This window comes from Paraburkholderia fungorum (assembly GCF_902833645.1).
Taxonomy (GTDB): Bacteria; Pseudomonadota; Gammaproteobacteria; order Burkholderiales; family Burkholderiaceae; genus Paraburkholderia; species Paraburkholderia fungorum.
The window spans coordinates 56,686-113,646 of the sequence record NZ_CADFGE010000012.1 but is presented as its reverse complement, the minus strand read 5'-3'; the positions used below and the strand labels follow the sequence as shown (position 1 = coordinate 113,646).

The window sequence follows — 56,961 nt, the reverse complement described above, 5'->3', positions numbered from 1 at the left end:
CGGTTCTGCCGGCGACGCGCTCGCGTGGCGCGCGGCGATCACGGCCTTTTGCGTACTGAGCGCACTTGGGCTCGGCGCCGAACTGCTTCGCCAGGGCGTGTTCTTCAATCTCATCAGGCTGACGCTGAAGATGATGAGCGAAATCGCGTCGAACGCATTTCATCGCGTGCAACGCTTTTCAACCGACTGGCACGCCAACAGCTTCGCCGGATCCACGGTGCGCAAGATCACGCGCGGCATGTGGGCGCTCGATCTGCTCAACGACACGCTGCTGGTCGCGCTGTTGCCGTCGGTGGTCATGTTGGTCGGCTCAACGGTGCTGCTCGGCTGGCGCTGGCCGATGATGGGCGCGGTCGTGGGTGTCGGGTCCGCGCTGTATATCGCGGTCACCGTGATCGTGTCGCTCGGATTCGTCGCGCCCGCCGCGCGTCTCGCTAACGCATGGGACACCCGTATGGGCGGCGCCCTCGCCGACGCAGTCAGCTGCAACGGCGTGGTGAAAGCGTTCGGCGCCGAAGAGCGCGAAGAAGCCCTGCTCGACCGCGTGATCGTCAAGTGGCGTCACCGCACGCGCCGTACATGGATTCGCGGCACGATCAACGGCGGCTTGCAAGGCGGCATGCTGGTCGCGATCCAGGCCGCCATTCTCGGCGCCGCGCTGCTGTTGTGGATGCGCGGCGAAGCGAGTGTCGGCGACATCACGTTCGCGTTGACAATGTTCTTCATGCTGCAGGGCTATCTGCGCGACGTGGGCATGCACATCCGTAACCTGCAGCGCTCGGTCAACGACATGGAAGAACTGGTGCAACTGGAGAGCCAGCCACTGGGCATCGAAGATCGGCCCGGCGCGGGTCCGATCGCGATCGGCAAAGGCGAAATCCGCTTCGAGCACGTCACCTTCCACTACGGTGCGAAAGCCACGCCGCTCTACGAGAATTTCTCGGTACGCATCGCGCCGGGGGAACGCGTCGGACTGGTCGGGCACTCGGGCTCCGGGAAGACGACCTTCATCAAGCTGATCCAGCGGCTGTACGACATTTCGGAAGGCCGGATCACGATCGATGGCCAGGACATTGCCCGGGTGCGGCAGGCGTCGTTGCGCAGCCAGATCGCGATCGTTCAGCAGGAGCCGGTACTGTTTCACCGCTCGCTGGCGGAGAACATCGCCTATGCACGACCCGGCGCGAGCCGCGCCGAGATCGAACGAGCTGCGAGGCTCGCGAGCGCGCACGACTTTATCGCGACGCTGCCTCAAGGTTACGACACGCTGGTGGGTGAACGCGGCATCAAGCTCTCCGGCGGCGAACGTCAGCGCGTGGCGATCGCACGGGCGTTTCTTGCGGACGCGCCGATCCTGATTCTGGACGAAGCGACCTCGAGCCTCGACAGCGAAAGCGAAGTGCTGATCCAGCAAGCCATGGAGCGGCTGATGACGGGCCGCACTACGCTGGTGGTGGCGCACCGCCTTTCCACGGTGCGTGCGCTGGACAGGCTGCTGGTGCTGGACAAGGGCAAGGTGATCGAGGAAGGCAGCCACGATGCCTTGATCAGACTCGAAAACGGCCTTTACAGGCGGCTGTTTGAACGTCAGGCGCTGGAATTGATCAAGGGCCTGGGCGATTCAGAGGTCACGCGCAAGACCGATAACGCAAAGGCGAATCTGCCGGATGATTCGAGCTTGCTAGTCGAGAAGTAAATTGCCGGGAAGTATGCGGAGCGTCATGCGGAAGCCGCCGGTTACCGGCGTTTTCCGCTGGCGTGACGCACGCCTTCACAAAGCACCTCGTCGCGCGACTAAACCACGCCTGCGGGCAGCCCGATACCGCGCGCCATGCCGCTAGCCGCGAACACCATCAACACGAGCAGCACGGTCTGGATCACGCTGAAACGCGCATACGTACGCGCTTTCTTCAAATCGGGCGGAGCGCCATTTCTGATCGCGGCACGCCACCGTATCAAGCCGAGCATCGTCGGGACTTCGAGGATAAGAATCAGCACGAGCAGCGTCATCTTGACGTGAAAGAGCGGCTCATGAAGGTAGTAGTCGGCGCCCTTTTCAAAACCACCGAAGGCGCGCATCAGACCGGTGACAACCAGCACCAATGCAGAAAGACCCCACCGGGCATCGGAGCGAAATACGGAGCGCAAAGCAGCGGGCACGCTGGCTCGTCGTAATGACCAGGTGCGCCGGAGAATCGACGCGAGGGCAAAACCATAAGCGAGCAGATGAACGGCGGCAAGCAACCAGCGAACCAGCATGGTGACTCCTGGAAACGACGCAATACGATCGATGTATGTCTCACCCACCGCTGAAACGCCGGCTTGCATGCGGGTGACACGTCTTATTGTCAGCTACCCCGTACTTTACGACGCCTGCTTCGACCGTGGGGCGTAGCCTACGGTACGAAGCGACAGATTCAGACTTGCCGCAACGAGGTGTCGAGCGCGCGCGCGGCGACCCGGTCGCCCTCGGTCGTCAACGCCGTGCGGAATACGGTTTGCCGATTGTGGCCCGCCGCAGCCGGCGAATCCCACAGCAATTCGATTTTTGGACGCCGGCCAAAGGTGCTGCGAGCCAGCGCAGGCGCGCCGGCCTGGGCCACGGGGCCGGACGATTCACCGGCGACACCAAACGCCACGACAGGAGTGGGTGTCGGCGGTGTGTTCGCGCCGGGAACCGCCGCCCATCGCACGGATAATTCACGCGCGTCGTACTGCCCCACCTTGCGACGCTCGGCCCAAACGACCACCGTGCGCGTAGCCGGATCGAGCGCAACCGCATAGCGGCCGATCGCAAAGCGACGCGCGGCGATATTGGTTCGCCATAGCGCACGCGGCCGGCAAATCCACATCACCGCCGCGTACAGCGCCGGCGCTGCGACCAGCCAGCCGTTGGTGGCCGCCACCGCCTGCACCGCACGACGCCAACCGGCGCTCGTGGCAAACGCGCCGACCGACCAGGCCGCAAACAGGAATCCAAGGAAAGCAAACACACGCAGCGCCTGCCGCAGCCATTGCGGCAGCGGATGGAGCGGACGCTCGGCCACGGCGCGCGCGCCCGGCAGGAAGATCAGCAGGAACAGGAAGACGAGGTTGATGCACGCCCACGGCGAGGACACCATTGCCGACAGCGACGCGCCCAGGTCCATCTGCGACATCGAAAAAAGCCAGCGAGCAAGGAGCACGAGACCGATGGCGCGCAGCGCGAAAATCATTCCGGCGCCGGGCGCCGCGTTCGCACGCGTCTCTTTCGTTCTCGCCAAGGCATCCTCCTGTCGTCGGCGGCGCCGCAGCCAAATTTGCGGCACGGCCATTATAGGGATATTACGGAGACTGGCTCATTCTTGCCGGTCTCAAACCCGCACTTTCTAGCGCACACAGGCAAAAACGCGGCGCATATGCAACAACGCCCCGCGGGCAAGGTGCACGTGGGGCGTTGCTGGGCCACAGCCGGACCGGTAAATCGCTGGGGGCGCCTAGCTGGGGGCGCCTAGCTGGGGGCGCCTAGCCGGGCGCACCTGGCCGAAACCTCCCCGGCAAGCCGGCTTGACTGCGTTTACTACGATTACCGCGCGTTAGCTGGCGTTGACTTCGCGCAGCACCGTGCGATGCTTCCGACGCAGCAACTCTTCGTACGCGGCGACGTAGTTCTGCGCCATCACTTTCGACGAGAAGCGCGCTTCAAATGCGGCGCGCACCTTGGCGCGCGGCAGCGTGTGCAGACGCTTCAGCGCGGCGACCGCGCTGATTTCGTCTTCGACGACGAAACCCGACACGCCGTTTTCGATCACTTCCGGCACCGAACCGCGATTGAACGCGATCACCGGCGTGCCGCAAGCCATTGCTTCGATCATCACCAGACCGAAGGGCTCCGGCCAATCGATCGGGAACACCAGTGCGTGCGCGTTGCCGAGGAATTCACGCTTTTCGGCTTCGCCGATTTCGCCGATGTATTCGACGTGCGGGAGCGCCATCAGCGGCTTGATCACTTCTTCGTAATAGGCACGATCGGCCTTGTCGATCTTGGCGGCGACCTTGAGCTTCATGCCTGCCTGGCCGGCGATGCGGATCGCACGGTCAAGACCCTTCTCCGGCGAGACGCGGCCAAGGAATGCGAGGTAGCCGGGCTCCACGTCCTTGATCGGCGTGAGCACGTTTTCCGGCAGACCGTGATAAACGGTTTGCAGCCAGTTCGCTTGTTGCAGCGGGATGCGCTGGTTATCCGAAATCGACACCACCGGCACGTCGCTGAACGTGTTGAAAATCGGCTGCAGTTCCGGCAAGTCAAGACGGCCGTGCAGCGTGGTCAGAAACGGCACCGGCTGACGGGCGAACAGCGAGAACGGGTAGTAATCGATGTGAAAATGCAGCACGTCGAATTCGTCCGCACGGCGGCGCACTTCTTCGAGCAGCAACATGTGCGGCGCCATCACGTCGCGGATGGTCGGGTCGAGGCGCAACGCCTGCGGCCAGAAAGCTTCGAGTTTCGCCGAGGTTTGCGAATCGCCGCTTGCGAAAAGCGTGACGTCATGGCCCTGTTCCACCAGCGCTTCGGTCAGGTAGGACACTACGCGTTCCGTACCGCCGTAAAGCTTGGGAGGAACCGCCTCGTGCAAGGGAGCGATTTGAGCGATTCGCATAATGAAGAACTCCTCGTAAAAAATCAGGCAAAAGTGCTGCGTTTGGTAAAAGCGACTCGCTTGCTCGCCAGGGCAGTCTGGCCGGATATGCCGGCGCGGGCCTGATTCTTTCGAGAAATCCTGCGATGGATCGCTTGGGTAATGAGCCCAGATCAACAGTTCGCTGTCTGCGCATGTGCCGGTAAACAACGCATACAGGGCACGTACGTTGACAAACTGTTAGAAATTTCGGTGGGCCAACAGAGCATGCATTATCGGTGCCGGCCGCCTCGCTGCACCACAACATTTCAAAGTCTTTACGTTGTTACAAAGGCGAAACACTTTACAAACCCTTGTTTTATAAGACAGTTCTACAGTAGCAACTGGCTTGCGACGCTGACCCGACGGCGGCGGCGTTGAGCGCCTGTGTCAACTTTGCCGGCAGACATTGAAGGAATGCCGCACCGCAGTTGAATGCAATTTGTAATTATATCTCGAAATTTTCCGCAGCCTGTGTGAACCGCCGCTCCATTGGCGGGTCGAGCAACAGTAGGTCGCGGTCGTCTATCGCGAAATCAGTCGCGCCATCGCCCGGATACACAGGGCGCAATCGCTTTTGCATGTTTACAATGCGAAGCATCGGCTTCGCGGCAAACGCTTTGGCTGTGGCCCATGCCTTGCATGAACAACCTGAAACACACCGACCTCACGATCAATTGGAACATTTAACCATCGCCCAGCGTAATGCCCAGAACGCAAAGCTCGCGAGCTATGCGCACAGGCCGCTTGCGTTTCTTTTCCGCTTTATTCGCCGCCATCCGCTCGCGCACGCGATCGTCCTGTGCAGCGTGTTTGCGGCCGTGGGCTGTGCGCTCGCTTCGCAGTACGCGATCAAGCATCTGATCGACGTGCTCGGCGAAGGCCGCCATCACCCCGGTCCGCTGTGGGGCGCGTTTGCCATCCTGGTCGGCCTGATTGCCGCCGACAACCTGCTGTGGCGGGTCGGCGGCTGGGTTGCCGCGCACACCTTCGTGGCCGTGACCGGCGACTTGCGGCGCGACCTGTTCCAGTACCTGAGCGGCCACTCGCCGACCTACTACTCGGAAAAGCAGCCCGGTATGCTGGCGAGCCGCATCACGGCAACGTCGAACGCGGTCTACACCGCCGAAAACACCACCGCCTGGAACGTGTTGCCCCCGTGTATCGCGGTGCTCGGCGCGATCGTCATGATCATCGCGGTGAATCCGCTGATGGCGGGCGGCCTGATGCTGTGCTCGGCCATCCTGTCGGTCGTGCTTTACAAGCTGGCCGGGCGCGGCTCGGCGCGGCATCATCATTTCGCCACCAAGGCAGCGTCGGTGGACGGTGAGCTGGTCGACGTCATCAGCAACATGGGCCTCGTGCGCGCCTTCGGCATGACGTTTCGCGAGCAGCAGCGTTTCGGCGCGACCGTCAAGGCGGAAATGGAAGCCCGCCAGCAGAGCCTGCTTTATCTGGAAAAGCTGCGCCTGCTGCATGCGGTGATCACCGCCCTGCTCTCCGCCGGTTTGCTGGGCTGGGCGCTGTGGCTGTGGGATCAAGGCAAGGCGACCTCCGGCGACATCGTGCTGGTCAGCTCGCTCGGTTTCACGATCCTGCACGGCACGCGCGACCTGGCCGTGGCGCTGGTCGACGTCACCCAGCACGTCGCGCGGCTCGCGGAAGCCGTGCGCACCCTGCTCGAGCCACACGGCATGCCGGACCGCGACGGCGCTACCGAACTCGTGCCGCAAGGCGGCCGGGTCGATTTCGAAAGCGTGACGTTTGCCTATCCGCGCCGCCGACCGATTCTCGATCACTTCGATCTGCATATCGAGCCGGGCCAGCGGGTTGGCCTGATCGGCAAGTCGGGCGCGGGCAAATCCACCGTGCTGGCGCTGCTACAACGCTTCTACGAGACGCAGGGCGGCGCCATCAAGATCGACGGCCAGGACATCGCCACCATCACCCAGGACAGCCTGCGCCATGCAATCGCGCTGGTACCGCAGGATATCTCGCTGTTCCACCGCACGGTGTACGAGAACATTGCTTATGGCCGCCCGGACGCGAGCCGTGAGGAAGTGATCGCCGCCGCGCGTGAAGCCCGCTGCAGCGATTTCATCGACGCCATGCCGGAGGGATTCGACACGATCGTCGGCGACCGCGGCGTCAAACTGTCCGGCGGACAACGCCAGCGCATCGCGATTGCGCGCGCGATTCTGAAGAATGCGCCGATCCTTCTGCTCGACGAAGCCACCTCGGCGCTAGACAGTGCATCGGAAGAGGCGATCCAGAAGGCGCTCGACCGGCTGATGGTGGGCCGCACGGTGATCGCGATTGCGCACCGGCTGTCGACGCTGAACAACTTCGACCGGATCATCGTGATGAGCCAGGGCAAGGTCATCGACGACGGCAGTCCGGAAGAGTTGCGTCTGCGACCCGGCCTGTATCGCGATCTGCTCTCGAAGCAGTATGGCAAGGGCGCGACGCTGCATGTCGGCGGCAAGAAGGTGGACGAGCAGCACGTGGTCTGACCAATGCCCGGCCCGCTCCTCCGCCAGGCCGGTAGCCCACAAAAAAGCCGCTCGGAAGCGGCTTTTTTGTTTCCCCCTGCGAATGAACATCCGCGCTGATCCGGCCTGATCGCCACCTATCCGACGCTGGTCTCACGCACAGCCCGCTTACCCGACCCGGCCCGCACCTTCACGGTTCGCGGGCTCTTCGCACCCTGTGCCCTCTGAAGATCGCGCATGAAGTTATCGCGCCACACCGACACGTTGTTCTCGCGCAGTTGCGCCATCATGTCGCGATGACGCGCCTGGCGCTCCGCAAGCGGCATCGCCAGCGCGCTCGCGAGCGCCTCGGCCATGCCGTCGATATCGACCGGATTCACGATCAACGCGCCGCCCAGTTCCTGCGCCGCGCCGGCAAAACGTGACAGCACGAGCACGCCGGGATTCTCCGGGTCCTGCGCCGACACATATTCCTTCGCGACGAGATTCATGCCGTCACGCAGCGGCGTGACGTAGCCGACATGCGCCGTACGAAACAGCGCGGCCAGCACCGAGCGCTCGTACTGCTTATGGATGTACAGGATCGGCGTCCAGTCGAGTTCGGCAAAACGGCCATTGATGCGCCCTGACTCCCCTTCGAGTTGCAGACGAATGTCCTGATACGCGTGCATGTCGGCACGCGTGGGCGGTGCAATTTGCAGGAACGACACCTTGTTGCGTTGTGCGGTGGAATGTTCGAGCAGCCGCTCGAACGCACGGAAGCGCTCGACCAGCCCCTTCGAATAATCCAGCCGGTCCACGCTCATGATCAGCTTGCGGGAATGCAGCGTGGCCTTCATCGTGCGCACCGGCTTGCCCCGCTCACCCGCTTTCGCCAGTTCGGCGATTTCGTCCGGATAGACGCCGATCGGGTAAGCGGCCGCACGCAGAGTCCGGCCAAACGCATGGACCGTCAGCGGACCGCTGGCCGATACGTCGACCGTGCCGTTCGCCTCGTTGACGATGTAGTCGCAGAACGCCCGCAAATCAGGCGCGGTCTGGAAACCGAGCAAATCGAACGAACAGAGCGCTTCGACCAGTTCGCGATGAGGCGGCACCGCCAGCAACACCTGCGAGGCCGGAAACGGGATATGCAAAAAGAAACCGATGCGATTTTTCACGCCGGCCGCCCGCAATGCCTGGGCGAATGGAATCAGGTGATAGTCGTGAACCCAGATCACGTCGTCTTCACGCAAGAGCGGCACGAGTTGCTGGGCGAGCCACGCATTGACGCGGCAATAACCGCCGAAGTCGTGGCGGTCGTATTGCAGCAGATCGGCGCGATAGTGGAACGCAGGCCACAGTGTGGCGTTCGAGAAGCCGCGGTAGTACTGGTCGTAGTCGCGGCGCATCAACGCGATGGTCGCGAACGTCACCGGCCCGCGCTCTTCCACCTTGATCTGCGGCTGGCCGGAGCTGAGCACGTCGCCGCTCCAGCCGAACCACATGCCGCCGGTTTCCTTCAATGCGTCGTAGACGCCGACTGCGAGGCCGCCCGCCGCCGGGCCACCCTCCGAGATCGGTGCGACCCGGTTCGATACGATGATCAGTCGGCTCATGAAGCGCGATTCCCGATGCAGTAAGTCATAGTCGTTAAGCGATGCGGTGTCACCATCACGCTCCGCGCGCGGCCGCGACAATCGATTCCAGCCAGTCGAGCAGCGCCGTGACCGACCCGGCGCGCGCATGCGCCATCGTGTCGCCCGCGCCCACCTTGATCGACAGCCCACCGCGCTCGTTGACGACGGCAAAGCCTTTCTCGTCGGTCAGGTCGTCGCCGGCAAACACGGGGGTGCGGCCGACGAACGGCGGTTCATCCAGGAACGCGCGCATTGCGCGGCCCTTGTCGACATCCTTCGGCTTGATTTCGTAGACCATCTTGCCCGGCTGCAACACATACGCGCCAGGATAATCGGCCACCAGCCGCTCCGTCGCCTCGCGCGCGACCGCCTCGCGCTCAGGTGCGTTACGGTAATGCAGCGCCAGCGCCGCGCCTTTGATCTCGAGCAGCATGCCGGGGTGCTCGTTGACGACTTGGGCGAGCACCTGCTCCATGCGCAAGAGCCGCTCGTCGTGAAAACCGATGCGCTGCGTGTCGCCGTTCGCGTCGCGCCGTTCGGCGCCATGCAAACCGGCAATCGGCAGATCGGGCATGCCGAGAAAACTGTCGATGCTGTCAATGCCGCGGCCCGACACGATCGCGACGGCGCCATTCGTGAGATTGCGCAATTCGGTCAGCAAACCGATCACGCGCGGTTGCACCAGCACGCCGTCCGGCGTGGGCGCGAGTTCGACGAGCGTGCCGTCGAAGTCGAAGAAAAATGCCGTCTCACCTGGAGACAGGACAGCCGGAAGTGCTTGCATCGGTTAATTTTGCCTTTCGGCCTTCTGCGGCCGGAAAAGTGTGCGCATCTTACCGCGCATCCGTCAATTTTTCGAGAAAGTAAGCTGGGACCTAAGCGTGGCCGGGCGGTACGGCCAATGCGGCTCACGATTGCGTTCAAAAAGAGAACAATCCGGCTTCAACCAGCTTTCACCCGCCTGCGTCAAATTGCCTCGCAAAGCACGCGCCTGCGGGCGCTGCGCGACGTCGTCGGAGATTTTGCGATACAGTCGCAGCCACGCAGACCATTGCAGTGACGACCATATTTGCACACTATGACGGGCCGCGCGCCGTGCACGAATCACGCTGCGTCCATTCACGCGCCGCTCTTCAATCGAGTAATTGAACCCTGCTTTGTTCCCCATTATCTCGTCCCGCCGCCAGCCGAATCTCGTCACGCCCCGCCGGCCCTGGCTTAGGCGCCTGGCCACGCTAACCGTGATGGTGGGCGCGCTCGGTGCAATGAGCGGCTGCACGCATCCCGACGAACCGTTCCAGTTGACCAACGTGACCGGCCATTTGCCGGATCTCGATTTCACACTGACCGGCGACGACGGCCGCCCCGTAACCGGCGATTCGTTCAAAGGCCGCACCTCGCTGGTCTACTTTGGCTATACGCATTGTCCGGATGTCTGCCCCGAGACGATGGGCCGCCTCATGCAGGTTCTCGGCAAACTCGGCCCGGACGCGCAAAAGGTGCGCATCCTGTTCATTACCGTCGATCCGGCGCGCGACACGCCCAAAGCCTTGCATGACTACGTGGGCGCCTTCGACTCGCGACACGCCGAGGGCCTGACAGGCACCGCCTGGCAGATCGAATCACTCGCCAAACGTTACCGGGTCGCCTATCAGATGGAAAAGCGCGACCCCAACGGCAACTATGAGGTCACCCATAGCTCGGCCGTCTACGTGTTCGATCAACAGGGCCATGCACGCCTGCTCGCCACCGATCACGATACTCCCGATGCGATCGCACAAGATCTGCGCCGTATCATTGATGACCGTTCCTGACCTTTCCCGAGTTCATTCATGTCGATCAAGTTCAAAACGTTCGCCGCACTGAGCTGCACCCTCGCCCTCTCATGCGGTTTCACGTCGGCCGCGTTTGCCGCTGGCGCTAACGCGATCAGCGTCAAGGACGCGTGGGTGCGCTGGCTGCCGAACAACCTCCCTGCCGCCGGCTATGCGACGCTGGTGAACGCGAGCGATAAGCCGGTCGACCTCGTCGATATTTCCAGCAACGACTACGGCGACGCGATGCTGCATCAAACCGTGTCGAACGGCTCGACGCAGAAGATGGTGATGGTCGACAAGCTGACGGTGCCCGCGCACGGCCAGGTGGCAATTGCGCCGGGCGGCTATCACGTGATGCTCGAAGACGCGAAGCACAAGATCGCGCCGGGCGACACCGTGCATCTGACGCTGAAGTTCTCCGACGGCGAAACGCTCGATACGCCGTTCGCCGTCAAGTCACCCGCCCAGACCAAGTAACACGCCGCGATGAATCTGCTCTACTGGCTCGACCCCTGGGAGTTCTCGCCGACTGTCGTGATCGCCTTGCTGGTGCCGGCGATCCTTTTCGTGCGCGGCGCGCACAGGGCGAAGCTGTCGATTCGCCGGCGCATTTCCTTCTGGTTCGGGCTGGTCGCGTTGTATGTCGCGCTGCATACGCGGCTCGATTATTTCTTCGAGCATGAGTTCTTCATGCATCGCTTGCAGCATCTGGTGCTGCATCACCTCGGGCCGTTCTTTATCGCGCTCTCGTATCCGGGCGCCGCGTTGCGCGCGGGCATTCCATTCAGATGGCGGCAGCGCTTCGTGCGGCCCGCGCTGGAGGCTCCGTTAGTACGCAAGCTTCTCGACGTGGTGATGCATCCGGTGGTTGCGGTCACGTTGTTCGTCGGGCTGATCTATTTCTGGCTGATGTCGCCGATCCATTTCGTGGCGATGCTCGACTGGCGGCTCTATCGCGTGATGAACTGGAGCATGGTAATCGACGGCCTGCTGTTCTGGTGGCTCGTACTCGATCCGCGGCCCGCGCCGCCGGCGCGTTTGTCGCCCGGCAAGCGCGTGCTGGTTGTGATTGCCGCGATTCCGCCGCAGATCATGCTCGGCGCATTTATCTTCTTTACGCCGCGCGAGCTTTACCCGATCTACTCGATCTGCGGGCGCGCCTTTACGTGGCTAAGCCCGATGCGCGACCAGCAGATCGGCGGATTATTGCTGTGGATTCCCGGCTCGATGATGAGCGTGATCGGCGCGCTGGTGGCGTTGCGTCACTGGATGCGGCTGTCGGCGCGCGGGCGCCTGCGCGGCGAGCGGCGCGTAAAGACGGCGCAAGGCCTGACGCAAGCTGCAACAGCGCCGGCGAGCGGCCGCCGCTGAGATTCCGAATCTGTTGAAGAAGCCGCGGCGCTTGCAGCCGGTCGGCGCGCACGCGCTGGATCAGGTTGTCATTCCTGTTGCCATCTGACTGAGTTAGGCCGAGCGCATCCACACATGCGGGATGCCGTCCTCGTCGTGAATCTCCGACACCGGCGTAAAGCCGAATGCGCCGTAGAAGCCTTGCAGATGAGCCTGCGCATGCAAGCGGATCGGTGTACCGGGCCACTGTGCCCGGATATGCGCGAGCGAGCGTTCGAGCATCGCGTTGCCGAGGCCAATGCCGCGGAATTCCGCGGTGGTCAGAACGCGGCCGATGCGGATATCGGTGTCGTCGGCATCCGGCAGCAACACGCGCAGATAGCCCGCTAGCGGCTTTTTTTTGGTGCTGGATGTATCACCGGGACCGAACGCGAACAGATGCCATGCGGCTGAATCGAGCCCGTCGATGTCGCCATACACGCAGTTCTGCTCGACGACGAACACGGCGCTGCGGGCGGCCAGCATCGCATAGACTTCCGCGTTCGTGAGGTCGTCGAACGTTTTCCAGCGCCATTCGAGTTGCGCCAGTCGCGTGGCGGCGGTGTGCTGCGGTTCAGTCATGGAAATCTTCAAGGGAAGCGCGCCTTAACGGGCGGCGGCAAAGGAGAATTATGCCGCGCGTGGCGCTCCAAGGCTATCTCGTCGGCAAAGCCCTCTAGCTGCTGACGAAAACCGGCTCGACCGGCTGTGCGAGACATTCGATCAGGTTACCGGGCCCGCACAGATGCAGCGCGCCCACCACCACCAAGATTCGCTCTGGCCGTCCGGCCAATTCCTTCACTCGCGCCGCCCACGCGCGATTGCGCGCATCGAGAATGGCGCTGCGGATGCCGGGCAAGTTGAACATTGGCGACTCGACGGCGATCTGGTGCACGGCCTGCAAATCGCCGTGTAACCACGCGGTGTACATCCGCTCGAGCGTGCGCTGCGGTTCGTCGAGATCGGACATCAGCATGCCAAGCGCGGCACCGACTGCTTCGAGCGGAATCGACTCGAGCGATGCCGCAACCTCCTGTGCGGTCTCGAGATACTCGTACGGCTTGGCTTGCGCCAGTGCCGAGCGCAGCATGCGCGGCTCGACACCTTCGACGACCTGCTGGAACAGCGTCGGCGCGACGATCAGCGTGGCCCATGGACGCAACTCGGCGAGCGGCGCCAACGGCCCTTGCGCGGGCCACACGGCCTGTAGCTGATTCCAGGCGTCGGCGGATAGCAACGGCTGCAGTTGATCGGCACCACCCTGCGGGGGAGCCTTCAGAAACGGCAGAATCGTCGGCGGATCCGATTCGAAGACCAGCGATTCGGCCCAGTCATATGCTTCAGCAATCCATGGCGGCGTTCTGCGACTCGTCGCAGGGAACAGATGCATTGAGCCGAGCAAACGGACGTTGGTGCCGGTGAGTTGTAGGTACATGCAACCTCAAGTGGACGGGCGCAATTCAATCGACTGTGCACAGCGCGTAAATCAGGCGTAGATAGAAGGAGCGGCGTTCGGTATCCGGGATGCGCATGATGTCGATGCGAGGGGGAGTCTGCGAACTATAACGTTGCGCAGAGCGAAGCACACTGCCGGACGCGGTTGCATATCGCCCGGGAGCAGGGCCACCAAGTACGAGATAACACGACGCCGAAAAAAGAAAAGCCCCGACAAGTCGGGGCTTTTCTTTACATCAACTACTGGAGGCGCGAGCCGGAGTCGAACCGGCCTAAACGGCTTTGCAGGCCGCTGCATAACCGCTTTGCTATCGCGCCGCAAGCGGACTGGAATCTAGCTGCAGATTCTCAGATCTGTCTGGTGAGCCACCAAAAGAACCGGCCCATCAAACAAAAAGGGAAGCACTGCTTCCCCTAATGATTGGAGCGGGAGACGAGGCTCGAACTCGCGACCTCAACCTTGGCAAGGTTGCGCTCTACCAACTGAGCTACTCCCGCATTGCCCTACTTCACAACGCCTTGCACTTTTACTTCGCCAAACAACGCGCTGCTTCAAAAATTGGAGCGGGAGACGAGGCTCGAACTCGCGACCTCAACCTTGGCAAGGTTGCGCTCTACCAACTGAGCTACTCCCGCATTGTGCTGCTTTTGCCCTACTAACTGCTGCCTTGTTACTGCAACTACACGCTTACTGTCTCCGTTACTACCTGCGACGTTTCGAACTGCGTGCATCGGAGAAACGAGATTATGGAGAAACGACTGAAACGTGTCAACCCCTTTTGCGTATGTCTTTAACTGAAAAGATTTCACTCACGCTAGCGCGACGTTCGAACAAGCGCGCGCCTTCCGCGCGCTGCGTCTCGCTCGATCTCCGCTCAGACACAATCAGGCCACGCCGCCCCGTTCGCGGATCTGCGGCCATGCAAGTTTCATGTAGTAGAGCATCGACCAGATCGTCAGGAACGCAGCCAGATAGATCAGCCACAAACCCCACACGCGCGTATCGACGGACACACCGCCGCCGAACGGCAACGGCCCGTAGAACAGCAGCATCGGAATCGCGACCATCTGGCACACGGTCTTGAACTTGCCGAGCGAATTCACCGCAACGCTCTTCGACGCACCGATCTGCGCCATCCACTCGCGCAGCGCCGAGATAGCGATCTCGCGCCCGACGATCACCAGTGCGATTGCCGAATCGATCCGCGCGAGTTGCACCAGCACCAGCAACGCAGCCGTCACCATCAGCTTATCGGCAACCGGATCGAGGAACGCGCCGAACGCCGAAGTCTGGTTCCACTTACGGGCCAGGAAGCCGTCGAACCAGTCGGTGAGCGCCGCCAGAATGAAGATCGTCGCGGCCGCCAGATTGCGGTGTGCCGGGCTCATCATCATGTCAGGCAAATAAAACACACCGACGACGAGCGGAATCAGAACGATCCGCAGCCAAGTCAGGAAAATCGGAAAATTAAACGGCATGGGCAGGCGCAGCGTCTGACAAGGGAGATGCAATTGTGCCGTGTCGCAAGGCCTGCCACAAGCAAAGCGGCGCGCGGAGCCTGGCGCGCGCAACGCCGGGGCACCGCTTATCAGCCGCCTGGCATCTGCTTACCGACCGCTTTTGCGTTATTTATCGACCGCTCGCTGCAGCATCCGGGCGCTGCCCGGCGTGCCGCGACCGGTGTAATTAGTGCAATTGCCGGTAGATCTGCTCGGCCAGCGCCTGCGAAATTCCTTCGACGCTCGCCAGATCCTCGACGCTTGCCGCAACCACCCCACGCAGCCCACCGAAACGCGCCAATAACCGCTGACGCCGCTTCGCGCCCACCCCTTCGAGTTCTTCGAGCCGTGAGGTCTGGCGTGTCTTGCCGCGCTTTGCACGCATGCCGGTAATGGCGAAACGGTGCGCCTCGTCGCGGATTTGCGCGACCAGCATGAGCGCGGCGCTTTCCTTGCCGAGTTCGAGCGGAGCGCGGCCATCCGCGAAAATCAGGGTTTCCAGCCCCACCTTGCGCCCCTCGCCCTTCGCGACACCGACCAGCATGCCGGTATCGAGACCCAGTTCGGTGAACACCTGCCGTGCGATTTCGACCTGCCCCTTACCGCCGTCGATCAACACGATGGTCGGCAGGATGCCGCCAGCCGCAGCCGGTTCCGCGGCATCCGCTGCGAGCGACGGGTCCACGGCCGCGTCGGTTTGCAATTCGGCGGCTTCATCCGCCGCGTTCGCGGCCGCTTGCGCCACCATCTTCTCGTATCGGCGCATCAGCACCTGGCGCATCGCCGCGTAGTCGTCGCCCGGGGTGATGCCGGTGATGTTGTAGCGGCGGTACTCGGACGACTGCATCTTGTGATGGTGATACACCACGCACGACGCCTGCGTCGCCTCGCCCATCGTATGGCTGATGTCGAAGCACTCGATGCGCAGATGCGCGAGATCGTCGCACTCCATGCCAAGCGTATCGGTGAGCGCGCGCGTGCGAGCCTGCTGCGAGCCTTGTTCCGAAAGCAGGCGCGCGAGTGCGAGCCGTGCGTTCTGCTCGGCCATCGCGAGCCACGCGCGCCGTTGACCTTGCGGCTGGCGCAATACCGTCACCTTGTGGCCGGCCTGCTCGATCAGCACGTCGACCAGTTCGCGCGTGGCCGGCGCGTGGCTGACCACGAGCACCGGCGGTACGCGGTTGCCGATGTAGTGCTGCGCGATGAACGCCTCCAGCACTTCAGATTCGATGCCGCCGGCAGTTGCACGGCCTTTGCGCGGCGCTGGAGATCCGGATTCCGACCCGGACTCGGCCGCCTCATCCGTCTGTACGTCGGGCGCAGCGTCTTCGTCTTCCTCGTCATCGGCTTCTTCGGACGGCATCTCCCCAGCAATCGCGAGCGCATCGTCTGCTTCGGACGCTGCGTTTGCCCTGTTGCCGCCCTCGTTCAGCACCGAGCCGTCGCCAGCCGCGATGTCGGTCAGCAACGCATCGTCGCCGCCTTCTTCGAGTCCACCCTCGCCGATCGTCAGGGCGCTTTCCACATGCGCCGGGAAATACGCCTTGTCGCCCAGATGCCGCCCGCCTCGCACCATCGCCAGATTCACGCACACGCGTCCGCCGAGCGCCACGACCGCGAGAATATCCACGTCGCTGTCGCCACCCACTTCGATCGCCTGCTGATGCAGCACCGTCGACAACGAACTCATCTGATTACGCACCGCCGCGGCCTGCTCGAACTTCAGTTCGCTCGCGAACGCATGCATTTTCTGCTCGAGCTCGTTCATCACCTCACCTTGCCGGCCGAGCAGAAAGCGCGACGCATTGGCAACGTCGCGCGCGTAATCCTCTTCGCTGATGGCTCCGACGCAAGGCGCCGTGCAGCGGCCGATCTGATGCAGCAGGCAGGGCCGTGTGCGGTTGTTGAACACGGAATCTTCACACGTGCGCAACTGGAACACGCGCTGCAGGATCTGGATGCTCTCGCGCACCGCCCACGCGCTCGGAAACGGTCCGAAATACTGATTCTTGCGATCCACCGAGCCGCGGTAATACGCCATGCGCGGAAATTTGTGGCCGGTCAGTTTGAGATAGGGATAGGACTTGTCGTCGCGAAACAGGATGTTGTAACGCGGCGCCAGCGCCTTGATCAGATTGTTTTCGAGCAGCAGCGCCTCAGCCTCGGAGCGCGTGACGGTCGTCTCGATGCGCGCAATGCGCGTCACCATCATCGCGATACGCGGGGACAGTTGCGTCTTCGTGAAGTAGCTCGAGACGCGCTTCTTGAGGTCGCGCGCCTTGCCCACATAAAGCACCGCGCCCTGCGTATCGTAATAGCGATACACGCCAGGCAGATGCGGCAATTGGGCGAGCACTTTCTTCGGCTCGAAAACGTCAGTTGCTTCGGGTTCGGTCATGCAGAATCGATTGGCTGGGACAGTGTTGCGAAGCCTCTGCCCGCGTGTTGCGCGTCAAGCGGCCGTTTAGACGCGAAACCGCGGATGAGTGCTTTAGAATCGCCAGTTTAGAGCATTCCGCGCGCGTTCGAACCTTGCTGCATCGAACGCTTCGATGGCGCGGTGCCGAGCCGGCGGCCGAACTGATCGCATGATCCGCCTGGGTTACCGGCTCGGGTCACCGGCCGGGTCACCCGGCCGATTCGTCCGCCAGCAAGACTTTGCGCCCTCTCCACGCCACCCGTGCCACTCCGCGACCCACGCCCCATGTCCTCCACCACGCCGCCGTCCGAACAATCCGTCACCGCACCCACCGCGATCGCTTGCGATATCTTTTGCGCGGTGATCGACAATTTCGGTGACATCGGCGTGTGCTGGCGCCTCGCTCGCCAGCTGGCAAGCGAGCACGGCTGGCTGGTGCGCGTATTCGTTGACGACCTGCACGCGTTCCAGAAACTGTGCCCTTCGCTGGCGCTGGATCGCGCGCGCCAGACGATCGGCGGCATCGTCATTGAACACTGGCAGGAGCCGGCCCATGCAGGCGACACGCTCGAGGTGGCTGACGTCGTGATCGAGGCATTCGCCTGCGAGTTGCCGCCGGCATACGTCGCCGCGATGGCGCGGCGCGAGCGCGCGCCGGCCTGGTTGAACCTCGAATATCTGAGCGCGGAAGACTGGGTTGCGGACTTCCATCTGCGGCCGTCGCCGCACCCGCGCTACCCGCTCACCAAGACCTTCTTTTTCCCCGGACTCGGCCCCGGCACGGGCGGCGTGCTGAAAGAACGACATCTCGACGCGGCGCGCATGGCCTTCGAGGCGTCGCAACCGGCGCGCGAGGCGTGGTGGCTGGAAACCACCGGCCGCGCGCCGCCCCCGGCCACCGCCACCGTCATTTCGCTGTTCGCCTACGAAAACCCCGCCGTCGACAGCCTGCTCGAACAATGGCGCGACAGTGCCGAACCGGTTGTTCTGCTGGTGCCGGAAGGCCGCATTTCGGGAGCGGTCGCGCGCTTTTTCGGCCTGCCGTCGTTCACCGCGGGTTCGCACGCCGAGCGCGGCAGCCTCCGTGCCCACGCGCTCGCATTTACCGCGCAAGCCGGCTACGACCCGTTGCTGTGGGCGAGCGACGTCAATTTCGTGCGCGGCGAAGATTCGTTCGTACGCGCCCAATGGGCCGCCAAACCCTTTGTCTGGCACATCTACCCGCAAGCCGACGACGCCCATCTGCCCAAGCTCGACGCCGCGCTCGCCCACTACGCGCGCACCCTGCCCGGCGATGCCCGGAACGCCCTTGCGCGCTTCTGGCACGCATGGAACGGCGCCGGCAAGCCTGACTGGGCGGAATTCCAGCGTCACCACGCGGTGTTGAAGCGGCGCGCAGCCGAATGGGCCGGCGAACTGGCCCTGATAGGCGACCTCGCCGGAAATCTGGCCTTGTTCGCAAAAACTCAGTTAAAATAAGCGGTTATCCAACGGCCGACGACACAAGCGCGACCCGATCGCAGCGATCTTGTTGGCAAATTCGTCTGGTAAATTCGAATTCGTCTCGCGAATTGGTCTGGCAGATTCGCCAGGCTAGCTGGCCTGACTAATTCGCGAGGCAAACCCTGCAGGCCGATCCGCTTGCGCCGTATGCCGTTGAGCAACAGTTGAAGCTACTTATTTCGTACAGGACAGTTTTATGAAGACCGCACAGGAACTCCGCACCGGCAACGTAGTCATGATCGGCGCAGACGCGATGGTCGTGCAAAAGGCCGAATACAACAAATCGGGCCGCAACTCCGCCGTCGTCAAGATGAAGTTCAAGAACCTGCTGACCGGCGCAGGCATGGAAAGCGTGTACAAGGCAGACGACAAGTTCGACGTCGTAGTGCTGGAACGCAAGGAAGTCACGTACTCGTACTTCGCTGACCCGATGTACGTGTTCATGGACGCCGATTACAACCAGTTCGAAGTCGAAGGCGAAATGATGGGCGACGCCCTTCACTACCTCGAAGACGGCATGGCTTGCGAAGTCGTGTTCTACAACGACAAAGCCATCTCGGTCGAACTGCCGACCACGCTGGTCCGTGAAATCATCTACACGGAACCGGCAGTCAAGGGCGATACGTCGTCGGGCAAGGTGTTGAAGAACGCCAAGCTCACCACCGGTTTCGAACTGCAAGTGCCGCTTTTCTGCAACATCGGCGACAAGATCGAAATCGACACGCGTACGCACGAGTATCGCAGCCGCGCCTAAGCGCCTGCAGCCTGCGCGGGAGCCAAGTCCCCACGTCCGGCGCAGTGAAAAAAATGGCAAAAAAAAGCGCCCGCACTGGGCGCTTTTTCTTTTTTGTGCCGCCGTGTATGGTTGAGGAAAACTTTACCGGCACTCTTCTAAAAAATGCCTGTGCGCTCCGTTTATCTCCCGTCTCTGCGTCGAACAAACCATTGATAAACTTAAGTAATTGGCTTTGGCATAATCCATGCTTCCCTCTGACATAGGTCACTAAGGCTTTATTTCTCCAACTCTCTCCAACTCTTGGGATGCGACCTGAATCACGACATCGCTGAAGAAAGATGAAGTTTGAGATAGGACGCCTCTTCGCCGGTGAGCGGGATTTCTGACCAGTCGAATGAAGGAAATACCGGTGCCCGCCCATTCGCCGGATTGCATCAGAGCGGACATCCACTGAAAAGCAAAGGACCCAGAAACTAAATGAGTCGAATCGCCCCAACTCTGCTTGCACATCGTGTCCCACGATCTGCACGACGCCCATGCCAGTCGGCCCGGGGCGGTTACGCCGCGGTGGCAGGCACTGCTCGCGCGGTACGGCGTTCGACCGACAACATTACCGGCCAGCCATCGCGCCCAGTTCGCGCGCCAGAGTACCGGCGCGGCGTCCCGGGTATTCCGTCCATCTAAAAATAGCGCTCGCCATGCCACATGCCCTGATTGTTGAAGACGATCCCAATAGCCTGTCTGGCCTGTCCGCCATCCTCGCCGCCGACGGCTTCTCCGTCGACACCGCGACCACCATCGCCGAGGCCCGGGCCGCGCTGACACGCTTTATTCCCGATGTCGTGCTGGTCGATCTGAATCTGCCGGACGGCAGCGGGCTCGATGTGCTGCAGCACCTGCCCGCGCACCCGCCCGGTGGCGCCTTGCCTGTGATCGTGATGACCGGCAACGCAACAGTCGAAAGCGCGATCGAGGGTTTGCGGCATGGCATCTGGGATTACCTGCTCAAGCCGGTCAATATCCCGCGTCTGCGCAGTCTGCTCGCCCGGATTCCGCGTCCATACGAGCTGACCGAGGAAGTCCAGACCCTGCGCGCGTCGCTGCGTCAACTCGGCCGTTTCGGCTCATTATTGGGCCGCAGCGGCGCGGTCCAGCACGTGTACGACACGATCGAGCATATCGCGCCGACCGAAGCCGCCGTGCTGATTTCCGGCGAAGCCGGCACGGGCAAGCAGATTGCCGCGCGCACGCTGCACGACATGAGCCGGCGCCGCAAAGGGCCGTTTGTCACATTCGATTGCCGGAGCGCAGGCAGCCTTGCGGCGCACCGCTCGCTCGACAGTCTGCTGTTCGGCCATGAGCGCGGCGCGTTCAGCGGCGCGGACCAGCGCGAACCGGGGCTGTTCGAGCAAGCCAGCGGCGGCACGCTGTTCATCGAAGAAATCGCCGAACTGCCGCGTGCCCAGCAGGAAGCGCTGCTGCGCGCCCTGGATTCGCAGACCTTCATGCGAGTCGGCGGCACCAATCAGGTGGCGACCGATTTCCGGCTGATCGCATCGACACGCAAAAGCCCGCGCGCGGCGGTTGCTGATGGCAGCTTGCATCAGGACCTCGCGCTGCGTCTGGAAGCGGCGGCTATCACGCTGCCGCCGTTACGCGAGCGCGGCGACGATCCGGCGCTGATCGCGCAAGCCGTGGTCGATGAGCTGAATCACGAAGCAACTTCGCGTGGAACGGCGGAGGTGGCCAAGCAGATCGGACCGAATTTCCTGCGCGAATGTCTTTCGTACGACTGGCCGGGCAATGTGCGCGAGTTACAGGACCGCGTGCGCCGGGCATATCAAGCCTCGGGGGACGTGCTGGAATCGCTGCGCGCCGATGAAGCGAGCTCGGCAAACGGACGCGATCTGAACGGCAGCCGTGTGCAGGTCACCGTCGGCACCCCGCTCGCGGACGTCGAGGAAATGCTGATCCGTGCGACGCTCGACGCAGTCGGCGGGACGCGCCATCGCGCTGCATCGCTGCTCGGGATCAGTCCGAAGACGCTGTATAACAAGCTGCAACGGATGCGGTTGAATTGACGAGGCCGGGCTGGCCGCGTGGCTAGCCCGGTTTGAATAAAAAAAACGGCGCCTGAAAAAAGCGCCGTTTTTTTGCTCGATGCAAACGCTCGAGACGTTGATCCGTTGATCCGTTGATCCGTTGATCCGCTGGTCCGCTGATTACCGGTTGCGCATCTGGATTTATGCGAACGCGCTGCGCAGCAAGGCCTGCGCTTGCAGATACTGCGGCTCGGCAACCAGCTTGCTCCATTTAAGCGCCTTGCCGCGCGGACGCATGCGCTTAAGCCGCTGCTGTGACTCCTTCGACGGCGTGAAGCGCAGCGCATCCAGCACCTTCTCCGCCTCGTCCGGCTGATTGCAGATCAGCACCATGTCGCAACCGGCCTCCAGCGCCGCGCTCGCGCCTTCCGTCAGTGTGCCGCCCTGGCGCGCGGCTTCCATCGAGAGATCGTCGCTGAACACAGCGCCCTCAAAGCGCAATTTTTTGCGCAAGATGTCCTGCAGCCAGACACGCGAGAAACCCGCCGGCTTCGAGTCGACTTGCGGATAAACCACATGGGCGGGCAACACGGCGCCAAGCGACACACCGAGCCAGTCGTACGGTGCCACGTCGTCGCGCAAAATTGCTTCGAGCGAACGGTCATCGACCGGCATGGCAACGTGCGAGTCCGCATGCGCAAAGCCGTGCCCCGGGAAATGCTTGCCGCAATTGCTCATGCCGGCCAACGCAAGGCCGTGATTCAGGCTCTTCGCCAGCAAGGCCACGACGCGCGGATCGCGATGAAACGAGCGATCGCCGATCACCTGCGACTGGCCGTAATTCAGATCGAGCACCGGCGTAAAACTCATATCGATGCCGCACGCGCGCAATTCAGCCGCAAGGATATAGCCGACCGCGGTGGTCACTTTGGTGGCGTGCAGCACGTCGCTGTCCCACAATGCACCGAGCTTGCCCATCGCCGGCAGCACGGTAAAGCCGTCGGTGCGAAAGCGCTGCACGCGGCCGCCTTCGTGGTCGACCGCAATCAGCAGATCGTCGCGGATCGCGCGAATCGAATCGGTGAGCGCGATCAGTTGCGCGCGGCTTTCGTAATGGCGCGCGAACAGGATCACGCCGCCGGTCATTGGATGCGCAAGGCGGCGTTTATCGTCGTGATTCAGCGTGGTGCCGACCACGTCGAGCATGACCGGTCCGGGAGTGGTTTTCATCGGTTTTCGCTAGAAAAAGCCTGAGAGCAAAGAAAGACACGGCCGACGTGCGCCGCGTTCAAGATTTTTTATTCGTCGCTGGCGGGCGGGCGCGGGGCAGGGGGCTCTTGCACCACCGCTCCTGTTTCAGCAATCACGAAGGACACGGCGTAATCGCGTTCGTCGCTGATCGTCACACGTGCCGTGATGCCGCGCGCGTCGAGCCATTCAGCCAGTTCGCCCGATGCCACCACCATCGGTTCGCCGCTCGGCTTGTTGAGCGTTTGCAGCGCACGCCAGGTCATCGGCCAGCGCATGCCGAGGCCGATCGCTTTCGAAAATGCTTCCTTGGCCGAGAATCGCGTGGCGAGAAATGCAAGTCCACGGGCCGCTGAGCGCGCATGGCGTGCGTGATAAACGCGCAGTTCGTCCGGACCGAGCACTTTCTCCGCAAAGCGGCCATTGGTGCGCGTCATCACCGCGGCCACGCGGCTGACCTGAACGATGTCCGTACCGATGCCGTAGATCGTCATGGGCGGCGCCGCGGCATTACGCGCTTGCGCCGAGACGCGCGGCGACCATGATCGCCTTCATCTCGCGCACGGCGTTGTCCCAGCCCGCGAAAATCGCATGCGCGACGATCGCGTGGCCGATATTCAACTCGACGATACCTTTGATCGCGGCGATCTGCTGAACGTTGGTGTAATGCAGCCCGTGACCCGCGTTGACCTTGATGCCGAGCGTGGCGCCGAACTCGACCGCGCGCACCACGCGCTCGTACTCGCGCTGCTGCTCGGCGGGGTCGTGCGCTTCGGCATAACGGCCGGTGTGCAATTCGATCACCGGCGCCCCGGCTTCATGCGCGGCACGGATTTGCGTTTCGTCCGGATCGATAAAGAGCGACACCCGCGAGTTCGCAGCGGCGAGTTGCTTGCATGCGGCGCGCACGGCTTCGAACTGACCGGCAACGTCGAGACCGCCTTCAGTCGTCAATTCCTGACGCTTTTCCGGCACGAGGCACACGTCGTGCGGCTGCACCTCGCACGCGATGTCGAGCATCTCCTGCGTGACCGCGCACTCCAGATTCATGCGGGTTTTCAACAGCGGACGCAGCTTGCGCACGTCGGCATCGACGATATGGCGACGATCTTCGCGCAGATGCAGCGTGATGACATCGGCACCCGCCTCTTCGGCCATCAACGCGGCGCGGATCGGATCCGGATAAGAGGTGCCGCGCGCGTTGCGCAGCGTGGCGACGTGATCGATGTTCACGCCCAGGTCAATCACATTCGGCGACGTAAGAAAGAAGCTCATAAGTTCTGCAAGTCGATCAGTATCTGGCGCGTCGCGAGCGGCGTGCCGCCAAGGTAGGTGTTGAGCAGAAAGCGCATCAGCGTTTTGCTTTGCGCTACCGTCTGCGCTCGATGGTAATCGTCCTTTTCCATATCGAGCAAGGTCTGTCCGGCGATGACCGGCCATTGCGCGGGCAGGTCGTCGGAGGCCTCGCGCACGCCGCGCTCCGGATCGAACACATAGCGGCCGTCGGCCTGCACGGCTCTGCGTGAGACGGTGCGATCGAGCGCCATCGCATAACCGGTTTCCCGCAGCAGCACACATTCGAACGAACGCAGCACCTGCACGGGCGGTTCATCATGCGCGAGGCGCGTCATGGTGACGACGTAGTGATGGAACAGTTGTGGATGCGGGTCTTCACGCGCGCAGAATTTGACCAGCAATTCGTTGACGTAGAAACCGCAGAGCAGCGCGTCGCCCGCTAAAGGCAACATGCCACCAACCCATTCGGCGCCGGTCAGCGTGCGCACTTCGGATTTGCCGGACCAGGACAACGCGAGCGGCTGGAAGGTCTGCAGCACGCCGCGCAACGCGGAGTGCGGACGCTTCGCGCCCTTCGCGACGAGTGCGAGCCGGCCGTGATCGCGTGACAGCACGTCGATGATCAGACTGGTCTCACGGTACGGATAGCTATGCAGGACGAAAGCGGGTTGCTCGGCGATCCGGTAATCGGAAGCGGAAGTGCGCGGCGCACGGCGCGCGGGCGCTTTGCGCGGCTCGCCTTCGGCGCCTTGGACAGCGCTTTGAGCACCCTGAGTGTTTCTGGCGCCCGAGGAAATTTTTCTGGCACTGCGCGCGGGTTTGGACGGCTCGCGCGCCGGCACTGCCGGCGCCGCGTCGTCCGGGTCAGCGTCGGAATTCAGCGTCATCCACGCGTCATTCGTACCCATACGCACGGAGTCCGGCTTCGTTGTCAGCCCAGCCGCTCTTCACCTTGATGAAGGTTTCCAGATACACCGGGCCGTCGAACAGCTTTTCCATATCGAGGCGTGCTTCGGTGCTGATCTGCTTCAGCTTGGCGCCCTTCTGGCCGATGATCATCGCCTTCTGCGTATCGCGCTCCACCAGGATGGTCGCGAAAATACGCCGCAGACGCCCTTCGGTTTCGAACTTGTCAATCAGCACGGTGCTCGTGTACGGCAGTTCGTCACCTGTCCAACGAAACACTTTTTCGCGCAGGATTTCGGCGGCAAGAAAGCGCTCACTACGATCGGTCAGGTCGTCTTCGCCGTAGATCGGCGCGCCTTCCGGCAGGAACGGTTTGATCGTCTCCAGCAAACGCTTGATGTCGTCCGGATTCTTCGCCGACAGCGGCACAATCTCGTTGAACTGACGCAGGGCGCTCACCTGCTGCATGAACGGATACAGCGAATCCTTATCCGCCACGCGATCGAGCTTGTTCGCGATCAGCAGTGTGGGCACCGACGGCGGAATCAGGTCGAGCACCTTCTGGTCGTCCGGGCCGAAGCGGCCAGCTTCGATCACGAACAGAATCGCGTCGACCGAACTCAGCGTGGACGTGACCGCGCGGTTGAGCGAGCGGTTCAGCGCGCCGCTGTGTTTGGTCTGGAAACCCGGCGTGTCGACGAAGATGTACTGCGCGTCTTCAAACGTGTGAATGCCGGTGATGCGATGGCGGGTAGTCTGCGCCTTGCGCGACGTGATACTGACCTTCTGGCCGACCAGCGCGTTCATCAGCGTGGACTTGCCGACGTTCGGGCGGCCGACGATCGCGACCATGCCGCAGCGAAAACCAGTGGGAGTGGGAGCGTTCATATTCGGGCTACGGCAAGTTCAGATCGACGCGCGCGGATTGGCGTGCCGATGGCATTCAATGGCCCGCATCGGCGACGCGGGTTTGCGCCGCGTCGGCTACGCCGGGTTCGTGTTCGATGGGTGCCGGCACGGCGGGCGTGGGCACGGCTGCGCCGGGTGTGGTGTCCCGGCTGCGGTGTTTGTCGGCGATGCGGACAGCGGCTTCCGATTTGGCTTCTGCAGGCTTTGCGCCTTCGGATCTGGTCTCACCAGATTTGGCGTCCAGCTTGTCGACTGACTTATCTGCCGCCGCTTTGTCAGCAGGTTTGTCACTCACGTGAGCCATTGCCCGGTCCGTTCTTTCCGACCTGTCCGTGCGCTCCGACTTGTCCTGTCCGCTGTATTCCACGTGTGCGGCCCGAATTACGGCCAGCGGCGCGGAGGTCACAACAGCGGGCTCAGCCACCGGCGCAGTACGGGTCTCGCCTCGCCCAGCCCCCCGCTCGTTCTTGCGATCCGGGCTGCGCAAATCGAGCGCGGCCTGCACGCCGGTCACACCGGGCACGATCTCCTGTTCGGCGTTCTTCGCAGCACGAGCGCCTTTCGAACGCTTGGGCTTGGCAACCACGGCAGGCGCCGCGGCCATCACCTCGTCAAGCGCCTTCTTGGCCGCAGCCTGCTCAGCCGCGCGACGGCTCGCACCGGAACCAGACACCTTGACGTCCAGCTTGGGCACCGTGCATTCGACTTCAAATTGTTGATTGTGCGCCGCACCATGCGTTGCAACAACCGTGTATGTGGGCAACGCGATCTTGTGACCCTGCAGGTATTCCTGCAGCAGCGTCTTGGCGTCTTTGCCGAGCGTGCGCGGGTCGATGTGATCGAGAATCGGCACGTAAAGACGCTTGATGACCGTTTGCGCGGCATCGAAGCCGCCGTCGAGAAACACCGCGCCCAGCACGGCTTCCAGCGTGTCTGCAAGGATCGACGGGCGGCGGAAGCCGCCGCTGCGCAATTCGCCTTCACCAAGGCGCAGGCCTTCGGAAATATTAAGGGCCTGAGCAATCTCGTAGAGCGACTGCTGCTTGACCAGATTGGCGCGGACGCGCGACAGATCGCCTTCGTCCAGTTTGCCGAAACGTTGGAACAAAAGCGCAGCCACCGCGCAATTCAGGACGGAGTCGCCGAGAAACTCGAGCCGTTCGTTATGCGTGGAACTATGACTGCGGTGCGTTAAAGCCTGGCGCAACAATTCCGCATTGCGAAATTCGTAGCGCAGACGGCTTTCCAACGGAGATAGGGGCATGGGCAGAGTATAACGCGGGCGCCTGTCCCGGCGAAAACGCGGGACGGCCAGCGGAAAAAGCATGGTGAAGCGACGTTACCGCAGATTCTTAAAGTAGCGTGCTAACACGCCGCGACCGATGTGCCCTAAGTGTGGGCCACCTGCGCGGCGTGTCGTGCAATCAAGGCATGCGTGCTCAGTGGAATGGGCCGATGCGTTTCAGATCGCTGAAGTTCATCCAGATAAAAAACGCGCGACCCACAATATTCTTGTCCGGCGCGAAACCCCAGTAGCGGCTATCCGCGCTGTTATCGCGGTTGTCGCCCATCATGAAGTAATTGCCAGGCGGCACTTTGCAGATCACGCCGCGTGCGTTGTACGTGCAGTTATCGCGATACGGATAATCTTCTGCGCCGACGATGAACGGCGGCACAGCCGGGTTGTTCAGAATCGCGTTCTTGCGGCCGTCGATATCTTCTTCGAATTGCTTGGCGTAGCCGAGGCGTTCTTCGTCGAGATAGTCAGGCAGCGGCGTTTCCGGTACGGGCTTGCCGTTGATCGTCAGTTGCTTGTCCTGATAAGCGACCGTGTCGCCCGGCAGGCCGATCACGCGCTTGATGTAGTCGACGGACTCGTCTTTCGGGTAGCGGAACACCACCACGTCGCCACGCTCGAGCGGGCGGCCTTCAGTGACCTTCGTGTTGGTGATCGGCAGACGCAGACCGTAGTCGAATTTATTGACGAGGATGAAGTCGCCCACCAGCAGCGTCGGCACCATCGAACCCGACGGAATCTTGAAGGGTTCCACCACGAACGAGCGCACCACGAACACCACCAGAATCACCGGGAAGAAGCTCGCCGAATACTCGAGCCACCAGGGCTGACGCAGCTTGTCGTCACGCAGACGGGCGCGTGTTTGCGCCGCGTTTTCGTCGGCGAAACGTTCGCCGACGCGTGCCTGCTGGCGATCGAACTCCGCGACCACGGCGTCCGCCGCGCGGCGCCGTTGCGGCATGAAAACCAGTTTGTCTGCGACCCATGCGACGCCCGTCAAAATGACGAGCACAAAAAGAATCAGCGCAAAATTCATAGGGTTCCGTTGTTCGTCTTATTTGTCTTCGACACGCAGAATCGCGAGGAAAGCCTCTTGCGGAATCTCGACGGACCCGACCTGCTTCATTCGCTTCTTGCCTGCCTTTTGCTTTTCCAGCAGTTTCTTCTTACGGCTAATATCGCCGCCGTAGCATTTTGCCAGCACGTTCTTACGCAACGCTTTAATGTTCTCGCGGGCGATAATATTCGCACCGATGGTCGCCTGGATCGCCACGTCGTACATTTGACGCGGAATCAGCTCCCGCATTTTCGACGCCACTTCGCGGCCGCGATACTGGCTCTGCGAACGGTGCACGATCACGGACAATGCATCCACCTTGTCGCCGTTGATCAGCATGTCGACCTTCACGACATCCGCCGCGCGGTATTCCTTGAACTCGTAATCCATCGACGCATAACCGCGCGAGATCGACTTCAGACGATCGAAGAAATCGAGCACGACTTCGCCCATCGGGATTTCATAGGTCAACTGCACCTGACGGCCGTGATACTGCATGTTGATCTGCGTGCCGCGCTTTTGCGTGCACAGCGTGATCACCGAGCCGACATAGTCTTGCGGCATGTACAGATTGACGGTGACGATCGGCTCGCGCACTTCCTCGATCTTCGAGGGTTCCGGCATCTTGGCCGGATTTTCGACCATGATGGTCGTGCCGTCGCGCTGCAGGACTTCGTACACGACGGTCGGCGCCGTGGTGATCAGGTCCATGTCGAACTCGCGCTCGAGCCGCTCCTGCACGATTTCCATGTGCAGCAGGCCGAGGAAGCCGCAACGGAAACCGAAACCGAGTGCCTGCGACACTTCGGGCTCGTACATCAACGAAGCGTCGTTCAGCTTCAGCTTTTCCAGCGAATCGCGCAGCGCGTCGTACTGGTTCGCTTCGACCGGATAGAGGCCTGCGAACACCTGCGGCTTCACTTCCTTGAAGCCCGGCAGCGGCTCGGGAGCAGGACGATTCACCAGCGTAACGGTGTCGCCCACCTTCGCGGCGGCCAACTCCTTGATACCGGCGATGATGAAGCCCACCTGCCCAGCGGACAGCGATTCGAGGTTTTTCGACTTCGGCGTGAACACGCCGACATGCTCGACCGGGTACTGTGCACCTGTCGCCATCATGCGGATCTTGTCTTTCGGACGCAGCGTGCCGTTGACGATACGCACCAGCATCACAACGCCCACGTAGTTGTCGAACCAGGAGTCGATGATCAGCGCTTGCAGCGGTGCTTCCGGGTCGCCCTTGGGCGGCGGCACCTTGGCGATCAGCGCTTCGAGCACGTCTTCCACACCGAGGCCGGTCTTCGCGCTGCAATGCGTGGCGTCGGTTGCGTCGATGCCGATCACGTCTTCGATTTCCGCGATTGCGTTCTCGGGATTCGCAGCCGGCAAATCGATCTTGTTGAGTACCGGAATCACGTCGACGCCGAGTTCGATCGCCGTGTAGCAATTGGCCACGGTTTGCGCTTCCACGCCCTGGCTTGCATCGACGACCAGCAACGCGCCTTCACAGGCGGACAGCGAGCGGCTGACTTCATACGAGAAGTCGACGTGGCCCGGCGTGTCGATCATGTTCAGGTTATAGATCTGCCCGTCACGGGCCTTGTACGTCAGTGCAGCAGTTTGCGCCTTGATGGTGATGCCGCGCTCGCGCTCGAGATCCATCGAGTCGAGCACTTGAGATTCCATCTCACGGTCGGACAAACCACCGCAAATCTGGATGATGCGATCGGCGAGCGTCGACTTGCCATGGTCGATGTGCGCAATGATCGAGAAGTTACGAATATGATCCATTCAGTGCCGATCAAGCAAAAAAGGCGCGCTCGGACAATAGCGGAGCACGCCTTGTAAGTAGGTGAAAAACCTATCTATTTTAGCCGAAAAGGCTGTCGCCCGGCGCATCTTGCGAGGCTCGGGCGGAAAAGACGGCTCAGGAGAGGCGTGAAACGGGGTGTGGACGACGCATGTTCGCATCTGGTTTGAGCCCTTAATCCGGCTTCAGATGCATGGACTCCAAATACGTGGAAACCAGCCAGATGCAAGGCTCCTAACGCGCGGATCCCTAAGGCGCCGCCGCAAAACGTGCGGCGAGCGCGGTACGAACCCGCGCCGCATCAAGATGATAGTGACACAGTTCGACGCCGTCGCAGACCAGAACCGGCACCAGTTCGTTATAACGGGCTTCCAGCACCGGATCCGTGTCGATGTCGATCACGACGACCTGCGCGCCGAATTCAACCAGTAAAGGCTCAAGTGCGGCACGCATGTCGTCGCACAGGTGACACCACGCGCGCCCGTATAGCGTGAGCGGCGCCACTCCCGTCATTTCTGAGTGCTGCGCGGGCGAATCGGCACGAACTGCGTGTTCTCGCCACGACGAACCAGCAGCGCGACCATCTTCTGCGAGTCGAGGTGCGAAATCACTTCGTCGAACTGTTTCGCGCTCGTGATATCCGTATCGCCCACACGCAAGACGATGTCGCCCTTTTGCAGTCCGACGCGCACCGCCGGGCCATCTACCGCGTCGATCTGCACACCGTTGCGCAGCTTCAGCGCCTTCATCTGATCAGCCGGGATATCGCTGACAGCAAGACCCAACACGTTCGTGGCGCGCTGCTTCGGCGCCGGCGGCTTTTTATCATCCGCCTTGATGGTCTTGTCCGGCTGCATCTCGGCAATCGTGACCGGCAAATCGCGCGTCTGACCCTTGCGCCAGATCGTAATGGTCGACTTGGTGCCCGGCTTGGTATCGCCAACCATGCGCGGCAGATCCGTTGCCGTGTCGACCGAATGGCCGTTGAACTTGAGGATGATATCGCCAGGCTGCACGCCGGCCTTGTCCGCCGGACCGCCCGGCTCGACGCTGCTGACCAGCGCGCCCTGCGCCTTCGGCAGACCGAGCGAGTCGGCCACGTCTTTCGTCACCTCGCCGATCGCCACAGCGATCCGGCCGCGCACGACCTTACCCGAAGTTTTCAACTGATCGGCCACGCGCATCGCCTCGTCGATCGGAATCGCGAAGGAAATACCCATGAAGCCGCCGGTACGGCTATAAATCTGCGAATTGATGCCGATCACTTCGCCCTGCATATTGATCAGCGGACCGCCTGAATTACCCGGGTTGACGGCTACGTCGGTCTGGATGAACGGCAGATAGTCGCCCGTGTCGCGCCCTTTGGCGCTGACGATACCGGCCGTCACGGTGTTCTCGAGGCCGAACGGCGAACCGATCGCGACCACCCATTCGCCCACCCGGACCTTGTTCGAATCGCCGATCGTGATGGTCGGCAAATTAGCGGCGCTGATCTTCACGACGGCAACATCGGTCCGATCGTCCACGCCAATCAGTTTGGCCTTGAATTCGCGCTTGTCGGTGAGCGTGACGTAAATCGTATCCGCGTCGTCCACGACGTGCGCGTTGGTCATCACGTAGCCGTCAGCCGACAGAATGAAGCCCGAGCCAACACCGCTGTTCTGTTCGGCATCGCTGTTATCCGGCGAGTCCTGGCTGCCGCCGCTCCCGCTCCCGCCGTTATCGCCACCGCGCGGCGAACCCGGCGATTGAGGCGACTGCGGCAACGGAATACCGAAGAAGCGACGGAAAAACTCCGACATATCGCCGTCGTCCATGCCGGGCGGCAATCCGCCACGGGCACCGCTGTTCGACACGCGCGTGGTGGTGCGAATGTTGACGACGGCTGGGCCGACCTTGTCGACGAGGTCAGTGAAGTCGGGCAGATTGGCTGCTGCAGGAGCCGCCGACGCCGTGTGCGGCATGAGCGGCAAACACGCCACTACCACCGCGGCCGCGAGGAATTTGCGCACCGAGAAAGTCGTCATATCGTAGCAAGCCGAGGGATTCGTGTGATTCGGAAGATTACTTCGGAGCTTTATATTCTATGGCAGACGCAAATTGCTGCAATGTGGTCTGGGGCACTTCACCAAGCAGGGTAATCCAGAAGTCGCCGCGCCGCTTGACTAGCACGTGCGTGGCGCCACTGCTGCCCGCCCCTTCCTTGCGAGTATTGTTCTCGACCGGTTCGACAAACACCGAAATGGCCGCGAGGCCGTCGGAGAACACTGCCTGATCGACCGGAATGGTCGGTTGGCCCGCGTCGCGCGCAGCCATGGGGCGACGCAACTCGCGAATCTTGTGGAAGCCCGGCACGGTCGGCGTGATCAGCCAGCCTTGCGCGGCCATATCGACCGGCTCCACCGGCGGCCGCACTACCGTCCAGCCCGCCAGATTACGAATGCCGTTGATAATGGGAGTCTTGTCGACCGGCACACCGATACGAATCTGCGAAAACGACAATTGCTCGAGCACCTGACCGCTCGGGTCAAGCGTTTGTGCGCGCAGTAGCAGGCCGGTCTTCTTGTCGGCCCACAGCTTGTAAGCAAAACGGTATGCGTCTTTCGGGTCGAGCTCGATCACCTGGCTGTCGATACCCGCGACGCGGTCGTCGCCAAGCAGCTTCGGCTCGTACACGGACAGCACCTGCTCGCCGCTTACGGCCAGCAGTGCGGGGAACGAATCCTTGTTCTGGCGCTTCTCGACCACACACAGATGCCGCTCCGGCACGAACGTGTAGAGATCTTCGTTATGGCGAAGCATTTTGCGCGGCTTGCCGTCGAGGCTTTCGAGTTGCTCGAATTCGCCGTCAGCACGGGTCGCGTAGTGCGAAATCCGCGACGTTTGAACAAAATTGCCGCGCTGATAGACGAACGCGCCCTCGTAGTTCTGCTGCTGGGCGGCCTGATGAATGCGATCGAGCAGCTCCGCAGCCGTGCGACGGGCAACGAGTGGATCGTCGGTTTGGGCAAAGACCCGCGGTGTAGCGGACAACAATACGGCTGCGCAGAACAGAAATGCCGGCAGCCGCCCCCAGATAGTCGTTTTAATCAACCGCGGAGTCTGCATCAAACTATTGGCCTTGCGTAGAAACTGCGGCAGCGCGAATCAGCGGCATCGAGCCCGGCATGACCGGCTGCTGCGCGAATTGCTGATGCGCTTCCAGATACTGATCGAGACTTGCGTCACGAATGATGTTGGCGTCTTGCGCGACCGGCTGGACCGTCGCGACAGGCACCGATGCCATGGCCACGCGTTGCAGCGAATCGCCATGTGACTGGAGCGACGCGACCTGCGCAACGCCTGGACCGCCCGGCACGCCTTGCAGTTGCGGCACAACGATCCACGTCAGCGTGGCGGCGGCAGCGGCAACTGCGAAGGCCGGCACAACACGGCGGCGCAGCGCCAGCAAACGACGCGCAACCGGCATGGCAGCCGGCGCGAGCAGGTGCGGCTCGTCGTCGAAACGCGCGGCAAAACCGCTCAGGAACGCGCTGCTCGCCGCCGGGCTGACCGCCAGATCGTCGGAGCGCAATGCGTCGCCGATCAGGTGATAGCACGACCAGGCGGCACGATCCTCGCCACCCAGTTCGGAAACAAACGTGTTCAGATGCTCTTCGCCGAACAGCTCACCGTCGACAAAAGCGGACAGACGCTCGCCGCGCGAGCTGGCTTGCGATTGCATCGAGACCGACCCCATGATGCTCCCCATCTTACGAATACCCCGTAGTGACACCACTAATCCAGATATTGCACCCGCGCCCCGTCCGGCGAGCCAGTGTTTACCAGCGCTTGCCTTCAGGTGTGTCAAGCAACGGACGCAATTTTGCCGCAATGGCTTCGCGAGCACGGAAAATTCGTGATCTGACTGTGCCAATTGGGCAACCCATCATCTCAGCGATTTCCTCGTAACTCAAACCTTCAATTTCACGAAGAGTAATGGCGGTGCGCAACTCTTCCGGTAAAACCGCCATCGCAGCATTGACCGTCTCAGCGATCTGCTTGCTCATCAACATCGACTCGGGCGTGTTGATATCCCTTAGTTGGTCGGCGTCCGAGAAAGTTTCAGCTTCTTCAGCATCTGCTTCGGTCGAAGTCGGCGCGCGCCGCCCCTGGGTCGCAAGGTAGTTCTTAGCCGTATTGACGGCAATCCGGTACAACCACGTATAAAAAGCCGATTCCCCACGAAACTGCGGCAACGCCCGGTACGCCTTGATAAAGGCGTCCTGGGCGACGTCTTCCACTTCGGCCGGGTCGCGCACGAGGCGCGAGATCAGCCGGAGAATCTTACGGTGGTATTTGGAGACCAGAAGCTCGAACGCGGCCTTGTCGCCCTTCTGGACGCGCTCGACCAGCACCTGATCAATTTCTTTTTCGCTCACCTGATAAATCCGTTAACTATAGGGCGCATGGCGGGGGACCATTGTAGCGTCCCCATCATCGCGGCACGTTACTCCGGTAACAGCGGTTACAGTCGTTACAGTCACGCACCGGCGCCATGCCGGCCCAGCACGGCGAGCTCCCGGAAAACGGGCGCTGGAAGCGCGTCGGCGGCAAGAAGTAACGTGCGGGAGCGCCCGTGGTCCGGCGCCAGCGCCAGAACGAGCAGGCGCCCGCTCCATTGCGAACAGCCGGCAATGCGGCCCTGCGTCAGCAAACCACCTGCCCGGTCCCAGGCAGACAGACCGTCCGGGCCGATTTTCAGCGCGACGGGTTGCGCATGCTCATGTTTTACCGCGCAGAGCATCAGCAGCGCCCACACGGCAAACGTCAGCGGAACCGCCTGCCACGCGCCCAGATGCGCGGCGAAACAGCGATAGGCAGCCAGCGTCGCGATCAGGATGAACACCCCCGAAGCGGCGCGCATGGCGGCGGAAGGCCGCAACGCAATGCGTTGCGACGCTCCGCCGAACGTTGCCGATCCGGGGGGAACCGCCGGGCAAGCCGGCGTTTTCGACTGACGTATCACCAAACGATCAGGCGATCAGGCGCGCTTGAAGACGAGCGTGCCGTTCGTGCCGCCGAACCCGAACGAGTTCTTCAGCGCGACGTCGATCTTCATCTCCCGCGCGGTGTTCGCGCAGTAGTCGAGATCGCAGGCCGGATCCTGATTGAAGATGTTGATCGTCGGCGGCGACACCTGATGATGCACGGCCAGCACGGTGAACACAGACTCCAGACCGCCGGCGCCGCCCAACAGGTGACCGGTCATCGACTTGGTCGAATTCACGACCATGTCTTTGGCGTGGTCGCCGAAAGCGCGCTTGATGCCGGTGGTTTCAGCCAGGTCGCCAAGCGGCGTGGACGTGCCGTGCGCGTTCAGATAATTCACCTGATCGGCGTTGATGCCCGCGTTCTTCATCGCGGCCAGCATACAGCGGCGCGCGCCGTCGCCGTCTTCCAGCGGCGCGGTCATGTGATAGGCGTCGCCGCTCATCCCATAGCCGCTGACTTCGGCGTAAATCTTCGCGCCGCGTGCCTTCGCGTGTTCGTACTCTTCGAGCACCATCACGCCAGCGCCCTCACCCAGCACGAAACCGTCGCGGTCTTTGTCCCACGGACGGCTCGCCGTTGCCGGATCGTCGTTGCGTTGCGACAGCGCACGGGCCGCCGCAAAGCCGCCGATACCGAGCGGCGACACGGTGGACTCCGCACCGCCGGCGATCATCACGTCGGCGTCGCCGTATTCGATCAGGCGTGAAGCCTCGCCGATACAGTGCAGACCCGTGGTACATGCGGTCACGATCGCCAGATTCGGACCCTTGATGCCGAACTTGATCGACAGATGGCCCGAGATCATGTTGATGATCGACGCCGGCACGAAGAACGGCGAAATACGGCGCGGGCCGCGGTTCAGCAGTTCGGTTTGCGTCACTTCGATCATCGGCAGGCCGCCGATGCCCGAACCGACCACCACGCCGATGCGCTCCGAATTCTCGTCGGTGACTTCGAGGCCGCTGTCCTGCATCGCCTGGATGCCGGCTGCGACGCCGTAATGGATGAACGTATCCATGTGGCGCGCTTCCTTACCGGGAATGTAGTCCTCGATATTGAAGCCCTTCACCTCGCCGGCGAAACGAGTCGAAAAGTTCGACGCATCGAACTTCGTGATATTGGCAATACCCGACTTGCCGGCGACCAGATTGGCCCAGCCGTCGGCAACATTATTGCCAACAGGCGAAATCAGCCCCAGGCCTGTAACAACAACACGACGGCGGCTCACGGTAACCCCTTTTTCATAGATGACAAAAGCAAAAGCCACAGCGGCCACAGGAACTTGCCCTGTGTGCCCTGTGGCTGTTTATCTCGGCAATCGCGCGGAAAAATGCGCTGTCAACATCGCTTGCTCCTGCATGGCAACCGGCGCCGCAAAAAGCGCCAGCCCTGCTGGCGCCGGAAACCGGCACGGCAGAGCGTCATACGCCGCCAACGCAGAAACGCAGGCGCGAATGACTTTAGGCCTTGACGTTCGCGCGAGCGTAGTCGATCGCTTGTTGAACGGTGGTGATCTTCTCGGCTTCTTCATCCGGAATTTCCATGCCGAATTCGTCTTCGAGGGCCATCACGAGTTCAACGGTGTCGAGCGAGTCGGCGCCGAGGTCGTTCACGAACGAAGCTTCGTTCTTGATCTCAGCTTCTGCAACGCCCAGTTGTTCTGCGACGATCTTCTTGACGCGCTGTTCGATATTGTCCATTACCCCTCCAAGGGAAAAGAAGTTCAAAAATACAGGTGCGCGCATTTTATCAGGTTTGACCCGGCAAAAAAGCGGCGCATCGGGTTCCTGTCAAGGCATGCGCCTTACGCTTTTGCAAACGCATCAAGGCGCGGATAGTAACCGAATTTGGTTACGACATGTACATTCCGCCGTTCACATGCAGTGTCGTGCCGGTGATATACCCCGCTTGCGGCGATGCAAGGAACGCCACGGCATGCGCGATATCGTCCGGACTGCCAAGGCGGCCGAGCGGAATCTGCGTTTTCAGCGCGGTTTGCTGATCTTCCGGCAGGGTCTTGGTCATGTCGGTATCGATGAAGCCCGGCGCAACGCAATTCACCGTGATGCCACGGCTGCCGATCTCACGCGCCAACGCACGCGTCATGCCCGCAACGCCCGCTTTCGCGGCGGCATAATTGACCTGCCCCGGGTTGCCGGCCGAGCCGACCACCGAGGTAATGTTGATGATACGGCCGCCCTTCGCCTTCATCATCGGGCGCAGCACCGCGCGCGACAGACGAAAAACGGACTTGAGATTGGTGTCGATCACCGCATCCCAGTCGTCGTCCTTCATGCGCATGGCGAGCTGATCCTGCGTGATCCCGGCATTGTTCACCAGCACGTGCAGCGCGCCGAACTCCTTCACGGTGCCGTCGATCAGCGCTTCGGCAGCGGCAGCGTCGTTCACGTTGAGCACCGCGCCGCGGCCGCTCACACCGGCTGCGTTAAAGGCTTCGCTGATCGCCGCCGCGCCGCTTTCGCTGGTTGCCGTGCCGATCACCGTCGCGCCCTGGCGCGCCAGCTCCATCGCGATCGCACGGCCAATGCCGCGCGACGCGCCCGTCACGATTGCGATTTGCTTGTCGAGAGTCTTTTCCATCTGTCAGTCCGGATGCCCTTTCGAAGGGCTGGTTGGTTCTTGAGGCCGAGCCTGCGCCGTATGAAGCGGCGTTCAGGCCGCCGTCACGAGCTTGAGCGTTTCTTCGAGCGAAGCCGGGTCGAACACCGAAGCGCCGACCAGATTGCCGTCGATGCGCTTCGTCAAGCCTGCGAGGACCTTGCCAGGACCGCATTCGATCACGTGCGTGACGCCTTGCGCCGCCATTGCCTGCACGCTTTCGACCCAACGCACCGGACCTGCTGCCTGGCGCACCAGCGCGTCCTTGATCTTGGCCGGCTCGTTGACCACCGCGACGTCGACGTTGTTGAGCACCGGAATCGACGGCACTTGCACGTCGACTCCAGCCAGATATTCGCGCAATTGATCCGACGCCGGCTTGAGCAGCGACGAGTGAAACGGTGCCGAAACCGGCAGCGGCAGCGCGCGCTTTGCGCCCTTTGCCTTCGCGACTTCGCAAGCCTTTTCGACTGCGGCCTTGTGACCCGCGATCACGACTTGCGCCGGCGCGTTGAAGTTCACCGCTTCGACAACGCCGGCGACCGACGCTTCGGCACAAACCGCGCGCACCGTATCGTCATCGAGGCCGAGAATCGCGGCCATGCCGCCCACGCCGACCGGCACCGCCGTTTGCATGGCTTGCGCACGAAAACGCACGAGCGGCACGGCATCGCGGAACGCGATCGCGCCCGCCGCGACCAGCGCCGTGTATTCGCCGAGGCTATGACCGGCGACGATGGCCGGCTTCGGGCCGCCCGCCTGCTGCCACGCGCGATAAATCGCATACGCGGCGGTCAGCATGACAGGCTGGGTATTGGTGGTGAGGTTCAGATCTTCGGCGGGGCCTTCGGCAATCAGCTTGCCGAGGTCCTGATTGAGCGCATCGGATGCTTCCTGAACCGTCTCACGCACGATTGCGTGATCGGCGAATGCGTTGAGCATGCCGACCGACTGCGAACCTTGCCCAGGAAAAACGAACGCAAATTTCATATCGTCCCCAAAATCGATGTTGTCAGATGTGGGTGGCACGCCCGGTTGATCGCGGGCGCGCTCAAGCGTAATGGAGCGCCGCGAAGAGCGCCCGCCATAACGTCGCCGCTATCAGTAGCGGATAACTGACGCGCCCCACGTGAAGCCGCCGCCGACACCTTCGATCAGCACGTTCTGGCCGCGCTTGATGCGGCCGTCGCGCACCGCGACGTCGAATGCGAGCGGAATGGACGCAGCCGACGTATTGCCGTGTTCGCCCACCGTGACGACCATGCGCTCCTGCGGCAAGCCAAGCTTGCGACAGGTGCTTTGCATGATGCGGATATTGGCCTGGTGCGGAATCAGCCAGTCGATCTGTTCGGCCGACAGATTCGCTTTTGTGAGTGCTTCGACCGCGACCTTTTCGAGCACATTGACCGCGAGCTTGAACACCGCCTGCCCATCCATATGCAGGAACGCGCTGCCCTCGATCACACCGCCGTTCACATTGCCCGGCGTGCACAGAATGTTCGAGTGACTGCCATCGGCGTGCAAAGCGCTCGCCAATACGCCCGGCTCTTCGGACGCCTGCAGGATCACCGCGCCGGCGCCGTCGCCGAACAGCACGCAGGTGGTGCGGTCCTTGAAATCGAGAATGCGCGAGAAGGTTTCCGCGCCGATCACGAGCGCCGTGCGATGCTGACCGCTGCGAATAAAGCTGTCCGCCGTCGCAACCGCATAAGCAAAGCCGGAACAGACGGCCTGCACGTCGAATGCCGCGCCGTGATTCTTGATACCGAGCTTGTTCTGCAACAGACACGCCGTGCTCGGAAACACAAAGTCGGGCGTGGAGGTTGCAACGATGATCAGATCGATGGATTGCGGATCGATATCAGCCGCTTCGATCGCACGCTGCGAGGCGATCAGCGCAAGATCGCTGGTGGTGACATTGGGTTCAGCGAAATGGCGCGCGTGGATGCCCGTGCGGGCAACGATCCATTCGTCGCTGGTTTCAACGCCCTCTCTGGCGAGACGTTCGGCCAGATCCTGGTTGGTGACGCGTCCGGGCGGCAGGTAGCTGCCGGTCCCCAGCACACGGGAGTAAATTGTTGATTGAGCCATTATGCCTTCGAGGATTGCGCAGCGTAGGGCTCGGCCGGCTGGCCTGCGATCGGGCTTGCGTGGCCCGCACCGCTTGCGTCGCGCGCCGCCTGTTCGAGAGAACCTGCATTCTCTTCCATTGCTCGCGCAAGGCGCTCCAGCACGCCGTTTTTGACGGCATCATACCCGCGTTTGATAGCCCACTCAAACCCGTAGGCATCCGCCGAGCCGTGGCTCTTGATCACCAGCCCACGCAGGCCCAGCAACGCGGCACCATTGTATTGCCGATGATCGACCCGTTTCTTGAAACGCATCAATACCGGCATTGCGAGCACCGCCATCACCTTGGTGAGCCACGAGCGGCCGAACTCTTCCTTGATGATGTTGGTCAGCATCTGGGCGAGACCTTCCGACGTCTTCAGCGCGACATTGCCGACAAACCCGTCACAGACGATTACGTCAACCGTGCCTTTGAAGATGTCGTTGCCTTCGACGTTGCCGTGGAAGTTAAGTGTACTCGCGCGCAGCAGTTCGCCGGCACGTTTGATGGTTTCGTTGCCCTTGATGACTTCTTCGCCGATGTTGAGCAGCCCGATGGTGGGCCGCTCCTTACTCTCGAGCGCGGACACGAGCGCGTGCCCCATCTCCGCGAACTGCAGCAGATGCTGCGGCTCGCAGTCGACGTTAGCGCCCAGATCGAGCATCATCGTATATCCATCGGGATTCGGCAGCGCGAACGCGATGGCCGGGCGTTCGATGCCCGACAGCGTTTTCAGCACATAGCGGGAGACCGCCATCAGCGCGCCGGTATTGCCGGCGGAAATACAGGCTTGCGCCTCGTTTTCCTTGACGCGATTCAGCGCCACGCGCATGGATGAGTCTTTTTTCTTGCGCAGCGCGACTTCGACCGGATCGTCCATGGCGACGATCTCGGAAGCAGGTACGACGGTCAGCGCCGGCAGGTCCTGAGCCTTCAACTTTTTCAGCTGCGCACGAATCGCACCCTCAATGCCGACGAGCAACAGCTCAGCATCAGGATGCGAACGAACGAAGTTGACGGCAGCGGGAACGGTCACGGACGGGCCGTGGTCGCCTCCCATGCAATCTATCGTGAGCTTTACTGTCATGGAGTGCGACGAATTTCAGGCTCCCTGCATGGGACCGCAGTGAGCGCCAAAGCGCCAATTGCAATCGACACAAAAAAGCGGCAGATGAATGCCGCCTTTTTGCCGAGCCGGGAAAATGTCAAGCGAGCTGATCGCCACGCGAAACGCCAAGGGCGCAACGCAGTGAGACGATTAGTCGTTCTTCGTCTTGACGACTTTCTTACCGCGATAGTAGCCGTTCGGGCTGATGTGGTGACGCAGATGCACTTCACCCGTGCTCGGCTCGACGGCCAGCGGCGCTGTCGTCAGGAAATCGTGCGAACGGTGCATGCCGCGCTTCGACGGCGACTTCTTATTTTGTTGAACTGCCATGACTAACTCCTAAAAATTTTCCGAATTCTAACACAGCCCGACCCGGTGTCCGCCATCGACCGAATGGCCAATGCGCCCGCTTCGCGCTCCCATGCAACTGTTCAGTGCTTCTTGTCGCCCGGCTCACCGCGCTTGAGACTTTCGAGCGCAGCAAACGGATTGGGCCGTTCGGGTTCACCACCCTCAGCAGCTTCGTCCGCCGCAGCCTCGTCGCCGTCGCCTTCTGTACCGGCCACACCAGAGACGAGGCTCTCGTGCACTTCGGGACACACCTCGTGCTTGGGCACGAGCGGCAAGGAAAGCAGCAACTCTTCTTCGATCAAGTCGATGAGATCGAACTGGCGCGAGCCTACGATCACTTCGACTTCATCCTCGTCGAGCGGAAACTCTTCGGCTTCCGCCTCAGTGTTGACGATCCGGTAAGTTGCGTCGACGTTGAACGACTGTAAATACGGTGTCATGCACCGCTGACATTCGAGCCATGCAGCGCCGTGAATCGCCAGCCTCAAATAAGGCTGCGGACCCTCGGTGCCGTCGTCCTGCAATTCCGGCTGCGTCGCCCCTTCGGCTTGCCAGGTGAACGCGGTATCGCGGTCTGGCGCTTCTGCCGGGACTTCGTTTAACATGCGCGGCAGTTGCGAGACGCGCACGACACCCGCGGCCTGGCGCCCACTCCGCGCAAATTCGAACAGATCGATATCGTGCGGGTCGGACAGACCAGCAGGGTTGCCAGGATGTTGAGTCATGTGCGCTCCTGCGTCGGCAAGGATTTCGCCGGGGGGTAAATCGGTTTGCAAAGCGTCGGTTTGCGAAGCAGCCCACGGAACTCATGCGCTGCCGCATGCTAACCACACGGGCCTACTCAGGCGATGCCTGCGCGACCGCTTGTGCAATAGCATACCGATGAAAAGCCCGAAATCATATCCGTTTTGTCTTTTCGAGTCAAACACTTAAGCCCGTACACGTGCGATGCCCGCACAAGCCCGTACGACCCGCCTCTCTAGCCGTTGGTTGCACATGTCAGATTCCCTCAATCGCCCGCCACGCCTGATCCTGGCGTCGAGTTCACCTTATCGTCGCGAGCTCCTCCAGCGGCTGCGCATTCCGTTCGACGTCGTCGTGCCGGCAATCGACGAAACGCCGCTCGCCGGCGAATCGCCCGAGGTAACCGCCTTGCGCCTCGCCGAAGCAAAAGCCCGGGCGGTGGCCAAGGGACTTGGCGCCGGTGAAACCGCGCTCGTGATCGGCTCGGATCAGGTGGCCACTTACGACGGCCTGCAGATCGGCAAGCCCGGCACGCACGACAAGGCACTTATCCAATTGCAGGCCATGCGGGGCCGCGAGGTGTTATTTCATAGCGCACTCTGCCTGCTCGACAGCCGCTCGGGGGTGGCGCAAGCCGCCGACGTCATTACTCGCGTGCAGTTTCGCGATCTGCCGGACGCCGCGCTCGACGCCTATCTGCGCGCCGAAACCCCATACGACGTCGCGGGCAGCGCCAAATCCGAAGGCCTCGGCATCGCCCTGCTCGAAGCCATCCATTCGGACGACCCAACCGCGCTGGTCGGACTTCCGTTGATCGCACTGTCGCGCATGCTGCTCGCAGTGGGTTATCCACTTCTGGGGGCATCATGAGCGGCACGTTATATCTGATCCCGAACACGCTTGGTGAAGGCGACGCCGACGCCCTCGACGCCGTCCTGCCCGCGCCGGTGCGGGCGCGCGCCGCGTCGTTGCACTATTACATCGGCGAAAACGCGAAAACCACGCGCGCCTTCCTGAAGAAAGTCGGCACTGAAAAGCCGATTCAGGAAATCGAGATTCGCGAATTGAACGTCAATACACCGGCCGGCGAGATCGACAAGCTGCTCGCGCCTTTGCTGGCGGGCACGGACGCCGGCCTGGTATCCGAAGCCGGCTGCCCCGCGGTCGCCGACCCGGGCGCCCTGCTGGTGCGTCGCGCGCATGAGCGCGGCGTCAAGGTCGTGCCATTTGTCGGCCCGAGCTCAATTCTGCTCGCGTTGATGGCCTCCGGCCTGAACGGCCAGAGTTTTGCGTTCCACGGCTATCTGCCGGTCGACGCCACCGAACGGGCCAAGCGCCTGCGCGAGCTGGAGCAACAGTCGCGCAAAGCCAAACAGACGCAGATTTTTATCGAAACGCCTTACCGGAACAAGCCGCTGCTCGACACCTTGCTGGCAACGTGCGCGCCTTCCACGCTCGTTTGCGTTGCGGTCGATCTGACGCTGGAGACGGAAACCATCGCCAGCCGCAGCGTGGCCGACTGGAAGAAGAAACCGGCTATCGATCTGAACAAGCGGCCGGCCATTTTCCTGATCCTCGCCGTCTGATCGCCGCCTGATCGCTGCCGCATCTCAAGCGGATCAGCCTGCCGAGCCTTTGCCGGCGGCACAAAACAAAAAGCCCCGTGCGATCGAAAAAAAATCGACCGCACGGGGCTTTTCTCACCCGATCACCGCAGACTCATCTTCCCGCCCAGCGCCATTGCATGAACCGCGCCACTGCCGACCGCCGCGCCGAACTTGCGCGCCACGCGGTCCGTGATGCTTTCCTTGACCGTGTAGTCGACGATATCCGGCGCCTTGAAAAGGTCGCGAGCGACATAATCCGCATCGCCGAAACCATCGGCCAGACCCAGCTCGACACTCTTCTGGCCAGTCCAGAAGAGTCCGGAGAACATGTCCGGAGTCTCATGCAGGCGCTTGCCGCGCCCCTGACGCACGGCATCAATGAATTGGGCATGGATCTGATCGAGCATGTCCTGCGCATGTTCATCCATCTTCGGCGTTTCCGGCGAGAACGGGTCGAAAAAGCCCTTGTTCTCACCCGATGTGTGCAGCCGACGCTGGATCCCCAGCTTATCCATCAGACCGGTGAAACCGAAGCTGTCCATCAGCACGCCGATCGAACCGACGATACTCGCCTTGTCCACGTAAATCTTGTCTGCTGCCGCCGCCGCGTAATAGCCACCCGATGCGCACATGTCGCCGACCACCACATATAAGGGGATCGACGGATACTTGGCGCGCAGCCGGCGAATCTCGTTGTAGATAATGCCCGCCTGCACCGGACTGCCGCCCGGGCTGTTACAACGCAGGATCACGCCGGCCGTACCCGCGTCGTCGAATGCGCTTTCAAGCGCGGTGTTGATATCTTCCGCGTTCGCATTCGTATCAGCGGAGATTTCGCCGTCAAGCGTCACCATTGCCGTATGCCGGCCGGTGGTCGAAACTTTGTCGCCAGAGAAGCTGAACACACCCCATACCGCTACAAGCAGAACGACCAGGAACACAAAGCGGAAGAAAATCCTCCAGCGGCGTGCCGCACGCTGCTCGTTGATGGCCGCAAGCGCAATGCGCTCGAGCGCGGCGCGCTCCCAGCCCGGCTCATCGGCAGGCGTGCGGGGGCGGCCTGTCAGGGACGGTTCCTTCGGTTCGGGAGTCAAATTGTCAGACATGCGGTGCAGTGGAAAGATCGAAGAGGAGAAAAGTCAGGGCGTGACCGGGCGTAGTTCTCCGTCCGGCAGCCAGAATACGGCGCGGCCTTCAGGTGTGTCCCGTTCGTCGACCTGGACGGGACGCAAACGGCCGCCGCGGCACGGGCCGCCGACACATTTGCCCGTGTCAGGCGCATAAATCGCGCCATGTGTAGCGCACATCAAGTATAAACCGGACGATTCGAAGAACTGCCCTTCAGCCCAGTCGAGTTCCATCGGCACGTGCGCACAACGGTTCAGATAGCCGTATGCCCGGCCATCGTAGCGAACAAAAAATACCACGACGTCGCCGCCGCCGAACCTCGCCGCGCGCCGCACACCCGCGCCGCCGTCGACCAGCTCGTCGGACGCGCAAATGCGAACCGCCTCGGTCGCCGCCGCGGTCACACTCGTGCTCATGCGTTCTCTCGCAGCCAGCCAGACAGCGCGCTGACGCTGGAAGCGACGAATTTCGGCGACAACGCAGTCAGCGAGCCCGCAGGATGCGCGCCGTATGTGACACCAATACCCGCCACGCCCGCGTTGATCGCCATCTGTAGATCGTGCGTCGTGTCACCCACCATTACCGTGCGCACCGGATCCTGCCCCAGTTCGCGCGTAAGCTCGTGCAGCATGGCCGGATGGGGTTTCGAGAAGGTTTCGTCCGCACAGCGGGTGCCGTCGAACAGGCTCGTCAGCCGTGATTGATCAAGAGCGCGGTTCAGCCCGACGCGGCTCTTGCCGGTCGCCACCGCCAGCAAATACCCCTGATCGCGCAATTCCTGGAGCATCTCGCGCACGCCGGTGAACAGCTCGGTGGTCTGATCCTTCACCAGATAGTGGAAGCGGTAGCGCTCCGCCAGACGCGGGTAATCGGCCGGATCGAGCGTGGGCGCGGCGATTTGCAGCGCGTCGCGCAAGCCAAGGCCGATCACGTAGCTGGCAGCCTCATCGGCGGGAACCGGCAGACCGAGGTCGCGGCATGCCGACTGGATACTGCGCGTGATGTGCGCGGTCGAATCCATCAGCGTTCCGTCCCAGTCGAAGACGATCAGATCAAATTGCTCTCTAGCCATGCGGTGTCGTCTCCGGGTTTGACCCATTTCGTGATTCACGTAATTCATTGAGCTGCGCGATGAAGCTACGGCATTCGGCCGGCAGCGGCGCCTCGAACTGCACGGATTCGCCGGTTGCCGGATGCGTCAGCTTAAGACGGTATGCGTGCAGGAACATGCGCTTCAGGCCCGGCTTGGCGTTGGCCCGGGCCAGCGCCTTGTTCAGCGCGAAGTCGCCATACTTGGCGTCACCGACGATCGGCAGTTCCAGATGTTGCAGATGGACCCGAATCTGATGCGTGCGGCCGGTCTTCAGTTCCGCCTCAAGCAGTGCGTACTCGGGCCACCGGTCGATCAGGTTGAAAACCGTGTGCGACGCAAGGCCGTCGGCCTGGACGCGTACGCGCCTTTCACCGTCCGCGGTCAGATACTTGTGCAGCGGCTCCTTGACCGCGCGGCGGCGGCCCCAGTCGCTCGCCCATTCACCGTGAACGCACGCATAGTAGCGCTTATCCATCTTGTTCTCGCGAATCTGCTCATGCAGATTAACCAGCGCCGAGCGCTTCTTGGCGAGCATCAGGATGCCGGAGGTCTCGCGGTCGAGCCGGTGCACCAGTTCGAGGAACTTTGCCTGTGGCCGTGCTTCGCGCATCTGCTCGATCACACCGAACGCGACGCCGCTGCCACCGTGGACCGCCACGCCAGCCGGTTTGTCGATGACGAGCATATGCTCATCTTCAAAAATAATTTTGAAATCGCTGCTCGGCACCGGTGCCTGAGCGATCGCCTCGTTCGCCTGAGCGACACGAATGGGCGGTACGCGCACTAGATCGCCCAGTTCGAGGCGGTACTGCGCGTCTATCCGGCCCTTATTCACCCGCACTTCCCCGCTGCGCAGGATGCGGTAAATATGGCTCTTTGGCACGCCCTTACAGACGCGCAGGAGGAAGTTATCAATGCGCTGGCCGGCCGCACTGTCGTCGATCTCGATCATCGAGACCTGGTCGCTTGCGACCGATTTCTGGGATATTTTGCCTAACTCTTTCATTATGAATATAATTTGCCCAGCAGTCTGCGGCGGCCGGCGCAGTGTCCGGAATTCGGGCGGATTGCGCAGGCGCAAGCGATAAACCGTTATTTTACTTGCGCCGGGGTCTGGTTGCTCACCCTGAAAATGAGATGCAACATGTTGCACGCACGAGGTCAGTACCCGGCAGGGACGGCGCCCACAGGCGCGTTCGGTCAAGGTCAGCTTCGACGGTAACGGAATTTTGGTAAAAAAGAATTTAACTTTCAGCTTAGGTATCGGGCGGTCTGACGTCCTGCTGTAAGAAGCTGCGAGTTGCGAAAATACGGCGTGCGCCCGAGGCGTCTTGTAGAAAGTACAAGACATGGCGACGTCAAAATGAGGCGAGACACCCCCAGCGAGAAAAGACGCGCCGACTGCGCGAACTTCCCGCTGCGGCATGACCGCAGCCTTCGACCCTCCGGTCACGCGCCCAGTTGGCGCACCGGCGCGAGTGGACGCAAGGCTTATGAAGGTCTGCTGGCAGAACCCGCGGCGTGTCGGGTCGTTATTTGAAGCCGTGTTCGCATGTGCCCTGCGGCACCGTGCCCATTTTTTAATGGGGCCGGGCCCTCTCAGGCAATTCTCCCGCCATTTTTCCCGCTCCAGCGTGCTTGTGAAAACACAATAAGGCGCGGCATGCCGCTGCCCGCCTGGCTCTCGCGACTGACAACCGCGCAGCCAGGGGGTCTGGCTAAGCCGCTCTGGAGCCGTTCAATGAAACGAATGTTGTTCAACGCGACGCAGCAGGAAGAACTGCGCGTTGCCATCGTCGATGGGCAAAAACTCATCGATATCGACATCGAAACCGCCGGGCGCGAACAGCGCAAAGGCAATATTTACAAGGGCATCATCACCCGCATCGAGCCTTCGCTCGAAGCGTGTTTCGTCAACTACGGCGAAGACCGCCACGGCTTTTTGCCGTTCAAGGAAGTCGCCCGCCAGTACTTCCGCGACGGCGTCGACATGCGCTCCGCGCGCATCCAGGACGCCCTGAAAGAAGGTCAGGAACTGATCGTTCAGGTCGAAAAGGAAGAGCGCGGCAACAAGGGCGCGGCCCTCACCACCTTCATCTCGCTCGCCGGCCGGTATCTGGTTTTGATGCCGAACAACCCGCGCGGCGGCGGTGTGTCGCGCCGGATCGAAGGCGACGACCGTCAGGAACTGCGCGAAACCATGGCGCAGCTGCAATTGCCCGAAGGCATGAGCATCATCGCGCGCACGGCCGGGATTGGCCGCAGCGCCGAAGAGCTGCAGTGGGACCTGAACTACCTGATGCAACTGTGGCGCGCCATCGAGGCTGCGTCGCAAAGCGGTTCGAGCGGCCAGCCGATGCTGATCTATCTCGAATCGAGCCTTGTGATTCGCGCGATTCGCGACTATTTCCAGCCGGATATCGGCGAAATCCTGATCGACACCACCGAAATCCATGACCAGGCCCGCGCCTTCATGGATATCGTGATGCCGGACAATGTCAGCAAGGTGAAGCGGTACCACGACGACGTGCCGCTGTTCTCGCGCTTCCAGATCGAACACCAGATCGAAACCGCGTATTCGCGCACGGTGCCGCTGCCCTCGGGCGGCGCTATCGTGATCGACCACACGGAAGCACTGGTCGCGATCGACGTGAACTCGGCGCGCGCCACCAAGGGCGCGGACATCGAGGAAACCGCGGCACGCACCAACCTCGAAGCCGCCGACGAAGTGGCTCGCCAGTTGCGTCTGCGCGACCTGGGCGGCCTGATCGTGATCGACTTCATCGACATGGAATCGGCCAAGAGCCAGCGCGAAGTCGAGCAACGCCTGAAAGACGCGTTGAAGCACGACCGTGCGCGCGTCCAGATGGGCAAGATCTCGCGTTTCGGCCTGATGGAACTGTCGCGTCAACGTCTGCGCCCGGCCTTGTCGGAAGGCAGCCACGTGACCTGCCCGCGCTGTAACGGCACGGGGCACATCCGCGATACCGAATCGTCCGCGCTGCAAGTGCTGCGGATCATTCAGGAAGAAGCGATGAAGGAAAACACCGCGGCGATCCATTGCCAGGTGCCGGTCGAAGTAACCGCCTTCCTGTTGAATGAAAAGCGCGCGGAAATCAACAAGATCGAGTCGCGTTTCAAGGTCAACGTCGTTCTGATTCCGAACAAGCACCTCGACACGCCGCATTACAAGCTCGAGCGACTGCGTCACGACGACGCGCGCCTCGACGAGCCGCGCGCTTCGTGGAAGATGGCCGAAGAAGCGGCCCGCGAACTGGAATCGGAAACCGGTTACAGCAAGCGCGCTGAAGAAGTGAAGCCGAAGCAGGAAGCCGCGGTCAAGGGCATCACGCCTGAGAAGCCGGCCCCGAGCGCGCCGGTCCGCCCGGCAACCCCGGCTCCGGTCGCTGTCACGCCGGCCAGCGGCGGCTTTATCGGCTGGCTGAAGAATCTGTTCGGCATGCAGCCGGCCGCGCCGGCGCCTGTCGCACCGGCTCCGACCGAAAAGCAGGCGCGTCCGCAGCGCGGCGAACGCACGGAGCGCGGTGAGCGCACCGGCGAACGCGGTGGCGATCGCAACCGCAATCGCCGTGGCGGCGCAGGCGCACGCGATGCAGCGGGTCGTGGCGAAGGCGCAAGTGGCGGTCGTCAGGCTCAGGGCCAGCAGCCGTCGCAGCGTCGCGAGGAACGCGAACCGCGTGAAGGTCGTGAGACTCGCGAAGGGCGTGAACCGCGCGAGGCTCGTGAATCGCGTGAGCCGCGTGCCAACCGTGAGCAGCGCGAGCCGCGTGAGGCCCGTGAAGGCCGCGAACCGCGCGAGGCTCGTGAGCCGCGTGAAGGTCGTGAGGCCCGCGAAAATCGTGGCGCCGACCGTGCGGAAACCGTCGACGGCGCACCGCGTGCCGAACGCGGCGAGCGCCGTGAGCGCGGCGAGCGTGCTGAACGTGGCGAACGCCGCAAACAGCAGCCGGAAGCAGCAGAGGCACTGACGCAAAACGACGCGCAAACAGCGGAAGAGTTGGCGCAAAACCAGACCGCCTTGGGCGAGAACGGTGCGCCGGTCGATCAGGAAGCGGTGGCGCGTGAAGGTGAAGAGCGCCGTCGCCGCCGTCGCGGCCGTCGTGGTGGCCGTCGTGAGCGCGAAGAAGACGTCAACGGCAACCTGGCTGCAGACGTCGCGGAAGGCGAAAGCGACACCGCCAATGTGGCCGACGAAGCACCGGTACGCACCGCGCATCAGCCGGTCGAACACAAGGCTGAAGTCAACGAAGCAAACGACGTCAAGCCGGTGGAAGTGGTTGTCGCTGCTGTGGCGACGCAAACCGCTGTCGTCAGCGAACTGCATGCAGTAGCCGAAACGCCCGCTCTGGCGGTCGAGCAGGCGGCGAAGACGGAAACGGTTGTGCCGGTCGCGCAAGCACCGGAAGCACCGGTGGCGCAAGCCGCAGCCGCGCCGGTCGAAGCCGCGCAAGTTGCGCCGGCTGTCAGCGAGACGGTTTCGCTCGTCGAACCGGTCGCTCATGCCGAAACTGTGGCTGAACCCGCAGTCGAGACTCGCGTCGAAGCCCCCGCTGAGGCGCGGATCGAAACACCGGCAGTAGCCCCGGTTGTCGAAACGCAAGCCGCACCGGCTCCGGTAGAAACCGCAGCCCCCGTGGCCGTGGTCGAAGCACCGGCCGCCGAACCGGCGCCGCAAGCCGAGATCGTCGAAGCAAAACCGCCCGTCGCGGCCGTTGCTCCGGCATTTGAAGCGATTGCCGCACCGGCGCCAGTCGAAGCAGCGCCCGCCGCAGCCGCACCGCAAGCAGCGCGCAGCGCCGCTGTGTCGGCGGAAACCCTGAAGCCGGTGCTGGAACAAGCCGGTCTCGTCTGGGTGAACACCGACGCCGACAAGCTGCGGGCCGCGCAGGAAGCGGCAGCGCAGGCAGCCAGGCCGGTTCGCGTAGGTCGCGAGCGTAAGGCATTGCCGCCGCTCGAAACCGCGCCGATGCAAATGGTGGAAACCGGTAAGCATCCGCAGTAAGCGAGCCGCCCCCACGCAAAAAGCCCGCCGTCACCGGCGGGCTTTTTGTTTTATGGCATCGCGCGCCGTCCGGATTACAAGTTGCATGTCACTCCTCATATACCCGAACGGCATCCGGAGGCCGGCAGCGAGCAGGGACATTTCCGCTAGAATGAAGATCTGGGTGTCAATCGCAGCACTGGTTAAAGCCCCTTAGCAAGCCCAAAACGAAGCATCAAACGAAGCAATTCATGTCCCGACGCATCATCCCTGTTGCCGATCTCAGCGCGGTGCCGGTCATTTCCGGCCCAGTGCAGGCGCCCAGCGGCGTGCTGCACGACACGCTGGCGCGCCCGTTGCGCGATCTGCGCATCTCGGTGACGGATCGCTGCAACTTCCGCTGCGTCTACTGCATGCCGCGCGCGGTGTTCGACAAGGACTATGCGTTTTTGCCGCACAGCGCCCTGCTCAGCTTCGAAGAAATCGAACGGTTGGCGCGGCTCTTCGTCGCACACGGCGTCGAGAAAATCCGCCTTACGGGTGGCGAGCCGCTTCTGCGCAAAAATCTGGAACACCTGATCGAACGGCTCGCGCAACTCACCACGCCGCAAGGCCGCCCCCTCGACTTGACGCTGACCACTAACGGCTCGCTGCTGGAGCGCAAGGCGCGCAGCCTGAAAGACGCCGGCCTGACCCGTGTGACAGTGAGCCTCGACGCGCTCGACGACACGCTGTTTCGCCGCATGAACGATGCCGACTTCGCGGTCGCCGACGTGCTGGACGGAATTGCCGCGGCCGACGCGGTGGGGCTCGCGCCGGTCAAGGTCAACATGGTCGTCAAACGCGGCACCAACGACGGCGAGATCGTGCCGATGGCGCGCCACTTCAAAGGCTCGGGTGCGGTACTGCGCTTTATCGAGTATATGGACGTGGGTACGTCGAACGGCTGGAACATGACCGAAGTGCTGCCTTCCGCCGATGTCGTCACGCGCATCGCCGAGCATTTCCCGCTCGCGCCGCTCGAGGCGCACAGCGCGGCAGAGACCGCCCAGCGCTGGGGCTATGTGGACGGCGGCGGCGAGATCGGTGTGATTTCGAGTGTGACACGCGCGTTTTGCGGCAGTTGCACGCGCGCGCGCCTGTCGACGGAGGGCAAGCTGTACCTGTGCCTGTTCGCGTCGTCGGGTCACGACCTGCGCGCGTTGCTGCGCAGCGGGGCGAGCGACGCCGATATCGCCACCGCCGTCGCCGAGATCTGGCAAGACCGCCGCGACCGCTATTCGCAGTTACGTGGCAGCGGCGCCGCCGCATCGCGCGAGCAGGACGGCCGTCGGGTCGAAATGTCGTATATCGGCGGCTAAGACAGCCCGCATCCATGAATCCGACCAGCAAACATATCACCGGCCTGGTCCTCGCGGGTGGGCGCGGCATGCGCATGGGGGGCGTCGACAAGGGGCTCCAGACGCTGCACGGCGAACCGCTTGCCGCCCATGTGCTGAAGCGGCTCGCGCCGCAGACCGGCGCCCTGCTGATCAGCGCCAATCGTCATCCCGATGTCTACAGCACGCTCGGTGCGCCGTTCGGCGCCAGGGTGCTGGCCGATACCCTGCCCGGTTTCCCCGGACCGCTGGCCGGGCTGCTCGCAGGCTTGCGCGCAGCCGGCACGGCCTACATGCTGAGCGCGCCCTGCGACACGCCCGGGCTGCCCGCGGAACTCGCCGAACGCCTCGCACAGGCACTCGCGTCGAATCAAGCCGATATCGCCACCGTCACGACGACCGACGCCGCCGGCCAGGTCTCGCTCCACCCTGTCTTCGCGTTGCTGCGCACAGGTCTCGCAGACGACCTTGCGGCCTTTCTGGATGCCGGTGAGCGCAAGGTGCGCGCGTGGTACGCGCGCCACAAGACGGTCGAAGTCGCCTTTGCCGACGAGCGCGCGTTTTACAATATCAATTCGTTACAAGAACTCGCCGACCTCCAGCGCTGTTGAGGCCCCGGTTGAAATCCTGCTCCGGCCGCACGGCAACAGCCAGCCACACCCGCCCCGGTCGCGACGCTCAGCCCTCCATGACCACGCTTAACGAATTTTCCCGCTGCGTCGCGCAGTACGATCCTCACGCGCTACCTGTTTCGGCCGCCCAGGCGATCGTCCGTCAATGGGCCGCGCCGGTCACGGCGGTCGAACGCGTGCCCTTGCGCGATGCGCTCGACCGGGTACTCGCCGCCGACATCGTCTCGCCAATCGACGTCCCGTCGCACGACAATTCGGCAATGGACGGCTACGCGTTCAATCGCGCCGCATTGGCGACGGGCGAGTCCATCGTCGCTTTGACGATCGTCGGCAAAGCACTGGCCGGCCATCCGTTCGCGGGCCGCGTCGGCGCGACACAATGCGTGCGCATCATGACGGGTGCCTGCATGCCGTCTGACTGCGACACCGTCGTGCCACAGGAGCTTGTCGAGCGCAGTGCCGATTCCCAGTCGGTCCGATTTGCGGCCAACGCCGTGCAGGCCGGCGCGAACCGGCGCCTGGCGGGCGAAGACGTCGCTCGCGGCCATGCCGCGCTGCGCGCCGGCCGCATCATGCGTGCGTCGGATCTCGGTTTGCTGGCGTCGCTCGGCATCGGCGAAATCTACGTGCGGCGGCGCTTGCGCGTCGCATTTTTCTCCACCGGCGACGAACTTCGCTCGCTCGGCGAGCCGCTCGACCCGGGTTCGGTGTACGACAGCAATCGCTACACGTTATTTGCGATGCTGCGGCGCCTGAACATGGATACGCTCGATCTCGGTGTTGTGCGCGACGAACCCGCCGCGCTCGAAGCCGCGTTGCGCAGTGCCGCAGCCAGCGCCGACGTGGTGTTGACCTCGGGCGGCGTCTCGGTCGGCGAGGCGGATTTCACGAGACAATTGCTGCAGACGTTCGGCGACGTCGCATTCTGGAGTCTCGCGATGCGTCCGGGCCGGCCGCTCGCCTTCGGCCGCGTCTGGTCGGGCGACCATCCGGGTCTCGGGCTGCCCGCGCTGTTCTTTGGCTTGCCGGGCAATCCGGTGGCCGTGATGGTGACGTTCTACCAGATCGTGCGCGAAGCGCTGCTGCTGATGTCCGGCGCGACGCCGCAGGCACTGCCGCTGCTGCGAGCCGCCAGCCGCCAGCTCATCCGCAAGCGCGCCGGGCGCACCGAGTACCAGCGCGGCGTCGCCGGGCAGGACGCGCACGGCCAATGGCATGTCACGCCAACCGGCTCGCAAAGCTCAGGCGTGCTGAGTTCGATGAGCGAAGCCAATTGTTTCATCGTTCTCGGGCACGATGAATCCGACATTGCCGAGGGCGAGCATGTCGATATCATGCTGTTCGACGGTCTCATCTGATGCCTGAGGGAACGCCGCCGTGGCGGCTTCTTTGCAGCCCTACCCATTACCACTAAGACACACGGGTTTGACTTACATGAAAAAACAGATCTCGTTCATTGCACCGGGACAAACCGCCAAAGCGCTTATCCTCGTGTACCTGACATTCTCGGTGCCGATCGTGCTGCTTGGCGTGCTGGTGGCGTTCATCCGCTACGGCTCGGTCGAATTGAGCACGGTGTTCAGCGCGCTGCTGCTGAACGCGATTCTTGGCTTCGTTCTGCTGTGGATCGCCTGCCACGCGTACAACTGGGTGGCCTCGCGCTTCGGCGGCATCGAAATCCAGCTGACCGACGCGCCGGAAGAGGCGTGATGAGCGCGACGATCCGCGCCGCGACGCCTGAAGATACGGGCGCTATCTTCGCGTTGACGTACGAGTTGGCCGAATTCGAAAGCCTCACGCACGTATTCACCGCGACTGAAGACGGTTTGCGTGACGCCCTGTTCGGCGCGCGGCCCTCCATCGAAGCGCTGGTGGCGGAAAACGAAGGACGCATCGTCGGCTACGCGCTGTTCTTCCACAATTACTCGAGCTTCGTCGGCAAGCGCGGGCTGTATCTCGAAGATGTCTATGTTCAACCGGGTCAGCGCGGTAGCGGGCTAGGCGCCGCGATACTCGCGCGGCTGGCGGCGCTGGCAGTCGAGCGTAAATGCGCGCGCTTCGAATGGACCGTGCTCGACTGGAACAAGCAGGCCATTGGCTTCTACGAAAAACTGGGCGCCAAGGTCATGCCGGACTGGCGCGTTGTGCGCTTAACAGGCGAGGCACTGGAACGACTGGCCGCAGACGCTGCTTCCTGAGCTCGCGCTGGCTCGGCATCCGGGTCCGGCTCTCGTTTCGTGTCGAAAAAGGTCAGTCCCGAAAACGGTGCGGCTCTACTGCTCGTCCGGATCCACACCCGTTAGCGCGTCACCGAGCAACCCGCTCGCCTCTTCCCCGGGCAATGCCTCGACGTCACGCAGCTTGCGGCCCATCACGCGGGCGCGTGTTTCAGCGGCCTCGATCGAACGCGTGACAGTTTCAAGCTGCGCCTTGGTCCTCGCCAGCACGTCGCCGAATTTGCCGAACTCCGTCTTAACCGCGCCGAGCACCTGCCACACCTCGCTAGAACGCTTCTCGATAGCCAGCGTGCGGAATCCCATCTGCAAACTATTGAGCAGCGCAGTGAGCGTGGTCGGGCCGGCAATCGTCACGCGGTAGTCGCGTTGCAGCAGGTCCGTCAGACCGGGCCGGCGCAGGACTTCCGCGTACAGCCCTTCGGTCGGCAGGAACAGCAGTGCGAAATCCGTGGTGTGCGGCGGCGACACATACTTTTCCGCGATCGTGCGCGCCTCCGCCCGTATCCGCGCTTCGAGCGCGCGCGACGCCTCCTCCACGGCAACGGGGTCGGCGCGTTCCTGTGCTTCGATCAGCCGCTCGTAGTCTTCGCGCGGGAACTTGGCGTCGATCGGCAGCCAGACCGGCGTGGCCGGAGCACCCGTCTCGGCACGGCCCGGCAGTTTGATTGCGAACTCGACGCGATCGGCGCTCTTCGGCACCGTCGCGACGTTCTTCGCATATTGATCAGCCGTGAGCAATTGTTCGAGCAATGCCTCAAGCTGCACTTCGCCCCAGGTGCCGCGCGTCTTGACGTTGGTGAGCACCTTCTTCAGATCGCCGACGCCCGCAGCCAGCGTCTGCATCTCGCCCAGACCGCGATGCACCTGTTCCAGCCGGTCCGACACCAGCTTGAACGATTCTCCCAGGCGTTGTTCGAGCGTGGCATGCAATTTTTCGTCGACCGTGCGGCGCATTTCTTCGAGCTTGGTCGAATTGTTCGCCTCGATGTCTTTCAAACGCTGCTCGATGGTCGCGCGCACCTCCGCGAAGCGGCGATCGTTCGCCTCGGTGAGTTGGCCCAGTTGCAAGGCCAGCGTTTCGCCGAACTGCTTGAGCGTGCGTGCCTGCTCATCGCGCGCCTGCTGCGCCTGCTGTTGCAAGCTGTGACGCACTGCATCGAGTTGCTGCGCGAAGCCGTCGATCTTGCCGGCCTGCACCGTCGTCATGCTGCTGAATTGCGATGCCAGCGTTTGCTGAAACTGCGCGAAGCCACTGCTCTGCTCGGTACGGGAAACGCGCGCGGTTTCGGTGATGTCATTACGCAATTGCCGCTCGAGCCGCTCATAGGCATGCGACTGCGCATCCGCTGCCGCATCGATACGCTCGCCGAGAATCTCGAACTGCTCGCTTGCGTCGGCGCGACTGCTGCCGCGCATCAGCAATGCCAACGCGATGACCAAGGCGACCGCCAGCACAGCAACGGCCACCACCAGAATCATTGTCATGAACGCGCCTTGCCGATGACCTCGGGGTTGATCGGATTCGGCGGCCTGCCGGCGCGCGGTCCCTCACCCAAGGCCGCGATCAGATTGTCCGCGGCGAGGTTCGCCATGGCGCGGCGCGTGGCTTCGGTTGCGCTGGCGATGTGCGGCGTCAACACGACGTTGGGCACGCTCAGCAGATCCGGATTCAGATTCGGCTCGCCTTCATAGACATCGAGACCCGCTGCAGCAATCTGTTTCGTGCGCAGCGCTTCCACCAGTGCCGCATCGTCGACGATACCG

The 56,961-nt window shown here is 62.4% G+C and carries 53 protein-coding genes and 3 tRNA genes (2 of these 56 cut by a window edge); 16 read left to right on the top strand and 40 right to left on the bottom strand.

What is annotated here, in order from left to right; translation table 11 throughout:
• Window positions 1-1,696 carry the 3' portion of an ABC transporter ATP-binding protein gene (locus tag HWX91_RS30380; protein ID WP_028199173.1) on the top strand. Its footprint begins 182 nt before the window's first position, so 1,696 of the gene's 1,878 nt are visible here — the last part of the coding sequence; its start codon lies beyond the left edge, outside the window; it ends in the stop codon at window positions 1,694-1,696.
• Window positions 1,697-1,794: 98 nt separating this feature from the next.
• On the opposite strand, the gene HWX91_RS30375 is transcribed toward HWX91_RS30380, so the two are convergent.
• The 3 genes from HWX91_RS30375 to HWX91_RS30365 form a co-directional block, all read right to left on the bottom strand.
• Window positions 1,795-2,259 carry a DUF2214 family protein gene (locus HWX91_RS30375; protein ID WP_028199174.1) on the bottom strand — a complete coding sequence of 155 codons (465 nt, stop codon included), beginning with the start codon at window positions 2,257-2,259 and terminating at the stop codon, window positions 1,795-1,797.
• Window positions 2,260-2,417: 158 nt separating this feature from the next.
• Window positions 2,418-3,263 carry a hypothetical protein gene (locus tag HWX91_RS30370; RefSeq protein ID WP_028199175.1) on the bottom strand — a complete coding sequence of 282 codons (846 nt, stop codon included), beginning with the start codon at window positions 3,261-3,263 and terminating at the stop codon, window positions 2,418-2,420.
• Window positions 3,264-3,575: 312 nt separating this feature from the next.
• Window positions 3,576-4,640, bottom strand: a complete 1,065-nt coding sequence (locus tag HWX91_RS30365) for a glycosyltransferase family 4 protein (RefSeq protein ID WP_028199176.1) — start codon at window positions 4,638-4,640, stop codon at window positions 3,576-3,578.
• Between the two features lie 695 nt (window positions 4,641-5,335).
• Here HWX91_RS30365 and HWX91_RS30360 point away from each other — a divergent pair.
• A complete protein-coding gene (locus tag HWX91_RS30360; RefSeq protein ID WP_028199177.1) occupies window positions 5,336-7,171 on the top strand; it encodes an ABC transporter ATP-binding protein in 1,836 nt (611 codons plus the stop codon).
• Between the two features lie 116 nt (window positions 7,172-7,287).
• Here the strand turns inward: HWX91_RS30360 and otsA are convergent, their stop codons facing one another.
• Window positions 7,288-8,748, bottom strand: a complete 1,461-nt coding sequence (otsA, locus tag HWX91_RS30355; RefSeq protein WP_028199178.1) for an alpha,alpha-trehalose-phosphate synthase (UDP-forming) — start codon at window positions 8,746-8,748, stop codon at window positions 7,288-7,290.
• Between the two features lie 55 nt (window positions 8,749-8,803).
• The gene (gene otsB, locus HWX91_RS30350; protein ID WP_028199179.1) at window positions 8,804-9,553 is read right to left on the bottom strand and encodes a trehalose-phosphatase; all 750 of its coding nucleotides are present in this window, start codon (window positions 9,551-9,553) and stop codon (window positions 8,804-8,806) included.
• Window positions 9,554-10,013: 460 nt separating this feature from the next.
• Here otsB and HWX91_RS30345 point away from each other — a divergent pair, with 460 nt between their 5' ends.
• Genes HWX91_RS30345 through HWX91_RS30335 form a run of 3 tightly spaced genes read left to right on the top strand, consistent with a single transcriptional unit; the run spans window position 10,014 to window position 11,957 of the window.
• Complete coding sequence (locus HWX91_RS30345) at window positions 10,014-10,583, top strand: SCO family protein (protein WP_042276424.1); 570 nt, start codon at window positions 10,014-10,016, stop codon at window positions 10,581-10,583.
• An 18-nt stretch (window positions 10,584-10,601) separates the two neighbouring features.
• On the top strand, window positions 10,602-11,063 hold the full coding sequence (locus HWX91_RS30340) for a copper chaperone PCu(A)C (RefSeq protein ID WP_028199181.1): 462 nt from the start codon (window positions 10,602-10,604) through the stop codon (window positions 11,061-11,063).
• A 9-nt stretch (window positions 11,064-11,072) separates the two neighbouring features.
• On the top strand, window positions 11,073-11,957 hold the full coding sequence (locus HWX91_RS30335) for a cytochrome c oxidase assembly protein (protein WP_028199182.1): 885 nt from the start codon (window positions 11,073-11,075) through the stop codon (window positions 11,955-11,957).
• Window positions 11,958-12,050: 93 nt separating this feature from the next.
• Here HWX91_RS30335 and HWX91_RS30330 read toward each other — a convergent pair whose 3' ends face one another.
• The 7 genes from HWX91_RS30330 to uvrC all read right to left on the bottom strand — a co-directional run bounded on the left by HWX91_RS30330 (window position 12,051) and on the right by uvrC (window position 17,328).
• Complete coding sequence (locus HWX91_RS30330) at window positions 12,051-12,557, bottom strand: GNAT family N-acetyltransferase (RefSeq protein WP_028199183.1); 507 nt, start codon at window positions 12,555-12,557, stop codon at window positions 12,051-12,053.
• A 94-nt stretch (window positions 12,558-12,651) separates the two neighbouring features.
• Window positions 12,652-13,410, bottom strand: coding sequence for a TraB/GumN family protein (locus tag HWX91_RS30325; protein WP_028199184.1), 759 nt, complete (start codon window positions 13,408-13,410; stop codon window positions 12,652-12,654).
• A gap of 264 nt (window positions 13,411-13,674) precedes the next feature.
• Window positions 13,675-13,748, bottom strand: a tRNA-Cys gene (locus HWX91_RS30320).
• Window positions 13,749-13,852: 104 nt separating this feature from the next.
• Window positions 13,853-13,928 (bottom strand) — tRNA-Gly (locus tag HWX91_RS30315).
• Between the two features lie 62 nt (window positions 13,929-13,990).
• A tRNA-Gly gene (locus HWX91_RS30310) sits at window positions 13,991-14,066 on the bottom strand.
• Between the two features lie 249 nt (window positions 14,067-14,315).
• Window positions 14,316-14,909: a CDP-diacylglycerol--glycerol-3-phosphate 3-phosphatidyltransferase gene (gene pgsA, locus HWX91_RS30305; protein ID WP_028199185.1), complete on the bottom strand. Its 594-nt coding sequence runs from the start codon at window positions 14,907-14,909 to the stop codon at window positions 14,316-14,318.
• A gap of 208 nt (window positions 14,910-15,117) precedes the next feature.
• A complete protein-coding gene (uvrC, locus tag HWX91_RS30300; RefSeq protein ID WP_028199186.1) occupies window positions 15,118-17,328 on the bottom strand; it encodes an excinuclease ABC subunit UvrC in 2,211 nt (736 codons plus the stop codon).
• A 306-nt stretch (window positions 17,329-17,634) separates the two neighbouring features.
• On the opposite strand from uvrC, the gene earP reads away from it, so the two are divergent.
• From earP to HWX91_RS30285, 3 genes are all read left to right on the top strand, one after another.
• Window positions 17,635-18,828, top strand: a complete 1,194-nt coding sequence (gene earP, locus HWX91_RS30295) for an elongation factor P maturation arginine rhamnosyltransferase EarP (RefSeq protein ID WP_028199187.1) — start codon at window positions 17,635-17,637, stop codon at window positions 18,826-18,828.
• A 220-nt stretch (window positions 18,829-19,048) separates the two neighbouring features.
• Window positions 19,049-19,606 carry an elongation factor P gene (efp, locus tag HWX91_RS30290; RefSeq protein WP_028199188.1) on the top strand — a complete coding sequence of 186 codons (558 nt, stop codon included), beginning with the start codon at window positions 19,049-19,051 and terminating at the stop codon, window positions 19,604-19,606.
• A gap of 680 nt (window positions 19,607-20,286) precedes the next feature.
• Window positions 20,287-21,669 (top strand): sigma-54-dependent transcriptional regulator, encoded by a 1,383-nt coding sequence (locus HWX91_RS30285; protein ID WP_028199189.1) that lies wholly within the window; start codon window positions 20,287-20,289, stop codon window positions 21,667-21,669.
• 162 nt (window positions 21,670-21,831) lie between these two features.
• Here HWX91_RS30285 and nagZ read toward each other — a convergent pair whose 3' ends face one another.
• The 22 genes from nagZ to HWX91_RS30175 all read right to left on the bottom strand — a co-directional run bounded on the left by nagZ (window position 21,832) and on the right by HWX91_RS30175 (window position 42,100).
• Entirely contained in the window at window positions 21,832-22,860 is a 1,029-nt protein-coding gene (nagZ, locus tag HWX91_RS30280; RefSeq protein ID WP_028199190.1) for a beta-N-acetylhexosaminidase, read from the bottom strand.
• A gap of 68 nt (window positions 22,861-22,928) precedes the next feature.
• On the bottom strand, window positions 22,929-23,372 hold the full coding sequence (gene acpS / locus HWX91_RS30275; protein ID WP_028199191.1) for a holo-ACP synthase: 444 nt from the start codon (window positions 23,370-23,372) through the stop codon (window positions 22,929-22,931).
• A gap of 16 nt (window positions 23,373-23,388) precedes the next feature.
• Window positions 23,389-24,153, bottom strand: a complete 765-nt coding sequence (gene pdxJ, locus HWX91_RS30270; protein WP_028199192.1) for a pyridoxine 5'-phosphate synthase — start codon at window positions 24,151-24,153, stop codon at window positions 23,389-23,391.
• Window positions 24,150-25,082: a DNA repair protein RecO gene (gene recO, locus HWX91_RS30265; RefSeq protein ID WP_028199193.1), complete on the bottom strand. Its 933-nt coding sequence runs from the start codon at window positions 25,080-25,082 to the stop codon at window positions 24,150-24,152. Before recO ends, pdxJ begins: the two co-directional genes overlap by 4 nt.
• Window positions 25,069-25,968, bottom strand: a complete 900-nt coding sequence (gene era, locus HWX91_RS30260; protein WP_028199194.1) for a GTPase Era — start codon at window positions 25,966-25,968, stop codon at window positions 25,069-25,071. Before era ends, recO begins: the two co-directional genes overlap by 14 nt.
• 55 nt (window positions 25,969-26,023) lie before the next feature.
• Window positions 26,024-27,253, bottom strand: coding sequence for a ribonuclease III (gene rnc, locus HWX91_RS30255; RefSeq protein WP_028199195.1), 1,230 nt, complete (start codon window positions 27,251-27,253; stop codon window positions 26,024-26,026).
• A 175-nt stretch (window positions 27,254-27,428) separates the two neighbouring features.
• A complete protein-coding gene (gene lepB, locus HWX91_RS30250) occupies window positions 27,429-28,322 on the bottom strand; it encodes a signal peptidase I (RefSeq protein ID WP_028199196.1) in 894 nt (297 codons plus the stop codon).
• Window positions 28,323-28,340: 18 nt separating this feature from the next.
• Entirely contained in the window at window positions 28,341-30,134 is a 1,794-nt protein-coding gene (gene lepA / locus HWX91_RS30245; RefSeq protein WP_028199197.1) for a translation elongation factor 4, read from the bottom strand.
• A gap of 268 nt (window positions 30,135-30,402) precedes the next feature.
• Window positions 30,403-30,666, bottom strand: a complete 264-nt coding sequence (locus HWX91_RS30240; protein ID WP_028199198.1) for a glutaredoxin family protein — start codon at window positions 30,664-30,666, stop codon at window positions 30,403-30,405.
• A complete protein-coding gene (locus HWX91_RS30235; RefSeq protein WP_028199199.1) occupies window positions 30,663-32,180 on the bottom strand; it encodes a DegQ family serine endoprotease in 1,518 nt (505 codons plus the stop codon). The genes HWX91_RS30240 and HWX91_RS30235 overlap by 4 nt, the downstream gene beginning before the upstream one ends.
• Window positions 32,181-32,217: 37 nt before the next feature.
• The gene (locus tag HWX91_RS30230; protein ID WP_028199200.1) at window positions 32,218-33,261 is read right to left on the bottom strand and encodes a MucB/RseB C-terminal domain-containing protein; all 1,044 of its coding nucleotides are present in this window, start codon (window positions 33,259-33,261) and stop codon (window positions 32,218-32,220) included.
• Between the two features lie 4 nt (window positions 33,262-33,265).
• Window positions 33,266-33,892, bottom strand: coding sequence for a sigma-E factor negative regulatory protein (locus HWX91_RS30225; RefSeq protein WP_028199201.1), 627 nt, complete (start codon window positions 33,890-33,892; stop codon window positions 33,266-33,268).
• A gap of 82 nt (window positions 33,893-33,974) precedes the next feature.
• Window positions 33,975-34,574 carry an RNA polymerase sigma factor RpoE gene (gene rpoE / locus HWX91_RS30220; RefSeq protein ID WP_006051939.1) on the bottom strand — a complete coding sequence of 200 codons (600 nt, stop codon included), beginning with the start codon at window positions 34,572-34,574 and terminating at the stop codon, window positions 33,975-33,977.
• A 101-nt stretch (window positions 34,575-34,675) separates the two neighbouring features.
• Window positions 34,676-35,059, bottom strand: a complete 384-nt coding sequence (locus HWX91_RS30215) for a protein YgfX (RefSeq protein WP_028199202.1) — start codon at window positions 35,057-35,059, stop codon at window positions 34,676-34,678.
• Between the two features lie 117 nt (window positions 35,060-35,176).
• On the bottom strand, window positions 35,177-36,415 hold the full coding sequence (gene fabF, locus HWX91_RS30210) for a beta-ketoacyl-ACP synthase II (protein WP_028199203.1): 1,239 nt from the start codon (window positions 36,413-36,415) through the stop codon (window positions 35,177-35,179).
• A gap of 232 nt (window positions 36,416-36,647) precedes the next feature.
• Window positions 36,648-36,887, bottom strand: coding sequence for an acyl carrier protein (acpP, locus tag HWX91_RS30205; RefSeq protein WP_004197638.1), 240 nt, complete (start codon window positions 36,885-36,887; stop codon window positions 36,648-36,650).
• A 151-nt stretch (window positions 36,888-37,038) separates the two neighbouring features.
• Complete coding sequence (fabG, locus tag HWX91_RS30200) at window positions 37,039-37,788, bottom strand: 3-oxoacyl-ACP reductase FabG (RefSeq protein WP_028199204.1); 750 nt, start codon at window positions 37,786-37,788, stop codon at window positions 37,039-37,041.
• A gap of 72 nt (window positions 37,789-37,860) precedes the next feature.
• Window positions 37,861-38,796 (bottom strand): ACP S-malonyltransferase, encoded by a 936-nt coding sequence (fabD, locus tag HWX91_RS30195; RefSeq protein WP_028199205.1) that lies wholly within the window; start codon window positions 38,794-38,796, stop codon window positions 37,861-37,863.
• Window positions 38,797-38,907: 111 nt separating this feature from the next.
• Complete coding sequence (locus tag HWX91_RS30190; RefSeq protein ID WP_028199206.1) at window positions 38,908-39,897, bottom strand: beta-ketoacyl-ACP synthase III; 990 nt, start codon at window positions 39,895-39,897, stop codon at window positions 38,908-38,910.
• Window positions 39,897-41,003 carry a phosphate acyltransferase PlsX gene (plsX, locus tag HWX91_RS30185; protein ID WP_028199207.1) on the bottom strand — a complete coding sequence of 369 codons (1,107 nt, stop codon included), beginning with the start codon at window positions 41,001-41,003 and terminating at the stop codon, window positions 39,897-39,899. Before plsX ends, HWX91_RS30190 begins: the two co-directional genes overlap by 1 nt.
• Window positions 41,004-41,174: 171 nt before the next feature.
• Window positions 41,175-41,354 (bottom strand): 50S ribosomal protein L32, encoded by a 180-nt coding sequence (gene rpmF / locus HWX91_RS30180; RefSeq protein ID WP_018421288.1) that lies wholly within the window; start codon window positions 41,352-41,354, stop codon window positions 41,175-41,177.
• A gap of 101 nt (window positions 41,355-41,455) precedes the next feature.
• A complete protein-coding gene (locus HWX91_RS30175; protein WP_028199208.1) occupies window positions 41,456-42,100 on the bottom strand; it encodes a DUF177 domain-containing protein in 645 nt (214 codons plus the stop codon).
• A gap of 271 nt (window positions 42,101-42,371) precedes the next feature.
• Between HWX91_RS30175 and HWX91_RS30170 the strand changes: the two genes are divergently transcribed.
• Window positions 42,372-42,989, top strand: coding sequence for a Maf-like protein (locus tag HWX91_RS30170; RefSeq protein WP_028199209.1), 618 nt, complete (start codon window positions 42,372-42,374; stop codon window positions 42,987-42,989).
• Window positions 42,986-43,705 (top strand): SAM-dependent methyltransferase, encoded by a 720-nt coding sequence (locus HWX91_RS30165; protein WP_028199210.1) that lies wholly within the window; start codon window positions 42,986-42,988, stop codon window positions 43,703-43,705. The genes HWX91_RS30170 and HWX91_RS30165 overlap by 4 nt, the downstream gene beginning before the upstream one ends.
• 122 nt (window positions 43,706-43,827) lie before the next feature.
• Here HWX91_RS30165 and HWX91_RS30160 read toward each other — a convergent pair whose 3' ends face one another.
• The 4 genes from HWX91_RS30160 to HWX91_RS30145 are packed head-to-tail and all read right to left on the bottom strand — an operon-like array spanning window position 43,828 to window position 46,953.
• The gene (locus HWX91_RS30160; RefSeq protein ID WP_028199211.1) at window positions 43,828-44,832 is read right to left on the bottom strand and encodes a S49 family peptidase; all 1,005 of its coding nucleotides are present in this window, start codon (window positions 44,830-44,832) and stop codon (window positions 43,828-43,830) included.
• Window positions 44,833-44,865: 33 nt separating this feature from the next.
• Window positions 44,866-45,270, bottom strand: coding sequence for a Rieske (2Fe-2S) protein (locus HWX91_RS30155; RefSeq protein WP_028199212.1), 405 nt, complete (start codon window positions 45,268-45,270; stop codon window positions 44,866-44,868).
• Window positions 45,267-45,926: an HAD-IIIA family hydrolase gene (locus tag HWX91_RS30150; RefSeq protein WP_028199213.1), complete on the bottom strand. Its 660-nt coding sequence runs from the start codon at window positions 45,924-45,926 to the stop codon at window positions 45,267-45,269. Before HWX91_RS30150 ends, HWX91_RS30155 begins: the two co-directional genes overlap by 4 nt.
• Window positions 45,919-46,953, bottom strand: a complete 1,035-nt coding sequence (locus HWX91_RS30145) for an RluA family pseudouridine synthase (RefSeq protein WP_028199214.1) — start codon at window positions 46,951-46,953, stop codon at window positions 45,919-45,921. The genes HWX91_RS30150 and HWX91_RS30145 overlap by 8 nt, the downstream gene beginning before the upstream one ends.
• 735 nt (window positions 46,954-47,688) lie before the next feature.
• Between HWX91_RS30145 and HWX91_RS30140 the strand changes: the two genes are divergently transcribed.
• From HWX91_RS30140 to HWX91_RS30115, 6 genes are all read left to right on the top strand, one after another.
• A complete protein-coding gene (locus tag HWX91_RS30140; RefSeq protein WP_028199215.1) occupies window positions 47,689-50,970 on the top strand; it encodes an Rne/Rng family ribonuclease in 3,282 nt (1,093 codons plus the stop codon).
• Between the two features lie 230 nt (window positions 50,971-51,200).
• Window positions 51,201-52,310 (top strand): GTP 3',8-cyclase MoaA, encoded by a 1,110-nt coding sequence (moaA, locus tag HWX91_RS30135; RefSeq protein WP_028199216.1) that lies wholly within the window; start codon window positions 51,201-51,203, stop codon window positions 52,308-52,310.
• Between the two features lie 14 nt (window positions 52,311-52,324).
• Window positions 52,325-52,939, top strand: a complete 615-nt coding sequence (gene mobA / locus HWX91_RS30130; protein ID WP_028199217.1) for a molybdenum cofactor guanylyltransferase MobA — start codon at window positions 52,325-52,327, stop codon at window positions 52,937-52,939.
• Between the two features lie 77 nt (window positions 52,940-53,016).
• Complete coding sequence (gene moeA, locus HWX91_RS30125; RefSeq protein ID WP_028199218.1) at window positions 53,017-54,318, top strand: molybdopterin molybdotransferase MoeA; 1,302 nt, start codon at window positions 53,017-53,019, stop codon at window positions 54,316-54,318.
• Between the two features lie 76 nt (window positions 54,319-54,394).
• Entirely contained in the window at window positions 54,395-54,670 is a 276-nt protein-coding gene (locus tag HWX91_RS30120) for a hypothetical protein (RefSeq protein WP_028199219.1), read from the top strand.
• Window positions 54,670-55,158 carry a GNAT family N-acetyltransferase gene (locus HWX91_RS30115; RefSeq protein ID WP_028199220.1) on the top strand — a complete coding sequence of 163 codons (489 nt, stop codon included), beginning with the start codon at window positions 54,670-54,672 and terminating at the stop codon, window positions 55,156-55,158. The genes HWX91_RS30120 and HWX91_RS30115 overlap by 1 nt, the downstream gene beginning before the upstream one ends.
• Before the next feature lie 75 nt (window positions 55,159-55,233).
• Here HWX91_RS30115 and HWX91_RS30110 read toward each other — a convergent pair whose 3' ends face one another.
• Both HWX91_RS30110 and HWX91_RS30105 read right to left on the bottom strand, forming a co-directional pair.
• Window positions 55,234-56,682, bottom strand: coding sequence for a DNA recombination protein RmuC (locus tag HWX91_RS30110; RefSeq protein ID WP_028199221.1), 1,449 nt, complete (start codon window positions 56,680-56,682; stop codon window positions 55,234-55,236).
• A protein-coding gene (locus tag HWX91_RS30105; protein ID WP_028199222.1) for a 2-hydroxyacid dehydrogenase crosses the window boundary here: on the bottom strand, window positions 56,679-56,961 show its end. It continues 707 nt past the right edge of the window; only the last 283 of its 990 coding nucleotides appear in the window; its start codon lies off the right edge, out of view; the stop codon is at window positions 56,679-56,681. Before HWX91_RS30105 ends, HWX91_RS30110 begins: the two co-directional genes overlap by 4 nt.

Bases quoted from the DNA above. Each gene is read 5' to 3' on its own strand.
- HWX91_RS30375 (WP_028199174.1), bottom strand. From the start codon at position 2,259: ATGCTGGTTCGCTGGTTGCTTGCCGCCGTTCATCTGCTCGCTTATGGT.
- HWX91_RS30365 (WP_028199176.1), bottom strand. From the start codon at position 4,640: ATGCGAATCGCTCAAATCGCTCCCTTGCACGAGGCGGTTCCTCCCAAG.
- otsA (WP_028199178.1), bottom strand. From the start codon at position 8,748: ATGAGCCGACTGATCATCGTATCGAACCGGGTCGCACCGATCTCGGAG.
- otsB (WP_028199179.1), bottom strand. From the start codon at position 9,553: ATGCAAGCACTTCCGGCTGTCCTGTCTCCAGGTGAGACGGCATTTTTC.
- HWX91_RS30345 (WP_042276424.1), top strand. From the start codon at position 10,014: ATGGTGGGCGCGCTCGGTGCAATGAGCGGCTGCACGCATCCCGACGAA.
- HWX91_RS30340 (WP_028199181.1), top strand. From the start codon at position 10,602: ATGTCGATCAAGTTCAAAACGTTCGCCGCACTGAGCTGCACCCTCGCC.
- HWX91_RS30335 (WP_028199182.1), top strand. From the start codon at position 11,073: ATGAATCTGCTCTACTGGCTCGACCCCTGGGAGTTCTCGCCGACTGTC.
- HWX91_RS30330 (WP_028199183.1), bottom strand. From the start codon at position 12,557: ATGACTGAACCGCAGCACACCGCCGCCACGCGACTGGCGCAACTCGAA.
- HWX91_RS30325 (WP_028199184.1), bottom strand. From the start codon at position 13,410: ATGTACCTACAACTCACCGGCACCAACGTCCGTTTGCTCGGCTCAATG.
- pgsA (WP_028199185.1), bottom strand. From the start codon at position 14,909: ATGCCGTTTAATTTTCCGATTTTCCTGACTTGGCTGCGGATCGTTCTG.
- uvrC (WP_028199186.1), bottom strand. From the start codon at position 17,328: ATGACCGAACCCGAAGCAACTGACGTTTTCGAGCCGAAGAAAGTGCTC.
- earP (WP_028199187.1), top strand. From the start codon at position 17,635: ATGTCCTCCACCACGCCGCCGTCCGAACAATCCGTCACCGCACCCACC.
- efp (WP_028199188.1), top strand. From the start codon at position 19,049: ATGAAGACCGCACAGGAACTCCGCACCGGCAACGTAGTCATGATCGGC.
- HWX91_RS30285 (WP_028199189.1), top strand. From the start codon at position 20,287: ATGCCACATGCCCTGATTGTTGAAGACGATCCCAATAGCCTGTCTGGC.
- nagZ (WP_028199190.1), bottom strand. From the start codon at position 22,860: ATGAAAACCACTCCCGGACCGGTCATGCTCGACGTGGTCGGCACCACG.
- acpS (WP_028199191.1), bottom strand. From the start codon at position 23,372: ATGACGATCTACGGCATCGGTACGGACATCGTTCAGGTCAGCCGCGTG.
- pdxJ (WP_028199192.1), bottom strand. From the start codon at position 24,153: ATGAGCTTCTTTCTTACGTCGCCGAATGTGATTGACCTGGGCGTGAAC.
- recO (WP_028199193.1), bottom strand. From the start codon at position 25,082: ATGGGTACGAATGACGCGTGGATGACGCTGAATTCCGACGCTGACCCG.
- era (WP_028199194.1), bottom strand. From the start codon at position 25,968: ATGAACGCTCCCACTCCCACTGGTTTTCGCTGCGGCATGGTCGCGATC.
- rnc (WP_028199195.1), bottom strand. From the start codon at position 27,253: ATGCCCCTATCTCCGTTGGAAAGCCGTCTGCGCTACGAATTTCGCAAT.
- lepB (WP_028199196.1), bottom strand. From the start codon at position 28,322: ATGAATTTTGCGCTGATTCTTTTTGTGCTCGTCATTTTGACGGGCGTC.
- lepA (WP_028199197.1), bottom strand. From the start codon at position 30,134: ATGGATCATATTCGTAACTTCTCGATCATTGCGCACATCGACCATGGC.
- HWX91_RS30240 (WP_028199198.1), bottom strand. From the start codon at position 30,666: ATGACGGGAGTGGCGCCGCTCACGCTATACGGGCGCGCGTGGTGTCAC.
- HWX91_RS30235 (WP_028199199.1), bottom strand. From the start codon at position 32,180: ATGACGACTTTCTCGGTGCGCAAATTCCTCGCGGCCGCGGTGGTAGTG.
- HWX91_RS30230 (WP_028199200.1), bottom strand. From the start codon at position 33,261: ATGCAGACTCCGCGGTTGATTAAAACGACTATCTGGGGGCGGCTGCCG.
- HWX91_RS30225 (WP_028199201.1), bottom strand. From the start codon at position 33,892: ATGGGGTCGGTCTCGATGCAATCGCAAGCCAGCTCGCGCGGCGAGCGT.
- HWX91_RS30215 (WP_028199202.1), bottom strand. From the start codon at position 35,059: ATGCGCGCCGCTTCGGGGGTGTTCATCCTGATCGCGACGCTGGCTGCC.
- acpP (WP_004197638.1), bottom strand. From the start codon at position 36,887: ATGGACAATATCGAACAGCGCGTCAAGAAGATCGTCGCAGAACAACTG.
- fabG (WP_028199204.1), bottom strand. From the start codon at position 37,788: ATGGAAAAGACTCTCGACAAGCAAATCGCAATCGTGACGGGCGCGTCG.
- fabD (WP_028199205.1), bottom strand. From the start codon at position 38,796: ATGAAATTTGCGTTCGTTTTTCCTGGGCAAGGTTCGCAGTCGGTCGGC.
- HWX91_RS30190 (WP_028199206.1), bottom strand. From the start codon at position 39,897: ATGGCTCAATCAACAATTTACTCCCGTGTGCTGGGGACCGGCAGCTAC.
- plsX (WP_028199207.1), bottom strand. From the start codon at position 41,003: ATGACAGTAAAGCTCACGATAGATTGCATGGGAGGCGACCACGGCCCG.
- rpmF (WP_018421288.1), bottom strand. From the start codon at position 41,354: ATGGCAGTTCAACAAAATAAGAAGTCGCCGTCGAAGCGCGGCATGCAC.
- HWX91_RS30175 (WP_028199208.1), bottom strand. From the start codon at position 42,100: ATGACTCAACATCCTGGCAACCCTGCTGGTCTGTCCGACCCGCACGAT.
- HWX91_RS30170 (WP_028199209.1), top strand. From the start codon at position 42,372: ATGTCAGATTCCCTCAATCGCCCGCCACGCCTGATCCTGGCGTCGAGT.
- HWX91_RS30165 (WP_028199210.1), top strand. From the start codon at position 42,986: ATGAGCGGCACGTTATATCTGATCCCGAACACGCTTGGTGAAGGCGAC.
- HWX91_RS30160 (WP_028199211.1), bottom strand. From the start codon at position 44,832: ATGTCTGACAATTTGACTCCCGAACCGAAGGAACCGTCCCTGACAGGC.
- HWX91_RS30155 (WP_028199212.1), bottom strand. From the start codon at position 45,270: ATGAGCACGAGTGTGACCGCGGCGGCGACCGAGGCGGTTCGCATTTGC.
- HWX91_RS30150 (WP_028199213.1), bottom strand. From the start codon at position 45,926: ATGGCTAGAGAGCAATTTGATCTGATCGTCTTCGACTGGGACGGAACG.
- HWX91_RS30145 (WP_028199214.1), bottom strand. From the start codon at position 46,953: ATGAAAGAGTTAGGCAAAATATCCCAGAAATCGGTCGCAAGCGACCAG.
- HWX91_RS30140 (WP_028199215.1), top strand. From the start codon at position 47,689: ATGAAACGAATGTTGTTCAACGCGACGCAGCAGGAAGAACTGCGCGTT.
- moaA (WP_028199216.1), top strand. From the start codon at position 51,201: ATGTCCCGACGCATCATCCCTGTTGCCGATCTCAGCGCGGTGCCGGTC.
- mobA (WP_028199217.1), top strand. From the start codon at position 52,325: ATGAATCCGACCAGCAAACATATCACCGGCCTGGTCCTCGCGGGTGGG.
- moeA (WP_028199218.1), top strand. From the start codon at position 53,017: ATGACCACGCTTAACGAATTTTCCCGCTGCGTCGCGCAGTACGATCCT.
- HWX91_RS30120 (WP_028199219.1), top strand. From the start codon at position 54,395: ATGAAAAAACAGATCTCGTTCATTGCACCGGGACAAACCGCCAAAGCG.
- HWX91_RS30115 (WP_028199220.1), top strand. From the start codon at position 54,670: ATGAGCGCGACGATCCGCGCCGCGACGCCTGAAGATACGGGCGCTATC.
- HWX91_RS30110 (WP_028199221.1), bottom strand. From the start codon at position 56,682: ATGACAATGATTCTGGTGGTGGCCGTTGCTGTGCTGGCGGTCGCCTTG.